Origin of the sequence: Streptomyces sp. NPDC058295, from assembly GCF_042880655.1 — a bacterium.
GTDB classification, from domain to species: Bacteria; Actinomycetota; Actinomycetes; order Streptomycetales; family Streptomycetaceae; genus Streptomyces; species Streptomyces coriariae.
In genome coordinates this window covers 170,542-226,906 of record NZ_JBHVYO010000010.1, presented here as the reverse complement: position 1 = coordinate 226,906, position 56,365 = coordinate 170,542, and the positions used below count along the sequence as shown (strand labels likewise).

General features: G+C 71.2%; 53 protein-coding genes (2 of these 53 running past the window's edge). 24 read left to right on the top strand and 29 right to left on the bottom strand.

Annotated features, from left to right (window positions below):
- A protein-coding gene (locus ACFVYS_RS13770; protein ID WP_389501766.1) for a hypothetical protein crosses the window boundary here: on the bottom strand, window positions 1-1,560 show its 5' portion. The gene continues 228 nt to the left of window position 1, outside the view; the window shows 1,560 of its 1,788 coding nt (coding positions 1-1,560); the start codon lies at window positions 1,558-1,560; its stop codon lies beyond the left edge, outside the window.
- Window positions 1,561-1,836: 276 nt separating this feature from the next.
- Between ACFVYS_RS13770 and radA the strand changes: the two genes are divergently transcribed.
- Complete coding sequence (radA, locus tag ACFVYS_RS13765; RefSeq protein WP_389501764.1) at window positions 1,837-3,246, top strand: DNA repair protein RadA; 1,410 nt, start codon at window positions 1,837-1,839, stop codon at window positions 3,244-3,246.
- 80 nt (window positions 3,247-3,326) lie between these two features.
- Window positions 3,327-4,451, top strand: coding sequence for a DNA integrity scanning diadenylate cyclase DisA (gene disA / locus ACFVYS_RS13760; protein WP_384124343.1), 1,125 nt, complete (start codon window positions 3,327-3,329; stop codon window positions 4,449-4,451).
- Between the two features lie 23 nt (window positions 4,452-4,474).
- Here disA and ACFVYS_RS13755 read toward each other — a convergent pair whose 3' ends face one another.
- Window positions 4,475-5,311 carry a hypothetical protein gene (locus tag ACFVYS_RS13755; protein WP_389501762.1) on the bottom strand — a complete coding sequence of 279 codons (837 nt, stop codon included), beginning with the start codon at window positions 5,309-5,311 and terminating at the stop codon, window positions 4,475-4,477.
- Between the two features lie 260 nt (window positions 5,312-5,571).
- Here ACFVYS_RS13755 and ACFVYS_RS13750 point away from each other — a divergent pair, with 260 nt between their 5' ends.
- From ACFVYS_RS13750 to cseC, 5 genes are all read left to right on the top strand, one after another.
- On the top strand, window positions 5,572-6,504 hold the full coding sequence (locus ACFVYS_RS13750; protein WP_389501760.1) for an A/G-specific adenine glycosylase: 933 nt from the start codon (window positions 5,572-5,574) through the stop codon (window positions 6,502-6,504).
- A 300-nt stretch (window positions 6,505-6,804) separates the two neighbouring features.
- Complete coding sequence (locus ACFVYS_RS13745; RefSeq protein WP_020132466.1) at window positions 6,805-7,347, top strand: SigE family RNA polymerase sigma factor; 543 nt, start codon at window positions 6,805-6,807, stop codon at window positions 7,345-7,347.
- Window positions 7,332-7,991, top strand: a complete 660-nt coding sequence (locus ACFVYS_RS13740) for a hypothetical protein (RefSeq protein ID WP_389501758.1) — start codon at window positions 7,332-7,334, stop codon at window positions 7,989-7,991. Before ACFVYS_RS13745 ends, ACFVYS_RS13740 begins: the two co-directional genes overlap by 16 nt.
- A gap of 300 nt (window positions 7,992-8,291) precedes the next feature.
- A complete protein-coding gene (gene cseB, locus ACFVYS_RS13735; RefSeq protein WP_020132468.1) occupies window positions 8,292-8,993 on the top strand; it encodes a two-component system response regulator CseB in 702 nt (233 codons plus the stop codon).
- 19 nt (window positions 8,994-9,012) lie between these two features.
- Entirely contained in the window at window positions 9,013-10,362 is a 1,350-nt protein-coding gene (cseC, locus tag ACFVYS_RS13730) for a two-component system sensor histidine kinase CseC (RefSeq protein WP_389501756.1), read from the top strand.
- Between the two features lie 242 nt (window positions 10,363-10,604).
- On the opposite strand, the gene ACFVYS_RS13725 is transcribed toward cseC, so the two are convergent.
- Window positions 10,605-12,188: an MDR family MFS transporter gene (locus ACFVYS_RS13725; protein WP_389501754.1), complete on the bottom strand. Its 1,584-nt coding sequence runs from the start codon at window positions 12,186-12,188 to the stop codon at window positions 10,605-10,607.
- Between the two features lie 165 nt (window positions 12,189-12,353).
- Between ACFVYS_RS13725 and ACFVYS_RS13720 the strand changes: the two genes are divergently transcribed.
- Window positions 12,354-12,941 carry a TetR/AcrR family transcriptional regulator gene (locus ACFVYS_RS13720; RefSeq protein ID WP_389501753.1) on the top strand — a complete coding sequence of 196 codons (588 nt, stop codon included), beginning with the start codon at window positions 12,354-12,356 and terminating at the stop codon, window positions 12,939-12,941.
- An 11-nt stretch (window positions 12,942-12,952) separates the two neighbouring features.
- Here the strand turns inward: ACFVYS_RS13720 and ACFVYS_RS13715 are convergent, their stop codons facing one another.
- Window positions 12,953-13,525 carry a M23 family metallopeptidase gene (locus tag ACFVYS_RS13715; protein ID WP_389501751.1) on the bottom strand — a complete coding sequence of 191 codons (573 nt, stop codon included), beginning with the start codon at window positions 13,523-13,525 and terminating at the stop codon, window positions 12,953-12,955.
- Between the two features lie 517 nt (window positions 13,526-14,042).
- Between ACFVYS_RS13715 and ACFVYS_RS13710 the strand changes: the two genes are divergently transcribed.
- Window positions 14,043-14,678: an HAD family acid phosphatase gene (locus tag ACFVYS_RS13710; protein ID WP_389501749.1), complete on the top strand. Its 636-nt coding sequence runs from the start codon at window positions 14,043-14,045 to the stop codon at window positions 14,676-14,678.
- A gap of 207 nt (window positions 14,679-14,885) precedes the next feature.
- Here ACFVYS_RS13710 and ACFVYS_RS13705 read toward each other — a convergent pair whose 3' ends face one another.
- Window positions 14,886-17,414, bottom strand: coding sequence for an ATP-dependent Clp protease ATP-binding subunit (locus ACFVYS_RS13705; RefSeq protein WP_327184397.1), 2,529 nt, complete (start codon window positions 17,412-17,414; stop codon window positions 14,886-14,888).
- A gap of 430 nt (window positions 17,415-17,844) precedes the next feature.
- On the opposite strand from ACFVYS_RS13705, the gene ACFVYS_RS13700 reads away from it, so the two are divergent.
- Complete coding sequence (locus ACFVYS_RS13700; RefSeq protein WP_389501747.1) at window positions 17,845-18,486, top strand: SCO3374 family protein; 642 nt, start codon at window positions 17,845-17,847, stop codon at window positions 18,484-18,486.
- Here ACFVYS_RS13700 and ACFVYS_RS13695 read toward each other — a convergent pair.
- The 10 genes from ACFVYS_RS13695 to ACFVYS_RS13650 form a co-directional block, all read right to left on the bottom strand.
- Window positions 18,465-18,800 (bottom strand): Lsr2 family protein, encoded by a 336-nt coding sequence (locus tag ACFVYS_RS13695; RefSeq protein WP_389501745.1) that lies wholly within the window; start codon window positions 18,798-18,800, stop codon window positions 18,465-18,467. The genes ACFVYS_RS13700 and ACFVYS_RS13695 overlap by 22 nt on opposite strands.
- A 226-nt stretch (window positions 18,801-19,026) precedes the next feature.
- Entirely contained in the window at window positions 19,027-19,575 is a 549-nt protein-coding gene (locus ACFVYS_RS13690) for an amino-acid N-acetyltransferase (protein ID WP_020132477.1), read from the bottom strand.
- Window positions 19,576-19,584: 9 nt separating this feature from the next.
- Window positions 19,585-20,034 (bottom strand): BlaI/MecI/CopY family transcriptional regulator, encoded by a 450-nt coding sequence (locus ACFVYS_RS13685; protein WP_389501743.1) that lies wholly within the window; start codon window positions 20,032-20,034, stop codon window positions 19,585-19,587.
- A 147-nt stretch (window positions 20,035-20,181) separates the two neighbouring features.
- Window positions 20,182-20,361, bottom strand: coding sequence for a hypothetical protein (locus ACFVYS_RS13680; RefSeq protein WP_389501741.1), 180 nt, complete (start codon window positions 20,359-20,361; stop codon window positions 20,182-20,184).
- Window positions 20,362-20,412: 51 nt separating this feature from the next.
- A complete protein-coding gene (locus ACFVYS_RS13675) occupies window positions 20,413-21,102 on the bottom strand; it encodes a hypothetical protein (RefSeq protein ID WP_389501810.1) in 690 nt (229 codons plus the stop codon).
- 219 nt (window positions 21,103-21,321) lie between these two features.
- Complete coding sequence (locus ACFVYS_RS13670; protein WP_020132481.1) at window positions 21,322-22,119, bottom strand: type III pantothenate kinase; 798 nt, start codon at window positions 22,117-22,119, stop codon at window positions 21,322-21,324.
- A 16-nt stretch (window positions 22,120-22,135) separates the two neighbouring features.
- A complete protein-coding gene (gene nadC / locus ACFVYS_RS13665) occupies window positions 22,136-23,137 on the bottom strand; it encodes a carboxylating nicotinate-nucleotide diphosphorylase (RefSeq protein ID WP_389501740.1) in 1,002 nt (333 codons plus the stop codon).
- A 5-nt stretch (window positions 23,138-23,142) separates the two neighbouring features.
- Window positions 23,143-24,858 (bottom strand): L-aspartate oxidase, encoded by a 1,716-nt coding sequence (locus ACFVYS_RS13660; RefSeq protein ID WP_389501738.1) that lies wholly within the window; start codon window positions 24,856-24,858, stop codon window positions 23,143-23,145.
- Window positions 24,855-25,856, bottom strand: coding sequence for a pantoate--beta-alanine ligase (gene panC / locus ACFVYS_RS13655; RefSeq protein WP_389501737.1), 1,002 nt, complete (start codon window positions 25,854-25,856; stop codon window positions 24,855-24,857). Before panC ends, ACFVYS_RS13660 begins: the two co-directional genes overlap by 4 nt.
- Window positions 25,853-26,818 (bottom strand): Rossmann-like and DUF2520 domain-containing protein, encoded by a 966-nt coding sequence (locus tag ACFVYS_RS13650; protein WP_389501736.1) that lies wholly within the window; start codon window positions 26,816-26,818, stop codon window positions 25,853-25,855. Before ACFVYS_RS13650 ends, panC begins: the two co-directional genes overlap by 4 nt.
- Before the next feature lie 198 nt (window positions 26,819-27,016).
- Between ACFVYS_RS13650 and ACFVYS_RS13645 the strand changes: the two genes are divergently transcribed.
- The gene (locus ACFVYS_RS13645; protein WP_389501734.1) at window positions 27,017-28,195 is read left to right on the top strand and encodes a threonine aldolase family protein; all 1,179 of its coding nucleotides are present in this window, start codon (window positions 27,017-27,019) and stop codon (window positions 28,193-28,195) included.
- Here ACFVYS_RS13645 and ACFVYS_RS13640 read toward each other — a convergent pair.
- Entirely contained in the window at window positions 28,185-28,394 is a 210-nt protein-coding gene (locus ACFVYS_RS13640; RefSeq protein WP_389501733.1) for a hypothetical protein, read from the bottom strand. The two genes, ACFVYS_RS13645 and ACFVYS_RS13640, sit on opposite strands and share 11 nt — an antisense overlap.
- Before the next feature lie 270 nt (window positions 28,395-28,664).
- On the opposite strand from ACFVYS_RS13640, the gene ACFVYS_RS13635 reads away from it, so the two are divergent.
- Window positions 28,665-29,771: a DUF5937 family protein gene (locus ACFVYS_RS13635; protein WP_389501731.1), complete on the top strand. Its 1,107-nt coding sequence runs from the start codon at window positions 28,665-28,667 to the stop codon at window positions 29,769-29,771.
- Between the two features lie 56 nt (window positions 29,772-29,827).
- Here ACFVYS_RS13635 and ACFVYS_RS13630 read toward each other — a convergent pair whose 3' ends face one another.
- Window positions 29,828-30,499: a response regulator transcription factor gene (locus ACFVYS_RS13630; RefSeq protein WP_020132489.1), complete on the bottom strand. Its 672-nt coding sequence runs from the start codon at window positions 30,497-30,499 to the stop codon at window positions 29,828-29,830.
- A gap of 124 nt (window positions 30,500-30,623) precedes the next feature.
- Window positions 30,624-31,826, bottom strand: coding sequence for a sensor histidine kinase (locus ACFVYS_RS13625; protein ID WP_389501729.1), 1,203 nt, complete (start codon window positions 31,824-31,826; stop codon window positions 30,624-30,626).
- A 118-nt stretch (window positions 31,827-31,944) separates the two neighbouring features.
- Between ACFVYS_RS13625 and ACFVYS_RS13620 the strand changes: the two genes are divergently transcribed.
- On the top strand, window positions 31,945-33,006 hold the full coding sequence (locus ACFVYS_RS13620) for an SAM-dependent methyltransferase (protein ID WP_389501727.1): 1,062 nt from the start codon (window positions 31,945-31,947) through the stop codon (window positions 33,004-33,006).
- A 32-nt stretch (window positions 33,007-33,038) separates the two neighbouring features.
- Here the strand turns inward: ACFVYS_RS13620 and ACFVYS_RS13615 are convergent, their stop codons facing one another.
- Entirely contained in the window at window positions 33,039-34,190 is a 1,152-nt protein-coding gene (locus ACFVYS_RS13615; protein WP_389501725.1) for an NADH-quinone oxidoreductase subunit D, read from the bottom strand.
- Window positions 34,191-34,233: 43 nt separating this feature from the next.
- On the opposite strand from ACFVYS_RS13615, the gene ACFVYS_RS13610 reads away from it, so the two are divergent.
- Entirely contained in the window at window positions 34,234-34,737 is a 504-nt protein-coding gene (locus ACFVYS_RS13610; RefSeq protein ID WP_389501724.1) for a PH domain-containing protein, read from the top strand.
- Window positions 34,734-36,212: a PH domain-containing protein gene (locus tag ACFVYS_RS13605; RefSeq protein ID WP_389501722.1), complete on the top strand. Its 1,479-nt coding sequence runs from the start codon at window positions 34,734-34,736 to the stop codon at window positions 36,210-36,212. The genes ACFVYS_RS13610 and ACFVYS_RS13605 overlap by 4 nt, the downstream gene beginning before the upstream one ends.
- 19 nt (window positions 36,213-36,231) lie before the next feature.
- Here the strand turns inward: ACFVYS_RS13605 and ACFVYS_RS13600 are convergent, their stop codons facing one another.
- From ACFVYS_RS13600 to ACFVYS_RS13590, 3 genes are all read right to left on the bottom strand, one after another.
- A complete protein-coding gene (locus tag ACFVYS_RS13600) occupies window positions 36,232-37,860 on the bottom strand; it encodes a hypothetical protein (RefSeq protein WP_389501720.1) in 1,629 nt (542 codons plus the stop codon).
- A 379-nt stretch (window positions 37,861-38,239) separates the two neighbouring features.
- Window positions 38,240-39,367, bottom strand: coding sequence for an alpha/beta hydrolase (locus tag ACFVYS_RS13595; RefSeq protein ID WP_389501718.1), 1,128 nt, complete (start codon window positions 39,365-39,367; stop codon window positions 38,240-38,242).
- Window positions 39,368-39,627: 260 nt separating this feature from the next.
- Entirely contained in the window at window positions 39,628-39,753 is a 126-nt protein-coding gene (locus tag ACFVYS_RS13590; RefSeq protein WP_282438183.1) for a hypothetical protein, read from the bottom strand.
- Between ACFVYS_RS13590 and ACFVYS_RS13585 the strand changes: the two genes are divergently transcribed.
- The 6 genes from ACFVYS_RS13585 (at window position 39,706) to ACFVYS_RS13560 (ending at window position 44,912) form a co-directional block, all read left to right on the top strand.
- A complete protein-coding gene (locus ACFVYS_RS13585; RefSeq protein WP_389501808.1) occupies window positions 39,706-41,415 on the top strand; it encodes a phosphatidylglycerol lysyltransferase domain-containing protein in 1,710 nt (569 codons plus the stop codon). The genes ACFVYS_RS13590 and ACFVYS_RS13585 overlap by 48 nt on opposite strands.
- A 192-nt stretch (window positions 41,416-41,607) precedes the next feature.
- The gene (folP, locus tag ACFVYS_RS13580) at window positions 41,608-42,588 is read left to right on the top strand and encodes a dihydropteroate synthase (protein ID WP_389501716.1); all 981 of its coding nucleotides are present in this window, start codon (window positions 41,608-41,610) and stop codon (window positions 42,586-42,588) included.
- Window positions 42,585-43,106 carry a nuclear transport factor 2 family protein gene (locus ACFVYS_RS13575; RefSeq protein WP_389501714.1) on the top strand — a complete coding sequence of 174 codons (522 nt, stop codon included), beginning with the start codon at window positions 42,585-42,587 and terminating at the stop codon, window positions 43,104-43,106. The genes folP and ACFVYS_RS13575 overlap by 4 nt, the downstream gene beginning before the upstream one ends.
- A gap of 280 nt (window positions 43,107-43,386) precedes the next feature.
- Window positions 43,387-43,746, top strand: a complete 360-nt coding sequence (gene folB, locus ACFVYS_RS13570; protein ID WP_020132500.1) for a dihydroneopterin aldolase — start codon at window positions 43,387-43,389, stop codon at window positions 43,744-43,746.
- Window positions 43,743-44,354: a 2-amino-4-hydroxy-6-hydroxymethyldihydropteridine diphosphokinase gene (gene folK / locus ACFVYS_RS13565; RefSeq protein WP_389501712.1), complete on the top strand. Its 612-nt coding sequence runs from the start codon at window positions 43,743-43,745 to the stop codon at window positions 44,352-44,354. The genes folB and folK overlap by 4 nt, the downstream gene beginning before the upstream one ends.
- Before the next feature lie 72 nt (window positions 44,355-44,426).
- Complete coding sequence (locus ACFVYS_RS13560) at window positions 44,427-44,912, top strand: DUF3180 domain-containing protein (RefSeq protein WP_389501711.1); 486 nt, start codon at window positions 44,427-44,429, stop codon at window positions 44,910-44,912.
- Between the two features lie 33 nt (window positions 44,913-44,945).
- On the opposite strand, the gene folE is transcribed toward ACFVYS_RS13560, so the two are convergent.
- The 6 genes from folE to dacB all read right to left on the bottom strand — a co-directional run bounded on the left by folE (window position 44,946) and on the right by dacB (window position 52,680).
- Window positions 44,946-45,551, bottom strand: a complete 606-nt coding sequence (folE, locus tag ACFVYS_RS13555; RefSeq protein ID WP_389501709.1) for a GTP cyclohydrolase I FolE — start codon at window positions 45,549-45,551, stop codon at window positions 44,946-44,948.
- 151 nt (window positions 45,552-45,702) lie between these two features.
- Window positions 45,703-47,742 (bottom strand): ATP-dependent zinc metalloprotease FtsH, encoded by a 2,040-nt coding sequence (ftsH, locus tag ACFVYS_RS13550; RefSeq protein WP_362275838.1) that lies wholly within the window; start codon window positions 47,740-47,742, stop codon window positions 45,703-45,705.
- Window positions 47,743-47,928: 186 nt separating this feature from the next.
- Window positions 47,929-48,489 carry a hypoxanthine phosphoribosyltransferase gene (hpt, locus tag ACFVYS_RS13545; RefSeq protein WP_057601282.1) on the bottom strand — a complete coding sequence of 187 codons (561 nt, stop codon included), beginning with the start codon at window positions 48,487-48,489 and terminating at the stop codon, window positions 47,929-47,931.
- Window positions 48,490-48,561: 72 nt separating this feature from the next.
- Window positions 48,562-49,584 carry a tRNA lysidine(34) synthetase TilS gene (gene tilS / locus ACFVYS_RS13540; RefSeq protein ID WP_389501707.1) on the bottom strand — a complete coding sequence of 341 codons (1,023 nt, stop codon included), beginning with the start codon at window positions 49,582-49,584 and terminating at the stop codon, window positions 48,562-48,564.
- Window positions 49,585-49,776: 192 nt separating this feature from the next.
- Window positions 49,777-50,910, bottom strand: a complete 1,134-nt coding sequence (locus tag ACFVYS_RS13535; protein ID WP_389501706.1) for a zinc-dependent metalloprotease — start codon at window positions 50,908-50,910, stop codon at window positions 49,777-49,779.
- 108 nt (window positions 50,911-51,018) lie between these two features.
- Window positions 51,019-52,680, bottom strand: a complete 1,662-nt coding sequence (gene dacB / locus ACFVYS_RS13530; protein ID WP_389501704.1) for a D-alanyl-D-alanine carboxypeptidase/D-alanyl-D-alanine-endopeptidase — start codon at window positions 52,678-52,680, stop codon at window positions 51,019-51,021.
- A gap of 79 nt (window positions 52,681-52,759) precedes the next feature.
- Between dacB and ACFVYS_RS13525 the strand changes: the two genes are divergently transcribed.
- Entirely contained in the window at window positions 52,760-53,251 is a 492-nt protein-coding gene (locus ACFVYS_RS13525) for an inorganic diphosphatase (protein WP_007452023.1), read from the top strand.
- A 116-nt stretch (window positions 53,252-53,367) separates the two neighbouring features.
- A complete protein-coding gene (locus ACFVYS_RS13520; RefSeq protein ID WP_389501702.1) occupies window positions 53,368-55,029 on the top strand; it encodes a threonine/serine exporter ThrE family protein in 1,662 nt (553 codons plus the stop codon).
- A 4-nt stretch (window positions 55,030-55,033) separates the two neighbouring features.
- Here the strand turns inward: ACFVYS_RS13520 and ACFVYS_RS13515 are convergent, their stop codons facing one another.
- Complete coding sequence (locus ACFVYS_RS13515; protein ID WP_389501700.1) at window positions 55,034-56,029, bottom strand: DedA family protein; 996 nt, start codon at window positions 56,027-56,029, stop codon at window positions 55,034-55,036.
- 142 nt (window positions 56,030-56,171) lie between these two features.
- Here ACFVYS_RS13515 and ACFVYS_RS13510 point away from each other — a divergent pair, with 142 nt between their 5' ends.
- Window positions 56,172-56,365: the 5' portion of a YbjQ family protein gene (locus ACFVYS_RS13510; protein ID WP_389501698.1), read on the top strand. Its footprint extends 172 nt past the window's final position; only the first 194 of its 366 coding nucleotides appear in the window; the start codon lies at window positions 56,172-56,174; its stop codon lies off the right edge, out of view.

Genomic DNA, 56,365 nt, shown 5'->3' with positions numbered 1-56,365 from the left:
GCCGGGCGCGGTGCCGTAGCCCTCGATGGAGACGACGGCGCCCGCCGGGGCCACGGCCACGCGCGCGTGCCAGTGCCCGGAGGGCTCGCGCAGATGATCGACGTACACCCTGACCGTCACCGACTCGCCGGGCTTCAGCGTGCCCGTGGAGCGGCTCAGATAGAGCCAGGAGGCCGCCGTGGTCGCCGACCAGCGGACCGGCCCGTCGGCGGCGGCGGCCGCGGTGAGGGTGATGAAAGTGGTGTCACCGCTGTTGGCGGCCGTCACGGAGAGCTTGCCGGCGGCGCTGCTGCCGAGTCCCGTGACGCTGACGACCTCCACGGAGACATCCGGTCCGTCGCCCTTGGGGAGGCCGGCGCCGGGGCGGGTGCTGGCGTTCCCCGCGTTCTCGTAGCCGCCGACCGTCTCGCCGTCGAGGCTGTCGGGGCCGTGCGCCTCGCTGGCGCTGGCCGAGCGGCCCTCGACCCCCTCCCCCGTCGGTGTGCCCCGGTAGGCCGCCCACAGGGCGAGTACGGGAGCGGCGACGACGGTGGCGACGACGGTCGTGGTGACGGCACGCGCGCGGAGTCGCTCCCGGCGGGCGGCCCGGTCCTTGGGGTCCATCGGGAAGCCCCGCCGGTCGTAGCGTGGTGCGGCGGCTCCCCGCGCGCGTGGGAGGTGGCCCATGGCCATGTGCAGCTCCGCGCGGGGCGCCGACAGGACGGGCAGCTCGGCGGGGGTGACACCGGCGCCTGGCCAGCGGCCGGGGACGGCGCGTTCGGCGGCCCGGCGGCAGCGCGGACAGTCGTCGACATGCCGGACGAGCTCGCGGCGCAGGGCGGCGCTGAGCACGAGCTGGTTCTCGCCGGTGAGACGGGCCACACCGGGACAGCCGCCGGTCTCGACGACGGCGAGCGCCGCGCGCGTGCGCTCGACCTCGCAGGCGGCGGAGGCGAGCAGTTCGCGGGCGGCGGCCAGGTCCTTGCCGAGGACGGCGGCCACCTCGTGGGGGGCGAGGTGGTGGCGTACGGCGAGTTCGAGCGCCTCGCGCTGTTCCGGGGTGGTGCCGGCGGCCTCCGGCCAGGCGAGCCGGGTCAGCTCACGCCGCCGCTGCTCCCTGGCCTCGTCGGAGGCGGGCGGCCCTGCCGACGTCGTGGTGGTGGTCGGGGTGCCCGCGGCCGTCGTGGGCTTCGCACCCGGCTGCCGGCGGGCGCCGTTGCGGGCCGCCGCGTGCGTGCCCTGACGTTTCTGCGCGCTCTGACGTTTCTGCTTGGCCTCGGTGAGTTTGCGCAGACACGCCCAGCGGGCCAGCGCGTAGAGCCAGGCCCGGCGGTCGCCCGCCGCTTCGGGGCCACGCTGGCCACGCCGCTCGGCGAACGCGAGGACGTCACCCAGGGCGGCGGTGGCCGCTTCGTGGTCGCACAGGACGGACAGGCAGTAGGTGAACAGGCCGTCAAGGTAGGGCTCGTAGCGCGCAGGGGGTCGCTGCGCGAGCGTGCGCGCCGCGGCGCTGTCGCGCGCCTCCCGGTGCGCCCGGTGTGCGCCGGTCGTGCGGGTCGAGATTTCCGGGCTGCTGCTCATCACCCGTGCGACCGTAGGCGGCCCGGAACTAGGTCTTCTTGTCCCTTGAGTCCTTTTAATCCGTACGGGTGAAACGATCCCTCATAAGGGGACAGGGGAGGGGGGTCCCATGGCTCGTTCGTGACGGGGCGTGGCCAAAACGCAAGGGGTGCCTGCCCTCTCCCGGAGGGCGCGGGCCCGCGCGGGGCGACGAAGAGGCACTCGGGACGGGCACCCGGCGAGGCCGGTTGTCCACAGGCGCGTCCGGCTGTCGGTGGCGGCGGTTACGGTTTCCCCATGGCTGCCCGTACGAAGACCACCAAGGACCGTCCGTCCTACCGCTGCACGGAATGCGGCTGGCAGACGGCCAAGTGGCTCGGCCGCTGCCCCGAGTGCCAGGCCTGGGGGACGGTCGAGGAGTACGGCACGCCCGCGGTCCGTACGACGACGCCGGGGCGCGTCACGACGTCCGCCCTGCCCATCGGCCAGGTCGACGGGCGGACGGCCACCGCCCGCCCCACCGGCGTACCCGAGTTGGACCGCGTGCTGGGCGGCGGACTCGTACCGGGCGCGGTCGTCCTGCTCGCCGGCGAGCCGGGCGTCGGCAAGTCGACCCTCCTGTTGGACGTGGCGGCCAAGTCGGCGAGCGACGAACACCGCACGCTGTATGTGACCGGTGAGGAATCGGCCTCCCAGGTCCGCATGCGCGCCGACCGCATCGGCGCCATCGACGACAACCTGTATCTGGCCGCCGAGACCGATCTGGCGGCCGTCCTGGGTCACTTGGACGCGGTGAAGCCGTCGCTGCTGATCATGGACTCCGTGCAGACCGTGGCCTCCCCGGAGATCGACGGAGCGCCCGGCGGCATGGCCCAGGTCCGCGAGGTCGCCGGCGCCCTGATCCGCGCCTCCAAGGAACGCGGCATGTCCACGCTTCTGGTGGGCCATGTCACGAAGGACGGCGCCATCGCCGGCCCCCGCCTCCTCGAACACCTCGTGGACGTCGTGCTGAGCTTCGAGGGAGACCGCCACGCGCGCCTGCGCTTGGTGCGGGGCGTCAAGAACCGCTACGGCGCCACCGACGAGGTCGGCTGCTTCGAACTGCACGACGAGGGCATTACAGGCCTTACCGACCCAAGCGGACTTTTCCTGACCCGTCGTGACGAACCGGTCCCGGGTACCTGTCTGACGGTCACCCTGGAGGGCCGCCGCCCCCTGGTCGCCGAGGTGCAGGCCCTCACCGTCGACTCGCAGATCCCCTCGCCCCGCCGCACGACGTCCGGCCTGGAGACCTCCCGGGTCTCGATGATGCTGGCCGTCCTGGAGCAGCGCGGCAAGATCAGCGCGCTCGGCAAGCGGGACATCTACTCGGCGACGGTCGGCGGCGTGAAGCTCTCGGAACCCGCCGCGGACCTGGCGATCGCCCTCGCCCTGGCCTCCGCCGCGAGCGACACCCCGCTGCCCAAGAACCTGGTCGCGATCGGCGAAGTCGGCCTCGCGGGCGAGGTCAGACGGGTCACGGGTGTCCAGCGCAGGCTCTCCGAGGCACACCGCCTGGGCTTCACGCACGCGCTCGTGCCGGGCGATCCCGGCAAGATCCCGGCAGGCATGAAGGTCCTGGAAGTCGCGGACATAGGGGACGCCCTGCGGGTCCTGCCGCGCTCCCGTCGACGAGACGCCCCACGGGATGCGGAGGAGCGCCGGTAGACTTTGCCCTGGTCTCGCCCGTCCGTACGAAACGAGTGCGCGAAACGGGAGCATCCCAGACCTGTGACCGGAGGAGTGCAGTGGCAGCCAACGACCGGGCGGCAGCTCCCGGAAAGTCCGGTGGGAGTTCCGGTGCCGACGGCCTGATGCGCGCCGCGCTGAGCGCGGTGGCTCCCGGCACGGCCCTGCGCGACGGCCTGGAGCGGATCCTTCGCGGCAACACCGGCGGACTCATCGTGCTGGGCTCCGACAAGACGGTCGAGTCGATGTGCACGGGCGGGTTCGTCCTGGACGTGGAGTTCGCGGCCACGCGCCTGCGTGAGCTGTGCAAGCTCGACGGCGGCATCGTGGTCTCCTCCGACCTGTCGAAGATCCTCCGGGCCGGCGTCCAGCTGGTGCCGGACCCCACGATCCCCACGGAGGAGACGGGTACCCGGCACCGCACGGCGGACCGGGTCAGCAAGCAGGTCGGCTTCCCGATCGTCTCCGTCTCCCAGTCCATGCGTCTGATCGCCCTGTACGTCGACGGACAGCGCCGCGTCCTGGAGGACTCCGCGGCGATCCTGTCCCGCGCGAACCAGGCGCTCGCGACCCTGGAGCGCTACAAGCTCCGTCTGGACGAGGTCGCGGGAACGTTGTCAGCGCTGGAGATCGAGGACCTGGTGACGGTCCGGGACGTCTCCGCGGTGGCCCAGCGCCTGGAGATGGTGCGCCGCATCGCCACCGAAATCGCCGAATACGTGGTCGAACTGGGCACGGACGGGCGACTGCTCTCCCTCCAGCTCGACGAGTTGATCGCGGGCGTGGAGCCGGAGCGCGAACTGGTGGTCCGGGACTACGTGCCCGAGCCCACGGCCAAGCGCTCCCGCACGGTCGACGAGGCGCTGTACGAGCTGAACGCGCTCAGCCACGCCGAACTCCTCGAACTGTCCACGGTGGCCCGCGCGTTGGGTTACACCGGCTCCCCCGAGGCCCTGGACTCGGCGGTCTCGCCCCGCGGCTTCCGCCTGCTGGCGAAGGTGCCGCGGCTGCCCGGCGCCATCATCGACCGCCTCGTCGATCACTTCGGCGGCCTTCAGAAGCTCCTCGCCGCGAGCGTCGACGACCTTCAGACGGTGGACGGCGTGGGCGAGGCGCGGGCCAGGAGCGTCCGCGAGGGCCTGTCACGGCTGGCGGAGTCGTCGATCCTGGAGCGGTACGTCTAGCCGGGCGACGCCTCCGGGGCGGCCTAGTCGTCCTTCAGCACGAACGACGTCTGTGCCTTGGCAAACCCCGGCGCCTTCGCCTCCACCAGATACGTGCCCGCTCCGGCCACTCCCGCCGGGGGCGTCGCGCACTCGGGGGCGCTCGGCTTGCGGTCCCACTTCACGGTGTACGTGAAGCTGTTCCCGGCCGGCACCCGGTACAGCAGGCTTCCGGCGGTCCTGGGGCAGTCGGCGGACGACCAGTAGGCGTCGTCGCCGCCTGTCTGGGTGATCGTCAACACCGCGGTCTTCGGCCCGAGATCGACCTTGCAGTCGCTTCCCGAGGCGTTCTTCGCGATCAGCTGGAACGTGGGCGTCTGGTCGGGCGAGTAGGAGTTCTGGACACTGCGCAGGGTCAACGTGACCACCCCGGCTGTGCAGTTGGGCAGGGTCGTCCCGGCCGGCAGCGTCGTCCCCGTACCGCTGCCGCCGCCACTGCCGCCGCTTCCGCTCCCGCTGCCGTTGGCGCCGTCGTCGGTACTCCCGGCTCCCGCCGAGCCACCGGCCGAGCCGCCCGACCCGCTGCCGCCGTCCGCACCCGAGCCCGAGCCGGACCCGCTGGAGGTGCCGTCGCTCGACTCGTCGCGACCACCCGGGTTTTGGCTGATCGCGGGCCCTGATCCGGACGGCCCCGGCGTGATGGAGGAGGCGGGATTCTTGCCGCCGCCGCCGTCGGCACCGTTCTTCTTGCCGCCCCCGCCCGAGGTCACCACCCACAGAGTCAGCAGTGCCAACAAGGCGAACACGGACAGCAGTACGACCCTCCGACGCCAGTAGATGGAGGAGGGAAGCGGCCCGACCGGATTGCGCAGAGATCCCACGGCGCAAACTGTACGAGAGATCGACCGCTTCGCTGGCCCCACCCGCCGCCAGGATCGCAACTTTTCCGGATCATCATCCCGGAAACCGTTTCCGCCGCACCCGACTTCGGTTCGCGCGGCCGCCCCGCCTTGCCGATCGCACCCATTGCACCTCTGGCCACGGCCCCGGGCACGCGCGCGTGACGCGCCCGCGGGACCTCGCCCGGCCGAGTGGCGGTACGCGCGCGTGCCCCGGTCCGCATGGCAGGATCGGAAGGGCCATGACTGCGCCCACGAAGCCCCCGCACCGCTCCCCCGCCCGCTCCGACGCCGACGCCACCGCGGCGGACCTGCACGCCCCGGTGATCGACTGGTTCGACGAGAACGCCCGTGACCTGCCCTGGCGGCGCCCCGAGGCCGGCGCGTGGGGCGTGATGGTCAGCGAGTTCATGCTCCAGCAGACACCGGTCAGCCGCGTGCTGCCGGTCTACGAGCAGTGGCTCGCCCGCTGGCCACGCCCCGCCGACCTGGCCGCCGAGTCCCCCGGCGAGGCCGTACGCGCGTGGGGGCGGCTCGGCTACCCGCGCCGCGCCCTGCGACTGCACGGCGCGGCGGTGGCGATAACGGAACGGCACGGCGGCGACGTACCGTCGGGGCACGCACAGCTCCTGGCGCTGCCCGGCATCGGCGAGTACACGGCCGCGGCCGTCGCCTCCTTCGCCTACGGGCAGCGACACGCCGTCCTGGACACCAACGTCCGCCGCGTCTTCGCACGCGCCGTCACGGGCGTGCGGTACCCGCCGAACGCCACCACGGCCGCCGAGCGCAAGCTGGCCCGCGCCCTGCTGCCCGACGACGAGCCGACCGCCGCGCGGTGGGCCGCCGCGTCCATGGAACTCGGCGCACTCGTCTGCACGGCGAAGAACGAGACGTGCGTGCGCTGCCCGATCGCGGCCCAGTGCGCCTGGCGGCTCGCGGGCAAGCCGGAGCACGAGGGCCCGCCGCGCCGGGGTCAGACGTACGCGGGCACCGACCGGCAGGTCAGGGGCAAGCTGCTCGCCGTCCTGCGGGAAGCACACACCCCCGTGCCGCAGGCCGCCCTCGACCGGGTGTGGCACGAGCCGGTGCAACGCGCGCGTGCGCTGGACGGTCTCGTCGCGGACGGACTCGTGGAGCCGCTGCCGGGCGGGCTGTACCGCCTGCCGCTGACCTGACGCACCGTCATTTCACAGGTACGCGGCCTCATCACCACCGCCGTCGGGCTTTTGTCACGCCCGACGGCCGAACAAATCGCTGCATAGCCGGGCCATTCAGCCTGTGTCTCTACCCCAAACCTCTTTCCGTTACACAACCGACGGACAGCTGAGCGCTGGCCGCAGGCTGCCTCGGACAACGCCGTGACAACAGCTCCGTAGCTTCATTTGCGTACCCGGCAGGACAACGAGGGCTACAGACCACAGGCAGTGAACCGGCGGCGGCAGTCCGCCGGTACGGGGAATCGGAGGCGGTTGACCATGGCACAGGGCGAGGTGCTCGAGTTCGAGGAATACGTCCGCACGCGGCAGGACGCGCTGCTGCGCAGCGCCCGCCGCCTGGTCCCGGACCCGGTCGACGCGCAGGACCTCCTCCAGACCGCGCTGGCCCGGACGTACGGCCGCTGGGACGGCATCGCGGACAAGCGACTCGCGGACGCCTACCTGCGCCGGGTCATGATCAACACACGTACGGAGTGGTGGCGGGCCCGCAAGCTCGAGGAGGTGCCGACCGAGCAGCTCCCGGACGCCCGCGTCGACGACTCCACCGAGCAGCACGCCGACCGCGCCCTGCTGATGGACGCGATGAAGGTGCTCGCTCCTAAGCAGCGCAGTGTCGTGGTGCTGCGACACTGGGAGCAGATGTCCACGGAGGAGACGGCCGCTGCCCTCGGCATGTCGGCCGGAACGGTCAAGAGCACGCTGCACCGGGCGCTCGCCCGGCTCCGCGAGGAGCTGGAGGCCCGCGATCTGGACGCACGCGCGCTGGAGCGTGAGGAGCGGGAGCGTTGCGCGGCGGCCTGACCGAGGCCGGGCCCACACCGGCCCGAAGCACCATCCAGGCGGCGATCACGGCGATGTCCGTGCTCGCCGCCCTCGCCCTTTTCGTCTCCGCCTGCGCGACCGGCGGCACCGGCGCCCGTGACGAGGGTCCGGCTCGCTCCGACGCGGTGGCGGGCACCACCGCCTCCCCGTCGTCCGTCTCCACCGGCCCCCCCGACCGGACGAAGGCGGTTCGACTGATCAAGGACGACCCCGAGGTCTCGGCCGAGGTCAAGCGCGACCTGAAGCCCTGCGTCGGCGACGAGTACCCGGTGGACGTGTCGTACGGCGAGCTCACCGGCGGCTCCGGCGACGACATCATCGTCAACGTGCTCACCTGCGGTGATGCCGTCGGCGTGGGCTCCTACGTGTACCGGAAGGACGACGACGGCTACCGGAACGTCTTCCAGGCCGAGGAGCCTCCCGTCTACGCGGAAATGGACCGGGGCGACCTGGTGGTGACCAAGCAGGTGTACGAGAAGGGCGACCCGGTCTCGGACCCGTCCGGTGAGAACGTGATCACGTATCGCTGGACCTCGGGCCGCTTCGTGAAGGAGTACAGCTGGCACAACGACTACAGCAGCGTCGTCGGTGACGAGCCGACGGTCGCGCCGGAGACCGGCTGACCTGCCCCGACGCGTCCTGCCGAAAAATCCCGCGCCGGCGTGAACCGATCGGGCCGCTCGTTCCGATCAATGGGTGGACGGGCGAGGACGAGCGGGAGGGGCAGGCACGCACAAGGACGGACCGCACGGAGAACGGACATGGATCGCGCGCGAAGTGAACGCTCGCCGTGCTCCACGCGTCCAAGCAAGGGACACCCCCGACGGTTCACCGAGAGGTGAGCGACAGGACGCAGGCGGAAGCCCGTCAGACTGACGACCCGCACGCACACGAGACCGCATACGAGAACTGAGAGCACCGGGATGGCAGACCAGACCCACGTCCTGTTCGTCGAGGACGACGACGTCATCCGCGAGGCCACCCAGCTCGCCCTCGAGCGGGACGGCTTCGTGGTCACCGCGATGCCCGACGGCCTGTCGGGCCTGGAGGCGTTCCGTGCCGACCGCCCCGACATCGCGCTGCTGGACGTCATGGTGCCCGGCCTGGACGGCGTGAGCCTGTGCCGGCGCATCCGGGACGAGTCCACCGTGCCGGTGATCATGCTGTCGGCGCGCGCCGACTCCATCGACGTCGTCCTCGGCCTGGAGGCCGGCGCCGACGACTACGTGACCAAGCCCTTCGACGGCGCCGTGCTGGTGGCCCGGATCCGCGCCGTGCTGCGCCGCTTCGGTCACGCGGGCGGCGGCGACCGCACCGAGCCCGCCGCCTCCACGGCCGGTGGTGTGCTGTCGTTCGGCGATCTGGAGATCGACACGGAGGGGATGGAGGTGCGCCGGGCCGGACAGCCGGTGGCGCTGACCCCGACCGAGATGCGCCTGCTGCTGGAGTTCTCCTCCGCTCCGGGCACGGTCCTCTCGCGCGACAAACTGCTGGAGCGGGTGTGGGACTACGGCTGGGGCGGCGACACCAGGGTCGTCGATGTCCATGTGCAGCGGCTGCGGACGAAGATCGGTCAGGACCGTATCGAGACGGTCCGCGGTTTCGGCTACAAGTTGAAGGCCTGAGCGGGGCAGGGGCAGGAGGATGCGGGGGATGATCCGGCAGCTGGTTCCGGCTCGCAGAGAACGCGTGGGCATCCGTACGGGGCTGCGGTGGAAGCTGAGCGCGGCGATCGCGCTGGTCGGCGCGCTGGTGGCGATCGCGCTCAGTCTGGTCGTGCACAACGCCGCACGCGTGTCCATGCTCGACAACGCGCGCGACCTCGCCGACGAACGCGTCCAGATCGCCCAGCGCAACTACGAGTGGACGGGGCGGCGGCGGCTGAACTTCCCCAACATCAAGATCGACGACCCCAGACTGCCGCCGTCGTTGCGGGAGAAGGTCCAGGAGGGCCGCCGGGCCACGTTCGTCTCCGACCGCACCGGAGGGGTACCGGACATCTGGGCGGCCGTGCCGCTCAAGGACGGGCACGTTTTGTCCCTGCACACCGGCTTCACCGACCGCAGCACGGACATCCTCAACGATCTCGACCAGGCCCTGGTGATCGGCTCCATCGCGGTCGTGCTCGGCGGCAGCGCGCTCGGCGTGCTCATCGGCGGGCAGCTCTCGCGCCGGCTGCGCAAGGCGGCGGCCGCGGCGAACCAGGTCGCCAGCGGCGAGTCGAACGTGCGGGTGCGGGATGCCATAGGCGGGGTCGTACGGGACGAGACCGACGATCTGGCGAGCGCGGTGGACGCCATGGCGGACGCGCTCCAGGAGCGGCTGGAGGCCGAGCGCCGGGTCACCGCGGACATCGCCCACGAGCTGCGCACCCCGGTGACGGGACTGCTGACGGCCGCCGAGCTGCTCCCGCCAGGCCGGCCGACCGAACTGGTCCTGGACCGGGCGAAGGCCATGCGCACCCTGGTCGAGGACGTGCTGGAGGTGGCCCGTCTCGACGGCGCCTCGGAACGCGCCGAACTGCAGGACATCGTGCTGGGCGAGTTCGTGGCCCGACGGGTCGCGGCCAAGGACCCGGACGTCGAGGTGCGGGTGGTGCACGAGTCGATGGTCACGACCGACCCCCGGCGCCTGGAGCGCGTGCTGTTCAACCTGCTGGCCAACGCCGCCCGGCACGGCAAGCGGCCGATCCAGGTCACCGTCGAGGGCCGGGTCATCCGGGTCCGCGACCACGGCCCCGGTTTCCCCGAGGACCTGCTCGCCGAGGGGCCCAGCCGCTTCCGCACCGGCAGCGCCGACCGGGCCGGGCACGGACACGGTCTCGGGCTCACCATCGCCGCGGGCCAGGCCCGGGTACTCGGTGCCCGGCTGACCTTCCGCAACGTACGGCCCGCGGGGGCCCCTGAGCACATACCCGCCGAAGGCGCCGTCGCCGTCCTGTGGCTGCCCGAGCACGCGCCGACGAACACGGGAAGCTACCCGGTGATGCCGTGACGGTGGACACCGTGGCAGGGCCGGGGGCGGGGCGCTTCCGCTAAGCCGCGGTTCTCGCCGCGGGGAAGCCGCCGGCCCACGGCATCGCGCAACGCCCCGGATCAGGGAGGTGCCGCGGCCGGCATGGACGGTCCGGTCCTCCCCCCCCGGCACCGGGAGAGCGGCGTCGGCTCGGGGGTACCAAAGCGCAGGCCCCCCGGGGGCGGACACCGCCGGGGGGCCTGCGCTCACCTCTAGCGCGGTCAGACGGCCTCGACCAGAGGCGGCTGCGTCGCGGCCGCGTCTTCGGGCGACTCGCCGTCCTTCTGCGGACCCGCTCCCTTGAGCGGGACCTCCTTGACGAACACCGCCGCCACCAGTGCGGTCACCGCCACCACGGCCCCCAGCAGGAACGCCGAGTGGGTGCCGGACGACACCGCGTGCTGGTAGGCCTCCCGGGCCGCGACGGGCAGCTTGGCCAGGCTGGCCGCGTCCAGTTGCGCGGACTGCTCGGTGATCTTCGAACCCAGCACGCCGGCCCGCTCGGACATGACGTCCTGGACGCGGTTGTTGAACAGCGCGCCCATGATCGCGACACCGAAAGAGGAGCCGAGCGTACGGAAGAGGGTGGTGGACGAGGACGCGACGCCCATGTCCTTCATCTCGACGCTGTTCTGCGCGACCAGCATCGTGATCTGCATGAGGCAGCCCATGCCGAGACCGACGACGGCCATGAACACACCGGAGGTGAGGCGGCTGGTCCCGGTGTCCATGGTGGAGAGCAGGTACAGACCGATGACCATCGCGACGCTGCCGACCAGCGGGAAGATCTTGTACTTGCCGCTGTTGGTGGTCACCCGGCCCGCCACCATCGAGGTGACCAGCATGGCGCCGAGCATCGGCAGGAGCAGCAGACCGGAGTTGGTCGCGGAGGCACCCTGCACCGACTGCTGGTAGAGCGGCAGGAAGAGGGTGGCGCCGAACATCACGAAGCCGGTGACGAAGCCGATGATCGACATCAGGGTGAAGTTGCGGCTGCGGAAGATGTGCAGCGGCACGATCGGCTCGGCGGCCCTGGTCTGCCAGAACACGAACCCGATGAGCGAGGCGACGCCGATCCCGATGAGCTCCATGATCCGCGCGGACGACCAGGCGTACTCCGAGCCGCCCCAGGTGGTGACGAGGACGATGGAGGTGATGCCGACGGTCAGCAGGGTGGCGCCCAGGTAGTCGATCCGCGACTCCGAGCGCTTCCTCGGCAGGTGCAGAACGGCGCTGATGAGGGCCAGCGACACCACGCCGAGCGGCAGGTTGATGTAGAAGGACCAGCGCCAGCCCCAGTTGTCGGTGATGGTGCCGCCGACCAGCGGGCCACCGATCATCGCGAGCGCCATGACGCCGGCCATCATGCCCTGGTACTTGCCGCGCTCCCGCGGCGGGATGAGGTCACCGATGATTGCCATGACGCCGACCATCAGACCACCGGCACCGAGGCCCTGGATCGCGCGGAAGCCGATCAGTTCGCCCATGTTCTGGGCCATGCCGCTCAGTGCCGAGCCGATCAGGAAGATCACGATCGACGTCATGAAGGCGCCCTTGCGCCCGTACATGTCGCCGATCTTGCCCCAGATCGGGGTGGAGGCCGCGGTCGCGAGGGTGTACGCGGTCACGACCCACGACAGGTGCTCGAGCCCGCCGAGCTCGCCCACGATCGTCGGCATCGCCGTGCCCACGATCATGTTGTCGAGCATCGCGAGCATCATCGTGATCATCAGCGCGAGCAGGACGACCCGCACGCTCCTCGGTGGTTTCTCCGCCTCGGTCTCGACTGTCTTCGTGTCCGCCATGATTGCCACTCCCCTGGGCTTCCCCCCGGTCGGCCACTTACTTGCCGCCCGGCTAGTTCACTACACTGGGAAGGTAGACCTGCAACTAGCCGGGCGTCAAGTAAGTTTCCGCATCTAACTAGCCGGACGGCAAGTAAGTTTCGCGGAGACGCGAGGACCACGAGAATGGACGTCACCATGGACGGCACGAAGCAGCAGCGGCGCGGCAACACCCGCCAGCGCATCCAGGACGTCGCGCTCGAACTCTTCGCCGAGCAGGGCTACGAGAAAACCTCCCTCCGCGAGATCGCGGAGCGCCTGGAGGTCACCAAGGCGGCCCTGTACTACCACTTCAAGACCAAGGAAGAGATCATCGTCGGCATCTTCACGGATCTGACGAAGCCGATCGAGGACCTGATCGAGTGGGGCGGGAACCAGCCGCACACCCTGGACACCAAGCAGGAACTCGTACGGCGCTACAGCAAGGCCCTCTCCGAGGCGACCCCGCTCTTCCGCTTCATGCAGGAGAACCAGGCGACGGTGCGGGAACTCCAGATCGGCGACTCGTTCAAGGACCGCTTGCGGAGCCTGCGCGACATCATCATCGACCCGGACGCCCCCCTCTCCGACCAGGTCCGCTGCGTGAGCGCCATCTTCACGCTGCACGCCGGCATGTTCTTCCTGCAGGACCTCGAAGGCGACCCCGAGGACAAGCGCGCAGCCGTCCTCGAGGTCGCCATCGATCTGGTGACACAGGCGCACCAGGGCACCTGATCACATCGGCGTCAGACCTTGACGCCCTTGCTGTGCAGGAAGGTGACCGGGTTGATCGCCGAACCGTAGTTCGCGGTCGTACGGATCTCGAAGTGCAGGTGGGGACCGCTGGAGTTGCCGGTGCTGCCGGACAGGGCGATCTTCTGGCCCGTCTTGACGATCTGGCCGACCTTCACGTGGATGCTCGAGAGGTGGGCGTACTGCGAGTAGACGCCGTTGGCGTGCTTGATCACGACGGCGTTGCCGTAGGCGGGGCCGTCACCGGCGCCGTTGCCACCGGCCTTGACCACGGTGCCGCCGTGCGCGGCCATGACCTTGGTGCCGGTCGGCACGGCGAAGTCCTGACCGCTGTGGGTGGACTGCCACATCGCGCCGGCCTGGGCGTAGCCGGCGGACAGCGTGTACTTCTTCACCGGGTCGACCCAGGAGGCGGCCGAGGCGGCCGTCTTGGCCGCGGCGGGCGCGGCGGCGGACGCCACTCCGCTCCCCAGCACGACCGAGGCGCCCAGGGCGGCGGCGCCGACGACCACGCGAGTGCGGAGCTGGGACGTACGGGAAGAACGGAACGTGACGCGCTGGAACATCGAAGACCTCATGGGGACGGGGACAGAGGAAACCACCCGGCGAGAACCTCCGCCGCGGTGGCCATCCCTTGGTAACCCCGAGGCCCACAGACCCCCAAACGTGTGATCTACGACGTAACCTAGTACTTCACCCCAAAACTTCCCACTTCTTGACAGAACCCCCTTTCCGGACACATGCGACGCTCGCCCACTCTGGAGGCCTGAGCGAGGATCGGGACCACTGCGGCGTTCGTCCTTTTTAGTCCGATTTGGGTTACGACTACCCCGCCTAGTAGGGTCCGGATCGCCTGTGCGCCATGTCACCGGCCGTCCCCTGCAAGGGACTTCGGAATGTGACGGCGACTACTCCCGTCCCCCGCAGGGCACTTGTGACCCCGCTCACGTCGCGTGCACGGGTCTGTGATCGGGCTCTCATCGGCCTCTACCGTCCAGTAACCCGCTGGTTCCCCTCAGGCCACCCCCAGCGATCAGCATGCTCACGACACCGGCACTGCAAGGACGCGAGAGGACCCCACACATGACCAGAGGCAGCTGGACGCGCCGTATCGCCATGACCGCCGTGGCGACGGCAGCCGTCACGGGACTGGCCGTACCGGTCGGCGCCCAGGCCGCGACGGCCACCGGCACCTCCACCGTCGCCACCGCGGCCGCCGCCGAGGACGTCGACTACGCCACCTGGCAGCAGGACTGCCAGGCCGTGATCGACAAGGCCCTGCCGACGCTGAAGCAGCGCATCGCCGCCACCAAGCCGGGTGAGAAGCAGGCGATCGTCTTCGACGTCGACAACACCACCCTGGAGACCGACTTCGGCTTCAGCTACCCCCAGCCGGCCAACAAGCCGGTTCTCGACGTGGCCAAGTACGCCCAGGAGCACGGCGTCTCCCTGTTCTTCGTCACCGCCCGCCCGGGCATCATCTCCGGGGTGACCGACTACAACCTCAAGCACGTCGGCTACAAGGTCTCCGGCCTCTACGTGCGCGGCTTCCTCGACCTCTTCAAGGACGTCGCCGCCTACAAGACCGCCCAGCGCGTCGCCATCGAGTCCAAGGGCTACACGATCATCGCGAACATCGGCAACAGCGCCACCGACCTCTCGGGCGGCCATGCCGAGACGACGTACAAGCTGCCGGACTACGACGGCCAGCTGTCGTAGCTCCCCGCCCGGCCGCGCGGAGCCCGCGGAGCGCACACGGTGCCGCGGAACGCGCGCGGTGCCCACCGACGCGGGCTGTGCTCACCGGACGCGTGCTGTGCCCTTGGAACGCGTGCGGTGCCCACCGGACGCGTGGGGTGCCCGCGCATGCGAAAGGGGCCGGTGCTGTGAAGCACCGGCCCCTCTCTGCGCTCAGCCCCCGAAGGGTCAGGCGTCCTTGCTCAGGTTCGGTCCGGCGCCGCCGGCCGCCTGCTCGATCGGCGGGACGTCGGGCAGAGCCGACTTCTCCTCGCCGCGGAAGGTGAAGGTCTTGGTCTCACCCTCGCCCTCGGTGTCCACGACCACGATGTGACCGGGGCGCAGCTCGCCGAAGAGGATCTTCTCCGAGAGCGTGTCCTCGATCTCGCGCTGGATGGTGCGACGCAGCGGACGCGCACCCAGCACCGGGTCGTAACCCTTGGTGGACAGCAGCTCCTTGGCGGACTGGGAGAGCTCGATGCCCATGTCCCGGTCCTTCAGGCGCTCGTCGACCTTGCCGATCATCAGGTCGACGATCCGCAGGATGTCCTCCTGCGTCAGCTGCGGGAAGACGACGACGTCGTCGACGCGGTTGAGGAACTCGGGGCGGAAGTGCTGCTTGAGCTCGTCCGAGACCTTGTTCTTCATGCGCTCGTAGTTCGACTTCTTGTCGCCCGAGGCCGCGAAGCCCAGGTTGAAGCCCTTGGAGATGTCCCGGGTGCCGAGGTTGGTCGTCATGATGATGACCGTGTTCTTGAAGTCCACGACCCGGCCCTGGGAGTCGGTCAGACGACCGTCCTCCAGGATCTGGAGCAGCGAGTTGAAGATGTCCGGGTGGGCCTTCTCGACCTCGTCGAAGAGAACGACGGAGAACGGCTTGCGGCGGACCTTCTCGGTCAGCTGACCGCCCTCTTCGTAGCCCACGTATCCGGGGGGCGAACCGAAGAGACGCGACACCGTGTGCTTCTCGCTGAACTCCGACATGTCGAGGGAGATCAGCGCGTCCTCGTCGCCGAACAGGAACTCGGCGAGCGCCTTGGACAGCTCGGTCTTACCGACGCCGGACGGACCGGCGAAGATGAACGAACCACCGGGACGCTTCGGGTCCTTGAGGCCCGCACGCGTACGGCGGATCGCCTTCGACAGCGCCTTGACGGCGTCGACCTGGCCGATGACCCGCTTGTGGAGCTCGTCCTCCATGCGCAGCAGGCGGCTCGACTCCTCCTCGGTCAGCTTGAAGACCGGGATGCCGGTGGCGGTCGCGAGGACCTCGGCGATCAGCTCGCCGTCGACCTCGGCGACGACGTCCATGTCGCCGGCCTTCCACTCCTTCTCCCGCTTGGCCTTGGCGGCCAGGAGCTGCTTCTCCTTGTCGCGGAGGGAGGCGGCCTTCTCGAAGTCCTGCGAGTCGATCGCGGACTCCTTGTCGCGGCGGACGCCGGCGATCTTCTCGTCGAACTCGCGCAGGTCCGGCGGCGCGGTCATCCGGCGGATGCGCATCCGGGAACCGGCCTCGTCGATCAGGTCGATCGCCTTGTCCGGCAGGAAGCGGTCCGAGATGTACCGGTCGGCCAGGGTGGCGGCCTGGACCAGCGCCTCGTCGGTGATCGAGACACGGTGGTGCGCCTCGTACCGGTCACGCAGACCCTTGAGGATCTCGATCGTGTGCGGCAGGGACGGTTCCGCGACCTGGATAGGCTGGAAGCGGCGCTCGAGGGCCGCGTCCTTCTCCAGGTGCTTGCGGTACTCGTCCAGCGTGGTCGCACCGATGGTCTGGAGCTCACCGCGGGCCAGCATCGGCTTCAGGATCGAAGCGGCGTCGATGGCGCCCTCGGCGGCACCCGCACCGACCAGCGTGTGCAGCTCGTCGATGAACAGGATGATGTCGCCGCGGGTGCGGATCTCCTTGAGGACCTTCTTCAGGCGCTCCTCGAAGTCACCGCGGTAGCGGGAACCGGCGACCAGGGCGCCGAGGTCCAGGGTGTAGAGGTGCTTGTCCTTGAGGGTCTCGGGCACCTCACCCTTGACGATGGCCTGGGCGAGGCCTTCGACGACGGCGGTCTTGCCGACGCCGGGCTCACCGATCAGGACCGGGTTGTTCTTGGTGCGGCGGGACAGCACCTGCATGACCCGCTCGATCTCCTTCTCGCGCCCGATGACCGGGTCGAGCTTGGACTCACGAGCGGCCTGGGTGAGGTTCCGGCCGAACTGGTCGAGGACCAGGGACGTGGAGGGAGTGCCCTCCGCAGGACCACCGCTGGCACCGGCGGTCTCCTTGCCCTGGTAACCGGAGAGCAGCTGGATGACCTGCTGCCGCACCCGGTTCAGATCTGCGCCCAGCTTGACGAGGACCTGGGCGGCGACGCCCTCGCCCTCGCGGATCAGGCCGAGCAGGATGTGCTCCGTGCCGATGTAGTTGTGTCCCAGCTGAAGGGCCTCGCGGAGCGACAGCTCCAGGACCTTCTTGGCACGGGGGGTGAAGGGGATGTGCCCGGACGGGGCCTGCTGGCCCTGGCCGATGATCTCCTCCACCTGCTGGCGGACCGCCTCGAGCGAAATCCCGAGGCTCTCAAGGGCCTTGGCGGCGACACCCTCACCCTCGTGGATCAGGCCCAGGAGGATGTGCTCGGTGCCGATGTAGTTGTGGTTGAGCATCCGGGCTTCTTCCTGAGCCAGGACGACAACCCGCCGCGCGCGGTCGGTGAACCTCTCGAACATCGTTAATCGCTCCTCAGAGCGGTCAGGCAGTGGGGGGAACTTCCCCTCCCTGTCCTTCCGCAGCTTAGTCCCGCAAGCGGGGACCGCTCATTCCAACTGCCGACACCGTCGATGGCCTCCTGACCCCGAACGCCGACATCTGCTCCAACCCGATGGTGCGAGACGATGTTCCCGCAGGCCAGGCAGTTACCCCAGTCGCCAGTACGCCGATGGCGAACGTGAGACAGCCTTTCCTGCGTGTCGCCCCCTCCCACTAGGGATGTCTTACCCGCTGCAACCGACAGTCCATGCCGTGCGCACCGGTCCCCTCCGCTATGGGCGAACAACCTTGCGCGTCCCGACCCACCCACACGCCCCGTTTGTCGACACAGGGCGCATCCGTTCAAACACCCAGCGTAACTTGCGGGCCTTTTCGACGGTTGCACTTGGCATGGTTGGCTCCGTCCCGTCGGCTGTCTGCTCGGCCGCCGCTGCGATCCTCACGGTCCCTCTCCCCCGACGGCCGCTCGACCCGGACGATCCGGCCGACCGGATCCGCGGCTGGTACGAGAACGAACTGGGTTGGCCGACAGTGCCCGGGGAGCCGGTACGACTTTTGGTCGGCGAGCGCTTCGACGTGCTGGACGTGCCGGCCGAGGCGGGCCTCGCGGCGCTGCGGCGACTCGCGCCGGGCTCGCCGGTGGCCGTGCGGAGCGACCGGATGCGGCTGCTGGTGGCAGCGGGCGGCGCGGAGGAGGTGCCGGGGATCCTTCAGTGGCTGGAGTGGGGCGCGCTGCCACTGGATCTGACGCCCATCGGCGCGGGCGAACTCATCGAGGCGCCCCTGCCACCCCCCGGCGGGAGCCAGGGCCGCGATCCGGGCCTGATGCGTCCCGGGCCGGTGCAGGGGGCCGCTGTCTGGCTGCGGCCCCCCGTGGCAGGGTGCGAGGCCGAGGCCTCGCTGCCGACGATGTCGGCACTGGGGGGCGTTGGGGGCGCCCCCGATCTCGTACGGCTGGTGGACACGCTGGCGACGCACTGTCACCGTGTCCGGCTGCGGCGCGCGAGCGCTCAGCCGTTGGCCTTCTCGTAAGCCTCGCGAATGGACGCGGGAACGCGGCCGCGGTCATTGACCTCGTGACCGTTCTCCTTGGCCCACGCGCGGATCTGGGCGGTGTCCTGGCTGCCACCGGTAGCGACGCGCGCCTTTCCGCGGCCGCCCGAAGCACGGCCGCCGGTACGACGGCCACCCTTCACGTAGGGGTCGAGAAGTCCACGGAGCTTGTCGGCATTGGTAGTCGTGAGGTCGATCTCGTACGTCTTGCCGTCCAGCGCGAACGTGACGGTCTCGTCCGCCTCGCCGCCGTCGAGGTCGTCGACAAGAAGGACCTGAACCTTCTGTGCCACCGGATTTCCTTTCATCGAAAACGTGAGGGTCGGGGGTCCGCGGCGTCCGCCGTTTAGCCGCGCCCTGTTATATGCAGTACAGCAGTACGTCGGAAAGCAAACCGCTTTTGCTGGGAAAACACAAACCCCCGGCGAGGACCCACAGCCCGCCCCCAGCCCGGAAACGTGCGCGTTTCGGACATAGGGAACCCGGTCAAGGCGGGTCTCTGTGAATGGACGACGACGATCACAGATGCAGAAGCATCCGGCTGTTGCCCAAGGTGTTCGGTTTCACTCGTTCGAGTCCGAGGAACTCCGCGACGCCCTCGTCATAGGAACGCAGCAGCTCCGCGTACACATCGGTGTCGACCGGCGTCTCACCGATCTCCACGAAGCCGTGCTTGCCGAAGAAGTCGACTTCGAAGGTCAGGCAGAAAACGCGTCGAACCCCGAGCCAGCGTGCGGTGTGGAGCAACTTCTCCAACAACTGGTGACCGATGCCCGCGCCCTTCAGCCCGGGCTTCACCGCGAGAGTACGGACTTCCGCCAGGTCTTCCCACATCACGTGCAGGGCGCCGCAGCCGACCACCTCGGCGTTGTCGTCGCGTTCGGCGACCCAGAACTCCTGGATGTCCTCGTAAAGCGTCACCGTCGCTTTGTCGAGCAGGATGCCGCCGCGGACGTGGGCGTCAAGGAGACGGCGCACGGCGGAGACATCGCCGGTCCGGGCCCGGCGGACGGTGATGGCTTTAGCGGTGACTTCGGGGTTCTCGGCCGAGGGACTCTCTGCTGACATGTGCGGACGCTATCGCCCGTCGGACTCCGTCGCCGAGCCGGGGTTCTCACCCGTACTCCCCGTACTCCCCGTACTCCCCGGACTCCCCGCAGTTGCCGGTCCGACAGTTTCCGGTCCCTGGACCATGCGTACGGCGTCGCTGAGCGCGAGCCGCTGTTCCTCGCTCATCATCCCGAAGAACGCGACGAGAGCGGCGGCGGGGTTGTCGCTCTGTGCCCAGGCGTCGTTCATCAGGGCGGCCGCGTAGGCGGCCCGGGTCGAGACCGCCTCATATCGATAGGCCCGGCCTTCGGCTTCCCGGCGCACCCAGCCCTTCTGATGGAGATTGTCCAAAACGGTCATCACCGTGGTGTAGGCGATGGACCGTTCCTGCTGAAGGTCTTCCAGGACTTCTCGAACGGTCACCGGGCGGTTCCACTTCCACACCCGCGTCATGACCGAGTCTTCGAGTTCTCCCAATGGGCGAGGCACAGCTCAGAACAATAGTGGGAGATCTCGCCAATCGCGTGCCGGACGTGCGCTTTCATCGGCAAACGGGAACAAAAAGGGCGTGCGGCTCCGAAAAGAGCCGCACGCCCCGGGCGATGCGGAAGGGTCGCGCGTCGGTCAGGCGTCAGGGCTCGCGGAGACCTGACGGGGGCCGTCCGCGCGCGCGAGGACGGCGTCGACGGCCGCGTCCTCCTTGGCCTTGTTGGCACCGCCCTGGGTCTTCACGATCACCCTGATCACACCGACGAAGAACACGGCCATGACGACGGGAGGCACGAGCGCGGAGACATAGTCCATGGATCCAGGGTAGCCAGGGCGGAGCGGGACATCGGGGCGGGGTCGCCCGTGTCAGCCGGCCGCCAGCCGCTGCTGTTCCGGGTTGGCGGGCGGCGGGGCGGGTCTGCGGCGCGGGAAGACCTCGCCCGGCGTGGGAACGGGCCGCCGGGCGGGCTCCGGGGCGGGCTCGGCGGGAACCGGGCCGGGAGCGGGCGTGGCGGGCTTCCCGGCGGGTTTGCTGCGCGGCTCCTCGCCCGGGTGCCCGGCCGGATCACCGGCGGCGACGGACGGGTGGGCGCGGCTGCCCTTGGAGAGGCCCCCGGGAAGGGCCAGAAGCCGGGTACGGGACGCCGGGACGGTGGGGGCGGCCTCCGGGACCCTGCGGGCCGCCCGGCGGGCCAGACGGGCGCGTACGTCCCGTTCGGCGAGCACCTGGCAGCGGCCCAGGAGGGCGGCCGCCGTGGGGTTGCCGCGCAGGGCGCGCAGGGCGGCGAGGTCGTCGGGCTCGGGCCGGTAGCCGGTCGGCAGTACCTCCTCGAGGAGCGTGAGGTAGCCGGCGGCGGTGCCGGGGAGGGCGGCGCGGTACCGGGCGAGGTCGGCCACCAGGAAGGCCCGCAGTCGGGCGGCCTCGCACGTCGCCTCGTCGAGGGACTCGGCGAGGCGATGGCAGTCCTGGATGTCCTCGGCGGAGACGGGGCCGGGGTGAAGGGCGAGGGCAAGGGCGCGGCGGAGCACACGCAACTCCTCCGTGCCGAAAGCCATGCCGCCGCGAGATCCGTAGGGCGTGGGCATGCCGCGACGATACGCGCTAATCAGACAAATTCGACATAGGGGACGGGCGTGGCGCGTCCGTGATCCGCCCTGGTGGCCCCACCAGCCGGATCACCCGCCTCCGCCCGTCCGCCTTCACCCGCCCGACCGTCTCGGTTCGCCCGCCCCCGCTCGTCCGCGGAGGCGCTCCCTCCGCGGAGGCGTGCCCGCTCACATGCGGGACACGTTCCGCTCGTACACCAGGCGCAGCCCGATCAGCGTCAGCCACGGCTCGTGCTCGTCGATCACGGAGGACTCGCCGAGCACCGTCGGTGCCAGCCCGCCTGTAGCGATCACGGTGACCTCGTCCGGGTCGTCCGCCAGCTCGCGGGCCATCCGGGTCACCACGCCGTCGACCTGGCCGGCGAACCCGTAGACGATCCCGGACTGCATCGCCTCGACCGTGTTCTTGCCGATCACGCTCCGGGGCCTGGCCACCTCGATCTTGCGCAGCTGTGCGGCCTTGACGCCCAGCGCCTCGACGGAGATCTCGATGCCGGGGGCGATCACCCCGCCGACGTACTCCCCGCGCGCGCTGACCGCGTCGAACGTCGTCGCCGTGCCGAAGTCGACGACGATCGCCGGTCCGCCGTAGAGCTCGTTCGCCGCGACCGCGTTGATGATGCGGTCGGCGCCGACCTCCTTGGGGTTGTCGAAGAGGATCGGCACCCCCGTCTTCACGCCAGGTTCGACCAGCACGGCGGGCACGTCGCCGTAGTAGCGCCGGGTCACCTCGCGCAGTTCGTGCAGCACGGAGGGCACGGTCGCGCAGATCGCGATCCCGTCGATGCCGTCGCCCAGTTCCTCTCCGAGCAGCGGGTGCGTTCCCATCAGGCCCTGCAGGAGCACGGCCAGTTCGTCCGCGGTCCGGCGGGCGTCGGTGGAGATCCGCCAGTGCTCGACGATGTCCTCACCGTCGAACAGGCCGAGCACGGTGTGCGTGTTGCCCACGTCGATCGTCAGCAGCATGGCCGGTCCCCGTTCCCTACTCAGCCGCTCGCAGATCCAGACCGATGTCCAGGATCGGCGAGGAGTGCGTCAGGGCACCGACGGCGAGGAAGTCGACGCCGGTGTCGGCATAAGCCTTGGCGTTGACCAGGGTCAGCCGGCCCGACGCCTCCAGCAGGGCGCGCCCGCCGACGACGCCGACGGCCTCCGCGCACTCCCCGGGCGTGAAGTTGTCCAGCAGGATCAGGTCGGCGCCGGCGTCGACCACCTCCCGCAGTTGGTGCAGGGTGTCGACCTCGACCTCGATCGCGACATCCGGGAACGTCTCCCGCACGGCCTCGAAGGCCTGGGCGACGCCACCCGCGGCGACCACGTGGTTGTCCTTGACCAGCGCCGCGTCGGACAGCGACATGCGGTGGTTGACGCCTCCGCCGCAGCGGACGGCGAACTTCTCCAGGGAGCGCAGACCCGGCGTCGTCTTGCGGGTGTCCCGCACGCGTGCCTTGGTGCCCTCCAGGACGTCCGCCCACGCGCGCGTGGCGGTGGCGATGCCGGACAGCCGGCACAGCAGGTTGAGCGCGCTGCGCTCGGCGGTGAGAAGGTCACGCGTGCGCGTGGTGACGGACAGCAGCTTCTGGCCGGCCTCCACGCGGTCGCCGTCCTCCACGTGCCGTTCGACCTCGAACTCGTCCGTGCAGACGACCGAGACGACCGCCTCGGCGATCCTGAGGCCCGCCACCACGCCCGCCTCGCGCGCGGTGAAGTCGGCGGTGGCGACCGCCTCCTCGGGGATGGTCGCGACGGTGGTCACGTCGACGCCGTGCGCCAGGTCCTCCTGGATGGCCACGTTGGCGATGTCCTCGACCTCCACGGGGTCGAGCCCGGCGTCGGACAGCAGCTGGGCGAGCGCGGGGTCGAGCCCGCACTCCGCGTATTCGGCGTATCCCTCGCCGGCGAAGTCGGTGTCTGCGTCGGCGCCACAGGCACAGCCGTCGCCGCAGCCGCCGCTCTGGGCGAGGGGAAGGTCGGGGGTGCTCACGTCTGTCACTGCTCCTGGAGGTGCTGCCGGGTCGGGGGGAAGTCTGCGGTATCGGTGGTGTGTACGGCGAGGGTGCGGTCCGGATTCAGCCGGACGACGATGTGGCGGCGCCAGTTCGCGTCGTCGCGGTCGGCGTGGTCCTCACGCCAGTGGCAGCCGCGGGTCTCCTCGCGCTGCCGGGCGGCGGCGACCAGGACCCGTGCCACGCACAGGAGGTTGGTGGCCTCCCAGGTGTCGACGCCGGGCTCGGCCGTCTTGCCGTTCTCGTCGAGGGCGTCGCGGGCCTCGGCGTGCAGCCGCACCAGCTGGCCGGCCGCCTTCTCCAGGGACTCGGCGGAGCGCAGGACGCCCGCGCCGTCGGTCATGATCCGCTGGATGGTGAACCGGGCCTCGGGGGCGAGGAGCGGGTGGGCCGGCTTCTCCGGGTGCGCGACCGGCACGGGCACCCGCGCGTGCAGGCCGTCGTCCGTCCGGCTCTCGACGATGTCGGTGACGATGCGCTCGGCGTAGACCAGGCCCTCCAGGAGCGAGTTCGACGCGAGCCGGTTCGCGCCGTGCACGCCGGTGCAGGCGACCTCGCCGCACGCGTACAGGCCCGGCACGGTCGTCCGGCCGTGGGAGTCGGTGCGCACGCCGCCGGAGGCGTAATGGGCGGCCGGGGCGACCGGGACGGGCTCGGTGACCGGGTCGATGCCGTGGACACGGCAGGCGGCCAGGATCGTCGGGAAGCGGTGCTCCCACATGTCGGCGCCGAAGTGGCGGGCGTCGAGGAACATGTGCTCGGCGTCCCGCTCCTGCATGCGGCGCATGATGCCCTTGGCGACGATGTCGCGCGGCGCCAGCTCGGCCAGCTCGTGCTGCCCGACCATGAAGCGCACGCCGTCCGCGTCGACCAGGTGGGCGCCCTCGCCGCGTACGGCCTCGGAGACGAGGGGCTGCTGGCCCTCGGCGTCCGCGCCGAGGAACAGCACGGTCGGGTGGAACTGGACGAACTCCAGGTCGGAGACCTCCGCGCCCGCGCGCAGGGCGAGCGCCACGCCGTCGCCCGTGGACACCGACGGGTTGGTGGTGGCGGAGAACACCTGGCCCATGCCGCCGGTCGCGAGGACGACCGCGGGCGCGTGCACGGCGCCCACACCGTCGTGCTGGCCCTCGCCCATGACGTGCAGGGTGACGCCGGCGGTACGGCCGTCGGCGTCCGTGAGCAGGTCCAGCACGAGCGCGTTCTCGATCGTGCGCAGGCCCCGCGCGCGTACCGCCTCGACGAGCGCCCGGGAGATCTCCGCGCCGGTCGCGTCGCCGCCCGCGTGGGCGATACGGCGTCGGTGGTGGCCGCCCTCGCGGGCGAGCTCCAGGCCGCCTCCCTCGGACTCGTCGAAGTGGGCGCCGGTCTCGATCAACCGGCGCACGGCGTCGGGGCCCTCGGTGACGAGGATCCGGACGGCGCCCTCGTCGCACAGGCCCGCGCCCGCCACCAGCGTGTCGTCCAGGTGCTGTTCCGGTGTGTCCCCCTCGCCCAGGGCCGCGGCTATGCCGCCCTGCGCCCAGCGGGTGGAGCCGTCGTCGAGCCGGGCCTTAGTGACGACGACCGTCGTCAGGCCGGCGGCCTCGCAGCGCAGCGCCGCGGTCAGGCCGGCGACGCCGGAGCCCACGACCACCACGTCCGCGGCGATGCTCCACCCGGGCGCGGGCGCGTGCAGTCGTATGCCTGTGCTGGTCACGAGGCGGCTCCGAAGGTGAGGGGGATGTTGTCGATCAGCCGGGTCGTCCCGACCCTGGCGGCGACGGCGAGGACGGCCTCGCCGGTGAAGTCGTCCTCGGGCCCGGTGATCTCCGTGAAGTCCGAGGGGTCGACCAGCGCGAGGTAGTCCAGTTCCAGCGGCGGGTCCAGCCGGGCGGCCTCGTCGAGGACCAGACGGGCCGCCGCGCGGATGGCCGCCGGGCTGCCGGGGGCGCCCTTGGCGACGGCGTGCGCGTCGGCCGCCGCGCGGGACTCCCCTATGGCGCTGAGCGCCTCGGCACGCGCGCGTGTGGCGGGCACCTGACGCGCGCGTGCCCGCAGCGCCTCCTGCGCGGCGTGCCGGTCGCGGCCCGCGAACAGGGCCTGGGAGAGCGCCAGCGCGGTGCGCCGGCCCGCGGCGGACAGATAGCGGTTGCGGCTGGACAGGGCCAGCCCGTCCTCCTCGCGCACGGTGGGCACGGCGACGATCTCCACGCCGAAGTTCAGGTCCCGCGTCATGCGACGGATCAGGGCGAGCTGCTGGGCGTCCTTCTGCCCGAAGAGGGCGATGTCCGGCCGGGTGAGGTGCAGCAGCTTGGCGACGACGGTGAGCATGCCGTCGAAGTGTCCGGGGCGGGAGCTGCCCTCGAGCCGCTCCCCCATGGGTCCCGCGGTGATGCGGACCTGGGGCTCGCCGCCCGGGTAGACCTCGTCCACGGACGGGGCGAACACGACGTCCGCGCCGGCCTGCTCGGCGAGCTTGAGATCGGCGTCCAGAGTGCGCGGGTAGCGGTCGAGGTCCTCGCCCTGGCCGAACTGGAGCGGGTTGACGAAGACCGTGACGGCGACCTCGCCGTCCGGCCCGGCGAGCTCCCGGGCGGTGCGGACGAGGGTGGCGTGGCCCTCGTGCAGGGCGCCCATGGTCATCACGACGGCCCGGCGGCCTCCACGCGTGCGGGCGTGCAGTTCGGCGGCGGTGCGCAACAGGGTGGTGGTCATCCGGCATCTCCTTCGGCGCCGTGCGTGCCCGGGGCACCAGGGCTCCCGGGAGTGCCGTGGGCTTCGTCGGCGAGTACCCCGAGGAGGTCCTCGGCGAGCTCGGGCTTGAGGAGCCCGTGGGCGAGCGCGCGGTCGGCGGTCGCGCGGGCCATCGCCAGGTAGCCGGCCACGGTCTGCGGGGCGTGCTCGCGCAGCTCGGCGACGTGCGCGGCGACCGTGCCCGCGTCACCGCGCGCGACGGGGCCGGTGAGCGCGCCGTCGCCGGAGCGCAGCGCGTTGTCCAGGGCGGCGCCGAGCAGCGGGCCGAGCATCCGGTCGGGGGCCTCGACGCCCGCCGTTCGCAGCAGCTCCATGGACTGGGCGACCAGCGTCACCAGGTGGTTCGCGCCCAGGGCGAGGGCCGCGTGGTAGAGCGGCCGGTTCTCCTCGGCGATCCACTCCGGCTCGCCGCCCATCTCGATCACCAGGGCCTCTGCGGCCAGCCGCAACTCGTCGGGCGCGGTGACGCCGAAGGAGCAGCCCGCCAGGCGCTGGACGTCGACGGGGCTGCCCGTGAAGGTCATCGCCGGGTGCAGGGCCAGCGGCAGCCCGCCCGCGCGCAGGGCCGGGTCGAGGACCTTCGCGCCGTAGCGCCCCGAGGTGTGCACGATCAGCTGGCCGGGCCGTACGGCGCCGGTCTCGGCGAGGCCTTCCACGAGCCCGGGCAGGGCGTCGTCGGGGACGGTCAGCAGCACCAGGTCGGCGCGCTGGAGAACCTCGGCGGGCGGGAGGAGGGGCACGTCGGGCAACAGCATCGCGGCTCGCCGCCTGGAGGCGTCGGAGACACCGGAGACGGCGACCGGACGGTGTCCGGCGAGCTGGAGGGACGCGGCCAGGGCGGGGCCCACCCGGCCGGCGCCGACGACGCCGACGGCGAGCCGCGCGGGGCGGTCCCTGGGGTCTGGCTGTTGGGCTGTACTCACGCGACGGAGGCCTTCCGTTCCAGTCCGCTCCGGGTACCGGACGATTTCTCGTCATGTTAACGCTATCCGTCCGAGGAGCGTCCGGTTGTCCACAGGCTGTGGGTTATCCCACCCGTTCCCGACCTGCGGCCCCGGGGGGAGGGTGGGGGCCGGAAACGCCCGTGCCTCCGCGGGCCGTCGCACGGCATCATCCGGTGCATGACGAACACGGCGGAACACGGCGAGGAGAAGTCGGCGCAGCAGCGCCTGCGGGAGCGGCGGGCGGCCGCCTACCGGAACGCGGAACGCGTCCTGTCGCGCGACGGCGCGCGGGGCACGCTGCGGGACCGGCTCGCGCTGCTGCACGAGGCCGCGCCGCAGGTCCACGACCTGGACGAGCCCGCGGACCTCTACGGCGACGGGGTGGTGGCGGCGCTGGAGGCGCGGGTCGCCGGACTGCTGGGCACGGAGGCCGCGGCGTTCTTCCCGACCGGCACGATGGCTCAGCAGGTCGCCCTGCGCTGCTGGGCGGGACGCACCGGCAACCCCACGGTCGCGCTGCACGCGCTCAGCCATCCCGAGGTGTGGGAGCGGGGCGCGTTCGGCGCCGTCAGCGAACTGCGCACGGTCCGGCTGACGCGCGAGCCCAGGCTGCCGACGGCCGAGGAGGTGCGCGCCTTCGAGGAGCCCTTCGGGGCGCTGATGCTGGAGCTGCCGCTCCGGGACGCCGGTTATGTGCTGCCCTCCTGGCAGGAGCTGACCGAGGTCGTGGAGGCGGCACGCGAGCGCGACGCGGTGGTGCACTTCGACGGCGCGCGCCTGTGGGAGACGACCCATCACTTCGGCCGCTCCTTGCGGGAGATAGCGGACCTGGCCGACAGCGTCTACGTGTCGTTCTACAAGTCCCTCGACGGCTTCGGCGGCGCCGCGCTCGCCGGACCGAAGACGCTGGTGGACGAGGCGAAGACGTGGCGGCACCGCTACGGCGGGATGGTCTTCCAGCAGTTCCCCACCGCCCTGGCGGCACTCGTCGGACTGGAGCGGGAACTGCCCCGGCTGCCGGATTACGTGACCCACGCGCGCGTGGTGGCCGCCGCGCTGCGTGAGGGGTTCGCCGAAGCGGGCGTGCCGTGGGCACGCGTGCATCCCGAGGTGCCGCACACGCACGAGTTCCAGGTCTGGCTGCCGTACGAGGCCGAGGTGCTCGCCGAAGCGGCGGCGCTCCAGGCCGAGCGGACGAAGGCGATGCTCTTCGTCGGCGGCTGGAGCCGCGGCGGGCCGGGGCTGTCGTACACCGAGGTCACCGTCAGCTCCGCCGGACTGGCGTGGACGGCGGACGATGTGAGGGCGGCGGTCGTGGACTTCGTGGGCCGGGTGGCCGAGGTGGTCAGCGGGTAGGACGCGGGCGCAGCCGGCGAGCCAGGGCCTGCCACAGCCGCCCGTGGGCGGGTCGCCCCGCGAGAACCGCGCGGAACTGCTGGTGGTCCCGCAGCTCGCGCATCACCTGCCAGTCGTGGGCGCCGGGCGCGGGCACGACGGGCTCGCCGTGCTGCCTGGCCCGGTAGGCGTCGAGGGCGTACTGCTGCGTGATGCTCATGGCTGATCCCTCTCGGATCGAACGTCGCCCGGACGGGCCCGGACGTGACCGTGCGTGGCCGTGTGTGGTCTGGACCTGGTCCGGACGTGCTTCGGACGTGGTCCGGACGTGGTTCGGGCAGGGGAGGGCGTGCGGAAGGGTGTCCTGAGGCTGTTCCGCGGCTGCCCCGGCCTCCTCAGGCTGCTCCCGGCCGATGCCCGGCGTCGCCTCGATTGACGGCCGCCGTCAATCGAGGACCGCGTTGTCGGTGGCCCGGTGCACCATGAGGGCATGAGCGTGAGCATCGACATCGCGGGGCTGCGGCCGGAGAGGGTCGCGGTCGTACCCTCGCCCCTGGCCGAGCTCGGCATGGCGCTGCACGCGCTGTCCGAGCCGGGGCACCATCCCGGCCTTCAGGGCTGGGTCACCGGCGTGACCGCCGGGCTCGACTCGCATCTGGCGGACCGGATGTGCGAGGCCGACTTCCTGTGGCGGACGACGTTCTCGGACATCTTCCTGCCGTACGCGGGCATCCCGGGCAGAAGCACGCTCCCCGGGGCCACGCTCGCCGAGGAGCTCGATCTCCTGGACAAGCTGACGGACGAGCAGTTCGTGGACTCCGCCCTGGAGTTCACCTGCGCGCCCGGGTACGACGTGCCGAGCCCCAACGTGCTCGCCGACCCGAAGCTGCGCCGGCGCGCCTTCGAACTGGCCGCCACGCGCGGGCCGCGACAGGTGCGGTTCACTCAGCGGCTGCTCGACGACCCGCCCCGCGTGCGTGCCTGGCTGAGGCAGTTCCTGGAGGACTGCGACGAGGCGTTCTTCGCCGATGTCTGGGCCCGGGTGCGCCTCCCGCTCGCCACGGACGCCCGCTACAAGACGGATCTTCTGCGCCGCAAGGGCCTGGCGGAGGCCCTCGCCTCGGTGTCCTCGGCGGTGACACTCGACGTCGACGCCGCGCGGATCACCGTGGACAAGCTGGTCCTGGGCCGCAGCACCACCGGGGACGGCGGCCTGCTGCTGGTGCCGACGAGCCTCGGCTGGCCGCACCTGATGGTGCTGCACCGGTACGGCTGGCAGCCGGTGCTGCACTACCCGGTCGGCTCACCGGAGCTGGCCTCGCCGCCCTCGGTGGAGCAGCTGACGCTGCGGATGAAGGCGCTGTCCCATCCCGTGCGGATGCGGATCTGCCGCCTGCTGGCCCGTAGTGCGTACACCACGACCGAGCTGGCCCAGGTGCACGGCATGACGGCCCCCGAGATATCCCGGCACCTCGCCGTCCTGAAGAAGGCGGGCCTGCTCACCACCCGTCGGCGCGGTCGCTATGTACTGCACCAGCTCGACGTGACGGTGGTGGCCCGGCTGGGCAGCGACTTCCTGGAGGGGATGCTCCGCTAGCCGCGGGCGGTCCCGCGGAGGCCCCGAAGCCGCGGCGGCCGTATGGTCCGTGCGCGTCAGCCGTGGCCGCCGGCCCGGACGATCCCCGTCTCGTACGCGAGGACCACCACCTGGACCCGGTCGCGCAGCCCCAGCTTGGTCAGGATGCGGCCCACGTGGGTCTTCACGGTCGCCTCGGACAGCACCAGCCGGGCCGCGATCTCCCCGTTGGACAGCCCCTGGGCGACCAGCACCATGACCTCGCGCTCCCGCTCCGTGAGGCGCTCCAGCTCCTTGTGGCGGGGCTCCTTGCCGGTGGTGGGCAGCATCGGCGCGAACCGGTCGAGCAGGCGGCGGGTGGTGGACGGGGCGACCACCGCGTCACCGCTGTGCACGGAGCGAATGGCGGCGAGGAGCTCGCCCGGCGGCACGTCCTTGAGCATGAACCCGGAGGCGCCCGCCTTCAGCCCGGAGAACGCGTACTCGTCCAGGTCGAAGGTGGTCAGGATCAGCACCTTGGGCGGTTCGGCCTCGGCGCAGATGCGCCGGGTGGCCTCCACACCGTCCAGCTTCGGCATACGGACGTCCATGAGCACGACGTCGACCGCCGTGGAGCGCACCACCTGGAGGGCCTCGACGCCGTCGCCCGCCTCCGCCACGACCTCCATGTCCGGCTGGGCGGCGAGCACCATCCGGAACCCGGTGCGCAGCAGCACCTGGTCGTCGACGAGCATCACGCGGATCGTCATCGAGTCCTCTTCCGTTTCTTCTGTCTCTTCTTGTTTCTTGTGTTTCTTGTGTTTCTTAAGTTTTCGTCACCCGTGCGCGTGCGTCGGGGGGCGTGACAGGTGTCACCAGGGGCGTGCGTCGGCTTCAGTGCGCGGGTTTGAGCGGGAGCAGGGCGCTGATGCGGAATCCTCCGCCGGGTCGCGGGCCCGCGTCCAGGGTTCCGCCCACCATGCCGACGCGCTCGCGCATGCCGATCAGACCGTGACCCGCGCCGTCGGCGCCGCCCTCCTCGTACAGCTCGTGCGGGGCGCCCTTGCCGTCGTCCTCGACGAGCAGGCCCAGACCGTCGTCGAAGTAGACCAGGCGGACGCTCGCGCCCGTGTTGGGCCCCCCGTGCTTGCGCGTGTTGGTCAGCGCCTCCTGCACGATCCGGTACGCCGTCAGCTCGACGCCGCTGGGCAGCGGCCGCGGCGTGCCCTCGACCTTGAAGTCCACCGGCAGGCCCGAGCCTCGGCACTGCTCGACGAGGTCCTCGATCTGCTCGACGTCCGGCTGCGGCACGTACTCGCCGCCCTCCTGGTGCTCGCCGGTGCGCAGGACGCCCAGTAGGCGGCGCATCTCGGCGAGGGCCTGGCGGCCCGTGGAGGAGATCGTCTCCAGGGCCTTCTTCGCCTGGTCGGGCGCGGCGTCGAGAACATAGGCGGCACCGTCGGCCTGCACCACCATCACCGACACGTTGTGCGCGACGACGTCGTGCAGCTCCCGCGCGATGCGGGCGCGCTCGGCGGCGACCGCGACCTTCGCCTGCGCCTCGCGCTCCTTCTCCAGGCGGGCCGCGCGCTCCTCCAGCTGCGCGAAGTACGCGCGACGGGTGCGAATGGAGTCGCCCAGCACCCAGGCGAGGGCGAACGGCACCGTCTGGAAGACGATGACCGCGACCTGGCCCGGCACGCTCGCGTTCTCGTGCGGCCAGCGCAGCTGCGCCAGGGTGGCCGCGCTCAGCGCCATGACCAGGGCGAGGCGGGAGGCCCAGCGGGCGCCGGTCGCGGCAACCGTGTAGACGATCACCAGCAGGGAGAAGTCGGCGGCCGTGACCCCGACGTTCAGCACCAGCTGGGCCAGTCCGAGCGCCGCGGCGAGCACGAGCATCCGCTCGGGCATACGCCGACGCAACGCGATGACCAGGCACAACAGGAACACGACCGGCACCAGCAGCGCCATGGAGTCGGTGCCGCCGCGGTCCTGTCCCGCGGTCCCGGCAGCCGCGGAGATCCCGAACAGGACGAGGGCCCAGAAGCCGTCAACCCCGGTCGGGTGTCTGCGGAGGAAGTCATAGAGGCGCTGCACGTGACCCAGCGTAGGGAAGCCCGATGCGTGCAGGGGTCAACCGGAGGGCCGATCCGGTCCGGGCGCGCGTACTCCGCAAGGTGGATGCCGTGATCACCTGTACGCCTAGTCTGACCGGGTGGCGGACAAGGCGACGGACACGCGCGGGTGGCGCGGCTGGCGGGCGGCGACCCAGGCGGCGCTGTACGGCGTGGACGGAACGGGCGGCTTCTACCGGCGCTCCGAGGGCCCGGCCGGGCACTTCCGTACGTCCGTGCACGCCTCGCCCCTGTTCGCCGCCGCCGTGGCCCGGCTGCTGTGCCGGGTCGACGAGGCGCTGGGCCGGCCCTCGTCGCTCGACTTCGTCGACATGGCCGCCGGGCGGGGCGAACTGGTCACCGCGGTGCTGGCCGCGCTCCCCGCCGAGGTGGCGGCACGCACACGCGCGTACGCCGTCGAGATCGCCGGCCGCCCTGAGGGCCTCGCTCACCGGATCGAGTGGCTGCCCGAGCCTCCACGCCAGCTCACCGGGCTGCTCTTCGCCAACGAGTGGCTGGACAACGTGCCCGTCGAGGTCGCGGAGGTCGATGCCGCGGGCGTGGCTCGACTGGTGCTGGTCCGGGACACCGGGGCCGAGCGGCTCGGGGAGCGGGTGTCCGGCGCGGAGGCCGAGTGGCTCGCGCGGTGGTGGCCGACGACGGGCGAGGAGGGGCTGCGGGCGGAGGTCGGGCTGCCCCGGGACACGGCCTGGGCGTCCGCCGTCTCCTGCCTCGCGGGCGGGCTCGCGGTGGCGGTGGACTACGCGCACACGGCGGACGCGCGCCCCCCGTTCGGGACGCTCACCGGCTTCAGAGAGGGGCGCGAGACGGCACCCGTGCCGGACGGCTCCTGCGACATCACGGCCCACGTCGCGCTGGACGCGTGCGCGGAGGCGGGAGCAGCGGCGGCGAAGGATGGGGCGCGGGCGGCCGTCGGCGCGCGCCTGCTCACACAACGCGCCGCACTGCGCGCCCTGGGCATCGCCGGCGCACGCCCCCCGCTGGCGCTGGCCTCCACGGACCCGTCCGCGTACGTGCGCGCCCTCGCGAGCGCCGGAGAGGCCGCCGAGCTCCTCGCGCGGGGCGGGCTGGGCGACTTCGGATGGCTGCTCCAGCCGGTCGGAATTCCCCACCCGCTCGACCCGGAAGCCGAAACCGGCTGACCGCACGCGGCATCCCCCGGCCGCCGCGCGGCCTACTTGTCGATGTCCCCCACCACGAAGAACATCGACCCGAGGATCGCCACCATGTCCGAGACCAGCGTGCCCGGCAGCAGTTCGGTGAGCGCCTGGATGTTGTTGTAGGAGGCCGAGCGGAGCTTCAGCCGGTACGGGGTCTTCTCGCCCTTGCTGACGAGGTAGTAGCCGTTGATGCCGAGCGGGTTCTCGGTCCACGCGTACGTGTGCCCCTCGGGCGCCTTGAGGACCTTCGGGAGCCGCTGGTTGATCGGACCGGGGGGCAGCTCCGCGAGCCGGTCCAGGCAGGCGTCCGCGAGGTCGAGCGCGTTGTACGTCTGCTCCAGGAGGCACTCGAAGCGCGCGAGACAGTCGCCCTCGGTCCGGGTCACCACCTTGAGGGTGTCCCGCAGCTCCCCGTACGCGAGATAGGGCTCGTCCCGGCGCAGGTCGAAGTCGACACCCGAGGCGCGCGCGATCGGCCCGCTCACGCCGTACGCGTGCACGTACTCCGGCGCGAGCGTTCCCACGTCGCGCGTGCGCCCCCGGAAGATCTCGTTGCCGATCACCAGGTCGTCGAAGACGTCCATGCGCGAGCGGACGGCGGCGACGGCGCCACGCGCGCGTGCGGCCCATCCGGCCGGCAGGTCCTCCTTGAGGCCGCCGACGCGGTTGAACATGTAGTGCATGCGCCCGCCGGAGACCTCCTCCATCACGTTCTGGAGCACTTCGCGCTCACGGAAGGCGTAGAAGACCGGCGTGATGCCGCCCAGCTCCAGGGGGTAGGACCCCAGGAACATCAGGTGGTTCAGCACCCGGTTCAGCTCGGCGAGCAGGGTACGGGTCCACACCGCGCGCGGGGGGACCTCCATGCCGAGCATCCGCTCCACCGCGAGGACCACGCCCAGCTCGTTCGAGAACGCCGACAACCAGTCGTGGCGGTTGGCCAGCATGACGATCTGGCGGTAGTCGCGTGCCTCGAACAGCTTCTCCGCGCCGCGGTGCATATAGCCGATCACCGGCTCCGCCTGCCGGATGCGCTCGCCGTCCAGGACGAGCCGCAGCCGCAGCACACCGTGCGTGGAGGGGTGCTGGGGGCCGATGTTGAGCACCATGTCGGTGCTCTCCGCGGCACCGCCGATCCCGACCGTGGTCTCCGTCGTAGGAGTCATGGGCACAGTCTCCCCTACGTGCTCCGCTCCGTACGCTGGCGGTATGGAAACGGGGAGCCCGGATGGCGTGGGGACGACGGCGGCCGGACCGGAGTGGATCGGACTGCCGCCGGGACTGTTGCGGATGCGGCGGCTGCTGCTGCTGGTGTGGCTGGGGCTGACGGCCGTCGGCGCCGGGCTGCTGCTCGGGCTGCTCGTCGGTGCCGCGTGGGCCGCGTTCGCACTGCTGCCCCTGGCCGGCATCGGATGGGGCTGGGTGCTGCTCGGCCGCAACTGGCACTCCTGGCGGTACGCCGAGCGGGCCGACGACCTGCTGATCAGCCGGGGCGTGCTGTGGCGCGAGGAGACCGTCGTGCCGTACGGGCGCATGCAGCTCGTCGAGGTCACCTCCGGGCCCGTCGAACGGCACTTCGGGCTGGCCAGCGTCCAGCTGCACACCGCCGCCGCCGCGACCGACGCGACCATCCCGGGCCTGGACCCGGCCGAGGCGGAACGGCTGCGCGACCGGCTCACCCAACTCGGCGAGGCCCGATCGGCGGGGCTGTGACGACCCCGGGCGTCGAGGACGACGCACCCGACGTACCCGCCACGGCGGAGACCACGGACGCCACGGAGACCACGGAGACTGCGGAGACCACGGAGACTGTGGACACCCCAGAGACACCGGAGCCACCGGGAACACCGGGAACACCGGGAACACCGGGCCCTCCCGGCACCTACTCCGAACGGCCCGTCACCGAGCGCCGGCTTCATCCCGTCACGCCGTTCCGGCGGGCGTGGGCGCCGATCGCGGTCCTCGCCGGGTGGGCCGTGCACGACCCCAACCAGGCGCAGGAGCAGCTGACCCGGCTGACCACCACGACCCTGTTGATCGCGCTCGCCGTCCTCGTCCCCGCGGCTTCCCTCTACGGCTTTCTGACCTGGTGGTTCACCCATTTCTCGGTGACCGACAGCGAACTGCGCATCCGGACCGGCCTGCTGTTCCGGCGCGCCGCGCACATCCGGCTGGAGCGCATCCAGGCGATCGACGTCAGTCAACCGCTGCTCGCGCGGATCGCGGGCGTTGCGAAGCTCCGGCTCGACGTGGTCGGCGCCGAGAAGAAGGACGAACTGGCCTTCCTGGGCGAGGAGGAGGCCCGGGTGCTGCGGGCGGAGCTGCTCGCGCGGGCGGCGGGTTTCGCGCCGGAGACGGCGCACGAGGTGGGCGAGGCACCCGCGCGCGAGCTGCTGCGCGTACCGCCGCGCGAGCTCGCGATCGCGCTGGTGCTGACCGGCGCGACCTGGGGCGCGCTGGTCGCCGCGCTCGTCGTGCCGCCGGTGCTGTGGCTGGCCACCCACAGTGTGTGGACGGTCCTCGCGACCGGCGTGCCGCTGCTCGGCGCGGCGGGCGCGAGCAGCGTGGGACGGTTCGTCGGCGAGTACGACTGGACGGTCGGCGAGTCGCCGGACGGGCTGCGGATCGACCATGGGCTGCTGGACCGTACGCACGAGACGGTGCCGCCCGGGCGGGTGCAGACCGTGCGGATCGTGCAGCCGCTGCTGTGGCGGCGGCGCGGGTGGGTCCGGGTCGAGCTCGACGTGGCCGGCTCGGCCAACTCCGTACTCGTGCCCGTCGCCCCGCGCGAGGCCGCGGAGGCCGTCGTCGCGCGCGTGCTGCCCGGGGTGAGCGTCCCGGCCGGGACCTCGCCGACGCGGCCGCCGCGGCGGGCCGGGCGGTGTGTTCCGCTGTGGTGGCGGGGCTACGGGATCGCCGTCACGGACGCGGTGTTCGCCACCCGGCACGGACTGCTGCGCCGCAGCCTGACGCTCGTCCCGCACGCCAAGGTGCAGAGCGTGCGACTGACGCAAGGGCCCTGGCAGCGCCTCTGGCGGCTCGCGGACGTCCATGTGGACACCGGGGCCGACAAGACCGTCACAGCCCGGCTGCGGGACGCACAGGAGGCCGCGGAGCTGCTCCGAAGCCAGGCCGAACAGTCTCGGACCGGGCGCCTGGACGCCCGGTCCGACCGGTGGATGACGTAGGACGCCTCGGAGGACGGCGTCAGGAGACGGCGCTGCGCAGTCCCTGAAGGTCGATGTGCTCCGTCTCGTCGTGGGCGGTCAGGTCGATCACCTGGCCCACACCGCGCGCCGCCTCGTCCAGCGCCTTGAACTCCGACTCGGACTCGGCCTTGTGCAGGGCGAGGGCCTCCTGGCCGACGACATCGGCCAGATCCTCGTTCTGCACCGCCTCCAGGGCGTAGGGCTCCGACGCGCTCTTCGTGCCGAAGAAGTCGAAGCCTCCCTCGGCCGTCGGACGCCGTACGGGCTGCGCGGCCGGTACGACGGCCACGGCGGTCGGCACGGCGAAGTGGCCGGAGGGGCGGCGCTGCACGGCGCCGGCGGGACGGGGGACGAGCGCACCGGCCCCGGTGACGGACGGGGCGGAGGCGCCGGTGGGGGCGGAGTACACCGGCGGCGTGGGCCGCACGGTCTCCGCGTGGTCCGGGTGCTCGCCGACCACGGCCGTTTCCGAAGCCACCGGCTCGGGGGCGTTCTCGTCCGGGTCGTCCGGGTCCGCGTCCGCGGCGGCGGGAGCCTGGTCGCCCGGGGCCTGGTCGCCCGGGGCCTGGTCCTCCGACCGCTCGTCGTCCGCGCTCTGGTCATCCGCGCTCTGGTCGTCCGAGACCGTGTCGGCCTCGGCAGCCGTGTGGGGGGCGGCCGCGCGCGCGTGCTCGTCGACCGCCTCGGGCTTCCCCTGTGCTTCGTCCTCCTGCGCGGCCTCCGCGTCGCCGCCGGCGGCTGTGGCGCCGACGTCCGCGGAAGTCGCCCGCGCGGGCTCCTCCTCGGCGTGGTCCTCGATCTTCGTGGCCTTGACGCCGTCGGTGTCGAACCGGGCCAGGGCCGCCTGGGCCCGCAGGAACAGCTTGGACCCCTCGGGAGAGAAGACCGCCGAAGCCGCCGGCTCCTCCGCAGCCTCCGCGGCCTCCGCAGCGCCCTCGGCCTTCTCGGTCTCGGCGCCCGGCTCGGCGGTGGCGTCGCCGGACTCGGCAGGGTCGCCGGAATCGGCAGACTCGGCAGAGTCGTCGAACGCGGCCCCCTCGGCCGGCGCCCCGACGCCATCCGTGCCTTCGGTGCCTTCGGTGTCGTCGGCGTCCTCGGCCTCCCGCGCGACGACCGCGCCGGCCGGCTCCGCGTCCTGCGCCGCGCGCGCGGCGGGCAGCGCGGGCGTGGGCGCCGCCTCTATCTCGAGCAGTCGGCGGCCCTCCAGGGCGCTGGCCCGCTCGGTCTCGGCCGTGGCATAGCGGCGCAGCAGCGCGGCGTGCTCGTTGCGCAGGCCCGCCAGTTCGGTGCGCTTGGACCGCAGACGCTGTTCCAGCTTGACGCGCAGCTCACGTGATTCGTCGAGGTCGCTCTCCAGTTCGGCGAGCCGTTCCTCGTAGCGCCACTCGTCGCCGGCACGCGCGCGTGCCAGGTCGGCGACCTGTTTGCCGGCCTGCACGTCCCAGCGGCGCATCACGTACGCGCCGAGGATCGCCGTCGCCGCGGCGGCCGCGGCCAGACCACGGAGCGCCATCGGCTCCGTGAACACCCAGGGGCCGAGGGCGCAGACAAGGGAGACGCCTGCGATTGCCGAGGGAGGTAGCAGCCTGTGCAAAGGCGGGGAATGGCGGTGACGTCCACGTGGCATGGCCAGAAACTTACCGCGCGTAGGCGAATGTTGGCGCCCCGCCCCGCAAAAACACGGCCATACCGAAGTCTTCACAGGGCATCAGGAAACAACGCGGTCACGGAATTCGACAAGAAGCAAGATCATTTCCTGCCTGGGCGCCCCGAACAGCCCTCCTGAACCCCGGCCGAGCCACCCGGCGCCCCCGGTCTTCGACGCCCGCCAGCCCCCGCTTCAACCCCCTCCACGATCCCCGTCAACCCCCTCCTCGACGACCATCGACCCCCTGCTCGACGCCCGCGGCCCCGCCCGGCATTCGACGCCCGCCCCCTGCCTCCGCCCTTCGGCATTCGCGCCCGCCGCCCAGCCCCCGCCGCCGGGCGCCGCCCTCAGGCGCCGCTCACCGGTCGCTCAACCGCCCGCTGATCCACTCGAGCGTCGGCGGGATCTCCCGCCGCCAGGTGTTGAAGTTGTGCCCGCCGCTTTCCAGGATGATCGACGAGATCCTGGTCGTGCCCGTGGCCTTCGCCAGCCCTATGAACTTCTGCGTGGCCTTGAAGTTGGATTCTCCGACCTTGCTGCTGGTGACAAGCAACGAGGTGTCGGGAGCGGAACGATTCTTCAGAAACCAGTGCAGATCCGCCTCGTTGCGCAGGGTCGCGTTCCCGTGGAAGAGGTCGCCCGTGGTCGGATCGCTCGGCGCCTTGTAGTACGCCGACAGGCCCGCGCCCGCCCCGTAGACCTCCGGGTGGTGCATCGCCAGCTTCAGCGCGCAGTAGCCGCCCGTGGAGTCGCCGATGATGCCCCAGCTGCCGGGCTTCCTGCCCACCCGGTAGTGGGCCGTCACGGCGTCCGGCAGGTCCTTGGCGAAGAACGACTCGGTCTGCGGGCCGCCCGGGATGTCCACGCACTCGGTGTCCCGCGGCGGCGCCACCGTCGGCCGCATCATCACCAGGATCATCGGCTGCATGCGCCCGTCCTTGGCGAGCTGCCGCGCGGTACGCGGGTAGTGCAGCTTGTCCACCAGTGCCTCCGCCGTTCCGGGGTAGCCCGTGAGGACGACGGCCGCGGGGAACGTACGCGTGCGGTACTGCGGGTCGAAGTACTCCGGCGGCAGGTACACGTACGCCGGCGTGGCTATGTGTGTCGTACGTCCGTTGACGGCGACCTTCTGGATCTGTCCGCCGTACTGCGGACGCGGGCTGCCGCCGCCGTCCACGCGCCGGGTGTCGACCACCCGCAGCGGCCCCGCCGGGGCGCCGCCCGCAGCGTGGTCGACGACTACGCCCTGGTCCGTCTCCCGGCCGAACAGATCCGCCCAGCTGGCGTAGAAGCCGAACGCCTGGTTGGCGGTCAGCCCCACCGACACGAACAGCGCCAACTGGGTGGCGAGCAGCAGCCCGACCCGCCCGCTGACGGCCCGCCAGCCGGTTCGGGCAAGGCGCGGCCACAGCCATACGGTGCCGACGAACAGCAGTAAGGCGAACAGCACTGACAGCAGCAGCGTTTTGTCGCTCGTGAGCCCCATGCGGTGGTTTCCTGCCTGCTCTCCGTCCGGGATCCCGCCCGCTCCCCCCGACTCCTTCGCGAGGGCTTGTCCCGGACTTTCCTTGGCCTTTTCAGTGGCTTTGAGAAGACGAGTGAACCTCTCTCCTCAAGACACCGTCCTAGAGGGCGCAATGTCGCCGGATGCCCGAATCGGGCCCGGGTCCAAGGTCTCTCGCGGAACTACGGGATGCGATGTCTGTCACTCAAGATGGGGAAATGTCGGGCGGGGTTCCGCACCGATCAAGCCGGGTGCGGCAGATAGTGCGAGGTCCGCGCCCCGAGTCCGTCCCTGCCCTGGTCGCCCGCGCCTGTGCCCTCGTGGGCCTGCTGGATGTCGCCGGAGGCGTCTTCCCGCGGTTCAGGCACAGCCGTATGCACACCTTCGCCGAGGTGCTGCCCGGCTCGTTCGGGCCGTTCGCGGCGGCGCTGTCGCTCAGCGCCGGCGTCCTGTTGCTGCTGCTCGCCCACGGCCTCAGGCGCGGCAAGCGGCGCGCGTGGCGCGCGGCGGTGGTACTGCTCCCGGCGGGCGCCGTGGCCCAGTTCGTGTACCGGCACTCGATCGTGGGCGCGCTCATCTCGGTCGCTCTCCTGGTTCCGCTGCTGCTGCACCGCGACCAGTTCGCGGCACTGCCCGACCCGCGCAGCCGCTGGCGCGCGCTCGCCAACTTCGTCCTCATGGGCGCCGGTTCCCTCGGTCTGGGTCTGATCATCGTCAGCGTCCACCCGCGGCGCCTGATCGGCGACCCGAGCCTGGCCGATCGCATTACCCACGTGCTGTACGGCCTCTTCGGCTTCGAGGGCCCGGTCGACTACCAGGGCAACACCTCCTGGACCGTCGCCTTCTCCCTGGGCGCCCTCGGCTGGATCACCGCGGCCACCACGATCTACCTGGCCTTCCGCCCCGAGCACCCGGCCGCCCGCCTCACGGAGGAGGACGAGGTGCGCCTGCGTGCCCTGCTGGACAAGCACGGGCGCCGCGACTCCCTGGGCCACTTCGCGCTGCGCCGCGACAAGGCCGTGGTCTTCTCGCCCAGCGGGAAGGCGGCCGTGACCTACCGCGTCGTCTCCGGCGTGATGCTCGCCAGCGGCGACCCCATCGGCGACGTCGAGGCCTGGCCCGGCGCCATCGAACGCTTCATGGACGAGGCCAAGGCCCACTCCTGGACGCCCGCCGTCATGGGCTGCTCGGAGACGGGCGGCGAGGTGTGGACCCGTGAGACCGGCCTCGACGCCCTCGAGCTGGGTGACGAGGCGGTGGTGGACGTGGCGGATTTCTCCCTGGCCGGCCGCGCGATGCGCAACGTGCGCCAAATGGTCAAACGCATCGAACGCGCCGGTTACGAGACCCGGGTACGGCGCGTCCGTGACCTCGGCGAGGCCGAACTGGAGCGCATCCGGCGGGCCTCCGAGGACTGGCGCGGCACCGACACCGAGCGCGGCTTCTCGATGGCCCTGGGCCGCATCGGTGACGCCGCCGACGGGGACTGCCTCATCGCCACCGCGCACAAGGCCGACGAGGTCCCCGGCGAGTACGGCGACCTGAAGGCGATCCTGCACTTCGTGCCCTGGGGCCCGGACGGCGCCTCCCTGGACCTGATGCGCCGCGACCGCTCGGCCGACCCGGGCATGAACGAACTCCTGATCGTCGCCGCACTCCAGGCCGCCCCGAAGTTCGGCATCGCGCGCGTGTCGCTGAACTTCGCCATGTTCCGCGCGGCGCTGGCCCGCGGCGAGAAGATCGGCGCGGGCCCGGTCCTGCGGGCCTGGCGCGGGCTGCTGGTGTTCCTGTCCCGCTGGTTCCAGATCGAGTCGCTGTACAAGTTCAACGCCAAGTTCCAGCCGCGCTGGGAGCCCCGCTTCGTCGTCTACCGGGCCTCCGGCGACCTTCCCCGCATCGGCTTCGCCGCCATGCAGGCCGAGGGCTTCGTCAGCCTCGCCCTCCCGCTGCCGCGCTTCCTGCGCCGCCGCTCCACAGCGGCACGCGTGTGTACGCACGCGGTGGCGGAGAGGGACGTACGCGCGGCGTAGGCGCGGCGGTGCCGGTGCCGGCCGGCGTACTCCCGGGCCAGTCGCCGGGCCCGCATCGAGCCGAGCGCCGCCCGGGCGGCCGGACCCGCGCCACGAGACCGGCCCGGGTGGCGGCCCCGCCCCCTCCCGGCTCCGGGGCTTCCACCCGGGCCGCACCGCGGCAGGGCCCCCTGCTGGGCCTACGCTGAACGCATGAGCAAGCAGAGCGGACGCGGGCGCGTCGCCGGCCTTCCGGAATGGGACCGCTGCGCGGTCATGGGAGTCGTCAACGTGACCCCCGACTCCTTCTCCGACGGCGGCCGCTGGTTCGACACGACGGCCGCCGTCAAGCACGGCCTCCAGCTCGTCGCCGAGGGCGCGGACCTGGTGGACGTCGGCGGCGAGTCCACCCGCCCCGGCGCCAGCCGGGTCGACGAGACCGAGGAGCTCCGCCGGGTCATCCCCGTGGTCCGGGGCCTCGCCTCCGAGGGTGTCGTCGTCTCCGTCGACACGATGCGCGCCTCCGTCGCGGCCCAGGCCCTGGCGGCCGGTGCCGCCCTCGTCAACGACGTCAGCGGCGGCCTCGCCGACCCGGCGATGATCCCGGCCGTCGCGGACGCGGGTGCCCCCTTCGTCGTCATGCACTGGCGCGGCTTCCTCGAGGGCGGCAACGTCCGAGGCGTCTACGCCGATGTCGTCGCCGAGGTCGTGGACGAACTCCACGCGCGTGTGGAAGCCGTCCTGGCGGGCGGCGTCTCCCCCGACCGCATCGTCGTCGACCCGGGTCTGGGCTTCTCCAAGGAGGCCGATCAGGACCTCTCCCTGCTGGCCCACCTCGACCGGCTGCACGCCCTCGGCCACCCGCTGCTCGTCGCGGCCTCCCGCAAGCGGTTCCTCGGCCGTGTCCTGGCCGGCCCGGAGGGCGCGCCACCGCCCGCGCGCGAGCGCGACGCCGCCACCGCCGCCGTCTCGGCCCTCGCCGCGGAGGCAGGCGCCTGGGCGGTCCGCGTGCACGAGGTGCGCGCGACGGCGGACGCGGTACGGGTCGCCCGTGCCGTGGAGGGGGCGCGCGAGGAAGGCAACGCGCCCGGCGCGAGCGCACCACGCCCGGCGCACACCCCCACGGGCGAACCTGCGCCCCCGGACGCGCACCGCGGCGGGCACGGCCCGAGCGGCGCAGAAGGAGTCCGGTGAGCGCCCCCCACACCGACGTCGAACAGGTCGAAGCCGCCAACACCGCCTTCTACGAGGCACTGGAGCAAGGCGACTTCGACGGGGTGTCCGCGCTCTGGCTCACCCCGGCCGACCTGGGCGTGGACGAGACGTACCACGACCCGGCGGACGTCGGCGTGATCTCCTGCGTGCACCCCGGCTGGCCCGTGCTCACCGGCCGGGGCGACGTGCTGCGGTCGTACGCGCTGATCATGGCGAACACCGACTACATCCAGTTCTTCCTCACCGATGTGCATGTCTCCGTCACCGGCGACACCGCGCTGGTGAACTGCACCGAGAACATCCTCAGCGGCGGCCCGGCGCCGGAGGACGGCGAGGAACTCGGGCCGCTCGTCGGCCAGCTGGTGGTCGCCACAAACGTGTTCCGGCGTACCTCCGACGGATGGAAGTTGTGGTCGCACCACGCCTCCCCGGTGTTGACGGAGAACGACGAAGCCGACGGTCCCGAAGACCCCGAGAGCGACGAGAACCCCTCCTGAGCGGGTAGGCGGAGCACAGGGAGGGTGCAGGAAGCCCCGAGATGACCCACAGGGACCAAGAAGTGGTTGGAATCACGAACCCGTGGGTAGGGGCGGCTACCAGCCTGTGAGCAGCCGGGTTCCCGTAGGGAGACACCCGGTGAAAAGTCCTGGATCCGGCCCGGGCCACGGTGGCCGGAGCCCGGGTCTGTCAGTGCTCGCGGGTAGATTCGTTCGAGGCCGGGGTGGCGCCCGCACCCGGACGCACCGGCCGAAACCGACGACTGCAGGAGTGATTCGCGTGGATCGTGTCGCGCTGCGCGGCCTGAAGGCCCGCGGGTACCACGGCGTGTTCCCCAAGGAACGCGAGGAGGGCCAGACCTTCATCGTGGACCTCGTCCTGGGCCTGGACACCCGACCGGCCGCGGCCGACGACGACCTGGCGAAGACCGTCCACTACGGCATCGTGGCGGAGGAGGTCGTGGCCGTCGTCCAGGGCGATCCCGTCGACCTCATCGAGACGCTCGCCGAGCGCATCGCCCAGGCCTGTCTGAAGCACGAAGGGGTCCAGGAGGTCGAGGTCTGCGTCCACAAACCGGACGCGCCGATCACGGTCCCCTTCGACGACGTGACCGTCACCATCATCCGGAGCCGAGTATGACCGCGTTCTTCACCGAGGGTCAGAGCGACCCGACCGTACAGCCGGTACCCGCCTCCGTCGTGGAGAAGGTCGACGCCGCCGACACCACCCTGCACAACCCCCAGCGGGCCGTGATCGCCCTCGGCTCCAACCTGGGCAACCGCCTGGAGACCCTCCAGGGCGCCATCGACGCCCTCGAGGACACCCCCGGCGTACGCATCAAGGCCGTCTCCCCGGTGTACGAGACAAAGCCGTGGGGCGTCGAGCCCGGCAGCCAGCCCTCGTACTTCAACGCGGTGGTCCTGCTGAAGACGACCCTCCCGCCGTCCTCCCTGCTGGAGCGGGCGCACGCGGTCGAGGAGGCCTTCCACCGGGTGCGCGACGAACGCTGGGGCGCGCGCACGCTCGACGTCGACATCGTCGCGTACGCCGACGTCGTCAACGACGACCCGGATCTCACGCTCCCCCACCCCCGCGCCCACGAACGCGCCTTCGTCCTCGCCCCCTGGCACGACGTGGAGCCCGAGGCCCAGCTGCCCGGCCGCGGCACGGTCGCCGGTCTTCTCGACACCGTGACCCGCGAGGGCGTCGCGGCGCGCAAGGACCTGGAACTCCACCTGCCCGAGTAGTCGTTAAGGTCGACAGGACCACTGCCCGCGGGATGCCCATGCCCGCGGGCTCGGGGGAGTTGAAGGGACACCGTGAGAGAGCTGCGCATCAGGGTGCTGGCCGGCGTGTTCGGCGTGGCCGCGATCCTGTCCTGGGCCGGAGCCCGCCTGTGGAACTCGATCGGGACCCTCCCCAGCGTCCCGCTGGCCGCGCCCATCGTCCTCACCCTGATCGCCGTGGTGCTCACGGCCACCGCGCTGTCGCTGCGCGCCCGGCTCAAGGCCCAGCGTGAGCGCCGTCCCGAGGCCAAGGGCGTCGACCCGCTGATGGCGGCCCGCGCGGTCGTGTTCGGCCAGTCCAGCGCCCTGGTGGCCGCCCTCGTCTCCGGCATGTACGGCGGGACGGGCGTCTTCCTGCTGGAGTCCCTGGACATCCCCGCCCGCCGCGACCAGGCCATCTACGCCGGTTTCTCGGTCCTGGCGGGCATCGCGGTCATAGCGGCGGCCATCTTCCTGGAGCGCGTCTGCAAGCTGCCCGAGGACGACGACCAGGACAAGGGCGCGACGTCACCGGCGTGACGTCCCCCGGCTGAGCGCAGGCCTCGTCAGGGCTCAGCGCGCCATGATCAGGCTCATCGCCTCGTTGCGCGTCGCCGCGTCCCGCAGCTGCCCCCGCACCGCCGAGGTGATGGTCTTGGCGCCGGGCTTGCGGATGCCCCGCATGGACATGCACATGTGCTCGCACTCGATGACGACGATCACCCCACGCGGCTCCAGGATCTCCATCAGGGAGTCTGCGATCTGCGTGGTGAGACGTTCCTGCACCTGGGGACGGCGCGCGTAGACGTCCACGAGCCGGGCCAGCTTGGACAGGCCCGTGATCTTCCCGGTGGTGGACGGGATGTAGCCGACATGGGCGACGCCCCTGAAGGGCACCAGATGGTGTTCACACGTGCTGAACACCTCGATGTCCTTCACGAGCACCATCTCGTCGTGCCCGAGGTCGAAGGTGGTCGTCAGCACGTCCTCGGGCTCTTGCCACAGCCCCGCGAATATCTCCTTGTACGCCCGCGCCACCCGCGCCGGCGTCTCCCGGAGGCCCTCGCGGTCCGGATCCTCACCGACCGCGATCAGCAGTTCGCGTACGGCGTTCTCGGCGCGCTTCTCGTCGAACTCGCCGATGGCGCCCTCGCCGTCCAGCGTCACGGGGTCGGTCATGTGGTGCCTCGTTCCTGTGCGGGTCACGCGTGTGGGTCACGCGCCTCATCGCGGCATGGAAGACATCAGACGAAAAATGCCGCGCCCCCCAGGCTAGAACCTGGGGGGCGCGGCATCCATTCCGGGCCTGGTGGGGCTCCCGGGAGCCGAATCAGCTCTCGGGGCGGTCCTCCGGGGCCGGCTCGGTCACCGGGGTGGGCTCCACCACGGTGGACTTCGCCGTGGAGATCGCCGGAGTCGCGCCGTTGGCGCCGTTCGTCAGTGCGAGCTCCCGGGGGGAGAGCACCGGCGGACGGGTGGACGGCGTGCGCCGCGAAGAACCGGTCCAGGCGGGCCGGGCCGGGCGCTTGACGATGGCGGAGAAGACCTCGGCGATCTGCTCCTTGTTCAGCGTCTCCTTCTCGAGCAGCTGAAGCACCAGGTTGTCGAGGACATCGCGGTTCTCGACCAGGATCTCCCAGGCCTCGTTGTGAGCGGTCTCGATCAGCTTCTTGACTTCCTCGTCCACCAGCGCGGCGACCTCTTCCGAGTAGTCGCGCTGGTGAGCCATCTCACGGCCGAGGAACGGCTCCGTGTTGTCGCCGCCGAACTTGATCGCGCCCAGTCGCTCGGTCATGCCGTACTGGGTGACCATCGCGCGGGCCGTGGCGGTGGCCTTCTCGATGTCGTTCGCGGCGCCGGTGGTCGGGTCGTGGAAGACCAGTTCCTCGGCGGCGCGACCGCCCAGCATGTAGGCCAGCTGGTCGAGCATCTCGTTGCGCGTGGTCGAGTACTTGTCCTCGTCCGGCAGGACCATCGTGTAGCCGAGGGCCCGTCCGCGCGACAGGATCGTGATCTTGTGGACCGGGTCGGAGTTCGGGGAAGCCGCCGCGACCAGGGCGTGGCCGCCCTCGTGGTACGCGGTGATCTTCTTTTCCTTGTCCGACATGATCCGGGTCCGCTTCTGCGGGCCCGCCACGACGCGGTCGATGGCCTCGTCCAGCGAGTGGTTGTCGATGAGCTTCTTGTCGCTGCGCGCCGTGAGGAGCGCCGCTTCGTTGAGCACGTTCGACAGGTCCGCGCCGGTGAAGCCCGGGGTGCGGCGGGCGACGGCCGACAGGTCGACGTCCGGAGCGACCGGCTTGCCCTTCTGGTGAACCTTGAGGATCTCCAGACGGCCCTGCATGTCCGGACGGTCGACCGCGATCTGGCGGTCGAAACGGCCGGGACGCAGCAGCGCGGGGTCGAGGATGTCGGGACGGTTCGTGGCGGCGATGAGGATCACGCCGCCCTTGACGTCGAAGCCGTCCATCTCGACGAGCAGCTGGTTCAGCGTCTGCTCGCGCTCGTCGTGACCACCGCCGAGGCCGGCGCCGCGATGGCGGCCGACCGCGTCGATCTCGTCGACGAAGACGATCGCCGGGGCGTTCGCCTTGGCCTGCTCGAAGAGGTCACGGACCCGGGAGGCACCGACACCGACGAACATCTCGACGAAGTCGGAACCGGAGATCGAGTAGAAGGGAACACCCGCCTCGCCGGCGACGGCACGCGCGAGAAGCGTCTTGCCGGTACCGGGCGGGCCGTACAGGAGTACGCCCTTGGGAATCTTGGCGCCGACGGCCTGGAACTTCGCCGGTTCCTGGAGGAACTCCTTGATCTCGTGGAGTTCCTCGACGGCCTCGTCAGAGCCCGCGACGTCGGCGAAAGTCGTCTTCGGGGTGTCCTTGGTGATGAGCTTCGCCTTGGACTTCCCGAAGTTCATGACTCGGGAGCCGCCGCCCTGCATCTGATTCATCAGGAACAGGAAGACGACCACGATGAGGACGAAGGGGAGCAGGGACAGCAGAATCCCGACGAAGGCGTTCTGCTTCGTCGGCGAGACTGTGTATCCGTCCGGGATCTGCTTGTCCTGGTACTTGGTCTGCAGCGTGTTGGCAATGGTCACGCCTTGGTCGCCGATGTAGCTCGCCTGGATCTTCGAGCTGTCCTTGACCTTTTCGCCGTCCTTGAGCGTGACCTTGATGGTCTGCTCGTCACCGGTGGTGAGCTTGGCCGACTCGACCTTGTTGTCGTTGATCGCTGCAATGACCTGGCCGGTGTCCACCGTCTTGTAGCCGCCGGACGAGCCGACGACCTGCATCAACACGACCACGGCAAGGACGGCCAGCACGATCCACATGACCGGCCCACGGAAGTATCGCTTCACGTCCATCCATACGGAGCGGTGTCGCCCCGTCCCTCCTGCCATAGTGAGTTTGATAAGACAGTTCTTCTGACGGTACCCCAGCTTTGTCGCGCAAAGCCGCACGGTACGGCTGGCGCACCCGTCTGCATGCTCCAACGGCGAAAGGGCCGCCGGGGTTCCCGATCTTCGTACGGGGCTTGGGCCCTTCGGGTTTCAGCCGCCGTAGACGTGGGGCGCGAGCGTACCGACGAACGGGAGGTTGCGGTACTTCTCGGCGTAGTCGAGGCCGTAGCCGACGACGAACTCGTTGGGGATGTCGAAGCCGACCCACTCGACGTCGATGGCGACCTTGGCGGCCTCGGGCTTGCGCAGCAGCGTGCACACCTTGAGGGTGGCGGGCTCGCGCGAGCCGAGGTTGGAGATCAGCCAGGACAGCGTCAGACCGGAGTCGATGATGTCCTCGACGATCAGGACGTGACGGCCCTTGATGTCGGTGTCCAGGTCCTTGAGGATCCGCACGACACCGGAGGACTGGGTGCCCGCGCCGTAGGACGACACGGCCATCCAGTCCATGGTGACGGGGGTGGACAGGGATCGGGCGAGGTCGGCCATGACCATCACGGCGCCCTTGAGGACACCGACGATGAGCAGGTCCTTGCCCGCGTACTCCGCGTCGATCTTCGCAGCCAGCTCTACCAGCTTCGCGTCGATCTCTTCCTTGGTGATGAGCACCTCTTTGAGGTCGGTGCCCATGTCTTTCGCGTCCACCCGCATCACTTTCGGTTGTCCCACCAGCCACCGAGACCGCCCACGACCACGTAAGCGGTCCTGCCGGAGGGCCCGGATTCAGCCTTGCCGAATCACCAGTCTGCCACCCTGGCGCTGGGCGACGACTTTGCCGGGGAGATTGATGACCCCCTGGCCGCGCCAACCGGTGATCAGCCGGTCGACCTCCTCGATGTGCCGGGCGAAGAGGGAACCGGCCGGAGCACCCGCCTCGATGGCGGCGCGGCGCAGGATCCGACGGCGTACGGCGGGCGGCAGGGCGTAGAGCTTGGCGCACTCCAGAAGACCGGCGGCGTCCCGTACGGAGGCCTCGGCCTGGCCCGCCCAGGCGTCGAGGGCGTCGGCGTCGTCACGGGAGAGCTGGGCCGTTCGGGCGAGCGCCTCGACGACGCCCTTGCCGAGGGCCTTCTCCAGGGCGGGCAGCCCCTCGTGGCGCAGCCGGGAGCGGGTGTAGGCCGGGTCGGCGTTGTGCGGGTCGTCCCAGACGGGCAGGGACTGGACCATGCAGGCCTTGCGGGCGGTCTGCCGGTCGAGCCGGAGGAAGGGGCGGCGATAGCGGCCGTCGGCCCCCGAGACCGCCGCCATCCCGGACAGTGAGCGGATGCCGGAGCCGCGGGCGAGGCCGAGCAGGACGGTTTCGGCCTGGTCGTCGCGGGTGTGGCCGAGCAGGATCGCGGCGGCGCCGTGGCGGACGGCGGCGGCGTCGAGGGCGGCGTAGCGCGCGTCGCGGGCCGCGGCCTCGGGCCCGCCTTCGCGGCCGACGGTCACGGCCGTCGCCTCCACGGGATCGAGGCCGAGTTCGCGCAGGCGCAGGACGACTTCCTCGGCGCGCAGGTCGGAACCGGGCTGGAGGCCGTGGTCGACGGTGACACCGCCGGCCCGGATGCCGAGCCGGGGCGCCTCGAAGGCGAGGGCGGAGGCGAGCGCCATGGAGTCGGCGCCACCGGAGCACGCCACGAGCACGAGCGGCGGTGCCGGTCGCTCGTGGGAGCCCGTGTCGGGGGTGGGGTGGTCGTTGAGGATGTCGTGGAGTACGCGGCGGACCGCCAGGCGTATCGCCGCGACCGCAGGATGGGGACCCACTGTCCGGTTCCCTTCATGAAGTTGTCGGGGGTGAACCCGAGGTTCGGTCACGCAGAGTGTGTAGATGGTGACAGAACCGGGGCGTTCCCCGAGCATTGCACGCCTGCCCAGGGCTCACGGTCCCTCGGACGGGTGATTGAAGGGGCGTTCTCCTGCCGTCGGCCGGATTCGTTCATCGCCGTTCTGGCGGGTTCATGACTCGGCCTTGCGGTGCACTCGCGTGACCCACTCCGCCGGCTTGGCGATCTCGGCCTTGGTCGGAAGTGTGTTCGGGGAGGTCCAAACGCGGTTGAAGCCGTCCATGCCCACCTGGTCGACGACGGCCCGTACGAAGCGCTCGCCGTCCCGGTACTGCTTGAGCTTGGCGTCCAGGCCCAGCAACTTCCGCAGGGCGATGTCCAGTCGGGAGGCGCCCTTGGCGCGGCGCTGCTGGAACTTCTCGCGGATCTCGGCGACGGACGCCACGACTTCCGGGCCCACTCCGTCCATGACGAAGTCGGCGTGTCCCTCCAGGAGGGACATCACGGCGGTGAGGCGGGCGAGGATCTCCCGCTGGGCCGGCGTCTGCACCAATTCGACCAGGGAACGGCCGCCGTCGTCCTCCTCGCCCTCGGGCCGGCCGCCGGCCAGGGACTGGGCCGCTTCCCTGACCCGCTCCAGGAACGTCATGGGGTCGACGTCGGTCTCGCCCAAGAACGACTGGATTTCACCCTCGAGGTGGTCCCGCAGCCAGGGCACGGCCGAGAACTGGGTGCGGTGCGTCTCCTCGTGGAGGCACACCCACAGCCGGAAGTCGTGCGGCTCCACGTCGAGTTCGCGTTCCACGTGGACGATGTTCGGCGCGACGAGCAGCAGCCGGCCGCCGCCGTTGGCCCCGGCGGGGAGCGCGCGGGTGGCGGGGGCGAAGGTCTCGTACTGGCCGAGGACGCGGGAGGACAGGAAGGACAGCAGCATGCCCAGTTCGACGCCGGTGACCTTGCCGCCGACGGCGCCGAGGACCGCGCCGCCGGGGGTGTTGCCGCGCCGTTCCTGCATCTTGTCGAGGAGCGGTTTGAGGATCTCGCGGAAGCCCGCCACGTTCGCCGCCACCCAGCCCGGGCGGTCGACGACGAGGACCGGCGTGTCGTGGACGTCCTCGGTGCCCATACGAGTGAAGCCCCGGACGTGTCCCTCCGAGGCCTTGGCGTGTCGGCGCAGTTCCGCGACGACGGCTCGCGCCTCGTCGCGGCTGACCTCGGGTCCCGGCCGCACGAGCCGGGTCGCGGTCGCCACCGCGAGATTCCAGTCGACCATCCCCGAAGAAGCAGCGCCACCGTTGCTCGTCATGCGTCAACCGTACGTGAGCGCCGCCGTTGGGGGCAGGCCGCGGGAGACCGTTCAGGGAGATGTCAGGGTCGGGGCCGGGGGCGGCTCGGGGGTGCCGGGCCGCGCCGCTCAGCGGCAGCCGCACCCCGCCAGCGCCGTCGCCGCCCGGTCCAGCGCCACCTGGGCCGCCGCCGGATCGGTCGTGCCGGCGGCCAGCAGGGCGAACGCGAGGAGGCGGCCGTCCTGGTCGACGACCGTGCCGGCGAGGGTGTTCACGCCGGTCAGGGTGCCGGTCTTGGCGCGCACGACGCCGGCCGCGCCCTCCGTGTAGCGGCTGGTGAGAGTGCCGGTGAAACCGGCGACGGGAAGGCCGGTGAGGACGGGGCGCAGGTCGGGGCGGCCGGCGTCACCGGCCTTGACCAGGAGGGCGGTCAGGAGGTTCGCCGTGAGCCGGTCCTCGCGGTCGAGACCGCTGCCGTCCTTGATCCGGACGCCGGTCAACGGCAGTCCGAGCTTCTTCAGTTGCGCCTGGACGGCCTTGCCGGCACCTGCGAAGTCGGCGCGGACACCGGTCGCGACGGCGGTCTGGCGGGCGAGGGCCTCGGCGATGTCGTTGTCGCTGTTGGTCAGCATCCGTTCGACCAGGACGGACAGCGGGGGCGAGGAGACCGTGGCGAGGGTCGTCGCGCGCGTGGTGGCCTTGGACGGTCCGGGGGCCGAGGTCTTGATGCCGGCGGCCTTCAGGAACTCGGCGAACTTGCGGGTCGCGTCGGCCGCCGGATCGCTCACGCGGGTCGTCGGCCCGCTGGTGGAGTCGTCGGTGCGGCCCTCGTCGGCGGACAGGGCGGTGACGGCGGCGAGGTTGGGGTTGACCCCGATGGGGTGAACCTGGGTTCCGGCGAACAGCGTCGTGTCGTACGAGAGCGTCACCCGGGTGAGGCCGCGCTTCTTCAGGGCGGCCGCCGTGGAAGCGGCGAGGGTGCGCAGGTCGGCCCAGCCCCCGGCGTCCGCGCGGGCCGTGAGGGTGGGGTCGCCGCCGCCGACGAGGACGACTTCCCTGGTGCCGGCTTCCAGCGCGGCGCGGGTGGTGAGGCGGTGCTCGCCGCCCATCGCGGAGAGCGCGGCGACCGCGGTGGCGATCTTCGTCGTGGACGCCGGGGTCAGCGCCTCGTCGGCCCCGGAGCCGTACAGCCGCTTGCCGGTGGCCACGTCGACGACCACAGCGGTCCGCCGGGCGCCGAGGGCCGGATCGCCCAGGAGGGGGCCCAGGACGCCCGAGAGGCCCGTGCCGGTCGGCAGGGCGTCCGGGGCGGACTTCACGGCGTTGGTGGCGCTCCCCAGGCCCGCGAGGACGGAGGCGGCGCTCGGCGCGGGCCGCGGCGCTCCGGCCGCCGTGTCGGAGGTATCGGACGAATCGTCCGTACGGCCGTGATCTGTGCCACCCACCTGTTCCAGGGCGACGGCCCGGTCCCGCTCGGCCGTACGCTGACCGGTGGAGTCCCAGGGGCCGGCGGCGGTCACCACACCGGCGGCCAGCGCCAGCCCGGCGGTCGCCGCACCCGCGGTGTACTGCCACGACCTGGTGTTCGGACCGGCCTTCGTGATTCGCTCGAGCTGCGGCTTGGCCGCCTGTGTGAGCCGTGCGACCTGCGGCTTCGCGGCCGCCGCCACACGTGCGAGACGAGGCCTTACGATCCCTGCGGCCCGTGCCAGACGCGGTCGAACGGCGTCCGTGACCCGCACCACGTGCGGTCTCACGGCCCGCCAAGGCCTCAGCTCTGGCACGAACACCAGCCCCTTTCGCGATCACACTGCGGCGTGAGGGACACTTAACCACCAGAACTATGTGTTGATCATGGAGGAGCCACCGGTGGAGTTCGACGTCACGATCGAGATCCCGAAGGGTTCGCGGAACAAGTACGAGGTGGACCACGAGACCGGTCGGATCCGCCTGGACCGTCGACTCTTCACCTCGACCGCCTACCCGACCGACTACGGATTCGTCGAGAACACTCTCGGCGAGGACGGTGACCCGCTGGACGCGCTGGTCATCCTGGACGAGCCGACGTTCCCGGGCTGTCTGATCCGCTGCCGCGCGATCGGCATGTTCCGGATGACGGACGAGGCCGGCGGCGACGACAAGCTGCTGTGCGTCCCGTCGACCGACCCGCGCGTGGAGCACCTGCGGGACATCCACCACGTGTCGGAGTTCGACCGTCTGGAGATCCAGCACTTCTTCGAGGTCTACAAGGACCTGGAGCCCGGCAAGTCCGTCGAGGGCGCCGACTGGGTGGGCCGCACCGACGCCGAGGCCGAGATCGAGCGGTCCTACAAGCGTTTCAAGGACCAGGGCGGCCACTGAGGCCTCTGTCGCCTGATGCCGCCGGAAGGGTCGCACGCGTACGCGTGCGGCCCTTCCGTGCGTCTGTGCGCATACTGAGGCCTGTACGGAACGTGTCGTTCAGGGAGCGTTGCTGAGTGTCGGAGGCGGAGGACCGCAAACCGCAGTCGGACGAGGCGAGGAGCGGGTTCGACCCCGAGATCACGTCCGAGTTCGCGATCCCGGCGGGGCTGGCCGCCCCCAGAACCGGCGGTGAGCCGGAGACCACGTCGGAGTTCGCCGTCCCAAGCGGGCTGGACGTGGGCCCGCCCGCCGCCGCGGAGGGCGAGGGATCGGCGTTCAGCCTGCCGAGCACGTACAGCGCCCGGCAGGCCCCGTCGGCCTTCACACCGGCCGAAGGCGTGCCGGTGGTGAGTCTGATCAAGGACCTGCCCTGGCAGGACCGGATGCGCACGATGCTGCGGATGCCGGTGGCCGACCGGCCCGCGCCGGAGCCGGGGCCGAAGGCGGAGGAGGGCGGCCCGGCCGTCCCGCGCGTGCTCGACCTGACGTTGCGTATCGGCGAGCTGCTGCTCGCGGGCGGCGAGGGCGCCGAGGACGTGGAAGCCGCGATGTTCGCGGTCTGCCGCTCCTACGGGCTCGACCGCTGCGAACCGAACGTCACCTTCACGCTGCTGTCGATCTCCTACCAGCCGTCGCTGGTGGAGGACCCGGTGACGGCGTCCCGGACGGTCCGCCGCCGAGGCACCGACTACACGCGCCTGGCGGCCGTCTTCCGGCTCGTGGACGACCTGAGCGACCCGGAGAGCCATCTCTCCCTGGAAGAGGCCTACCGGCGGCTCGCGGAGATGCGCCGCAACCGGCATCCGTACCCGGGCTGGGTGCTGACCTCGGCGAGCGGGCTGCTCGCGGGCGCGGCCTCGGTGCTGGTCGGCGGCGACCTCGTCGTGTTCGTGGCGGCGGCGCTCGGCGCGATGCTCGGCGACCGGCTGGCGTGGCTCTGCGCGGGACGCGGGCTGCCGGAGTTCTACCAGTTCCTGGTCGCCGCGATGCCGCCGGCCGCGATAGGCATCGCGCTGACGCTGGCGGACGTCGAGGTGAAAGCGTCCGCGGTGATCACCGGTGGGCTGTTCGCGCTGCTGCCCGGACGGGCGCTGGTGGCGGGCGTCCAGGACGGCCTGACCGGTTTCTACATCACCGCGGCCGCGCGCCTGCTGGAGGTCATGTACTTCTTCGTGGGCATCGTGGCGGGCGTGCTGGTGATGCTCTACGTCGGTGTGCAGCTCGGCGCGCATCTCAATCCCGACGCGGCCCTGGGGATCACCAAGCGGCCGCTGTGGCAGATCGGCGCGTCGATGCTGCTGTCGTTGACCTTCGCGGTGCTGCTTCAGCAGGAACGATCCACCGTGCTGGCCGTCACCCTGAACGGCGGTGTGGCGTGGTCGGTGTACGGCGCGATGCACTACGCCGGGGAGATCTCGCCGGTCGCCTCCACGGCCGTCGCGGCGGGCGTGGTGGGCCTGTTCGGGCAGTTGCTGTCGCGCTACCGGTTCGCTTCCGCCCTGCCGTACACGACCGCCGCGATCGGGCCCCTGCTGCCGGGATCGGCGACCTACTTCGGGCTGCTGGCCATCGCGCAGAACGAGGTGGACGCGGGGCTGGTGTCGATCACCAAGGCCGCGGCACTGGCGATGGCCATCGCGATCGGCGTGAACCTCGGGTCCGAGATCTCGCGGCTGTTCCTGCGGATCGGCTCCGCCGAGAAGCGGCGGGCCGCCAAGCGGACGCGGGGCTTCTGAGCCTCTAGTAGCCCTGGTTGTCGTAGGGGTACTGGCCGTTCTGCTGAGCGCCGTACGGCTGCTGCTGGGGCTGCTGTTGGGGCTGCTGCTGCCAGTCCTGGGGGTACTGCTGCTGGTGCGGGTACGGCTGCTGCTGGGGGTACTGCTGCTGACCGTAGTAGTCGTGCTGTTCAGCCTGCCCCTGGTTCTGGTTCTGGCCGTGCCCCTGGTTCTGACCGTGGCCGTGGCCCTGGTTCTGGCCCTGGTTGCCGTACTGGTACTGCTGGTCGTGCTGGTCGATCCGGCGGAGCTGGGTCGTCGCGTCGTCCATGACCGGGGGCTGCTGGTGGGGCTGGTGCTGCTGCCCGGGAGTCTGCGACGGGGTCTGCTGCGGGTCCTTCTTGGCCTTCGAGCGGGCTCGCAGGAACTCGATGATGATCGGGACCACGGAGACGAGAACGATCAGGATGAGGATCGCTTCGATGTTCTTCTTGACGAAGTCGATGTTGCCCAGCCAGGAGCCGAGCAGGGTGACGCCCGCGCCCCACAGGACGCCGCCGATGACGTTGAAGACCAGGAAGGAGCGGTACCGCATGCCGCTGACGCCGGCGATGATCGGTGTGAAGGTGCGCACGATGGGCACGAAGCGGGCCAGGACCAGGGACTTCGGGCCGTACTTCTCGAAGAACTCGTTCGCCTTGGTGACGTTCTCCTGCTTGAAGAGCCGGGAGTCCGGTCGGTTGAAGAGCGACGGGCCGACCTTCTTGCCGAACATGTAACCCGCCTGGTCGCCCAGGATCGCGGCGACGCAGATCAGCGCGACCGCGCCCCACAGCGGGAAGTCCAGCTGGTTCGACGTGATCAGCAGTCCTGCGGTGAACAGCAGGGAGTCACCGGGCAGGAAGAACCCGATCAGCAGGCCGGACTCCGCGAAGACGATGAGCAACAGGCCCCAGAGACCGAAGTTGTCGAGCAGGTAGTTGGGGTCGAGCCAGCTCGGTCCGAGGGCGATCGTCGTCACGGTTCCGGGCTCCTGATGGGTGGGGGAAGGGTACGGCGTCCATGGTGCAGCCGCACAAAGCTATCAACGCAATGTGTCCGCCCCAGGTTCCACGGATGTCTCCGGGATGCACTGTGGGCCCGCTGGGACGAAGCTGTGAGCCATGGGCATCGAAGACTACGGTGGCGGGCAGGGCCCCGAGCCGGACGTACTGGTCGTCACCACGAACGACGTACCCGGGTTCCGCGTGGACAAGGTCATCGGCGAGGTCTTCGGGCTGACGGTGCGCTCACGGCACCTGGGCAGCCAGATCGGCGCGGGCCTCAAGTCGATGATCGGCGGTGAGCTCAAGGGCTT

Excerpts from the sequence above, each read along its gene's own strand:
- ACFVYS_RS13600 (WP_389501720.1), bottom strand. The coding sequence starts at position 37,860 with ATGCCACGTGGACGTCACCGCCATTCCCCGCCTTTGCACAGGCTGCTA.
- ACFVYS_RS13725 (WP_389501754.1), bottom strand. The coding sequence starts at position 12,188 with ATGGCGGACACGAAGACAGTCGAGACCGAGGCGGAGAAACCACCGAGG.
- ACFVYS_RS13645 (WP_389501734.1), top strand. The coding sequence starts at position 27,017 with ATGACGAACACGGCGGAACACGGCGAGGAGAAGTCGGCGCAGCAGCGC.
- ACFVYS_RS13610 (WP_389501724.1), top strand. The coding sequence starts at position 34,234 with ATGGAAACGGGGAGCCCGGATGGCGTGGGGACGACGGCGGCCGGACCG.
- ACFVYS_RS13615 (WP_389501725.1), bottom strand. The coding sequence starts at position 34,190 with ATGACTCCTACGACGGAGACCACGGTCGGGATCGGCGGTGCCGCGGAG.
- ACFVYS_RS13630 (WP_020132489.1), bottom strand. The coding sequence starts at position 30,499 with ATGACGATCCGCGTGATGCTCGTCGACGACCAGGTGCTGCTGCGCACC.
- ACFVYS_RS13690 (WP_020132477.1), bottom strand. The coding sequence starts at position 19,575 with ATGTCAGCAGAGAGTCCCTCGGCCGAGAACCCCGAAGTCACCGCTAAA.
- ACFVYS_RS13640 (WP_389501733.1), bottom strand. The coding sequence starts at position 28,394 with ATGAGCATCACGCAGCAGTACGCCCTCGACGCCTACCGGGCCAGGCAG.
- ACFVYS_RS13700 (WP_389501747.1), top strand. The coding sequence starts at position 17,845 with ATGGTTGGCTCCGTCCCGTCGGCTGTCTGCTCGGCCGCCGCTGCGATC.
- ACFVYS_RS13745 (WP_020132466.1), top strand. The coding sequence starts at position 6,805 with ATGGCACAGGGCGAGGTGCTCGAGTTCGAGGAATACGTCCGCACGCGG.
- ACFVYS_RS13635 (WP_389501731.1), top strand. The coding sequence starts at position 28,665 with ATGAGCGTGAGCATCGACATCGCGGGGCTGCGGCCGGAGAGGGTCGCG.
- folK (WP_389501712.1), top strand. The coding sequence starts at position 43,743 with ATGACCGCGTTCTTCACCGAGGGTCAGAGCGACCCGACCGTACAGCCG.
- ACFVYS_RS13705 (WP_327184397.1), bottom strand. The coding sequence starts at position 17,414 with ATGTTCGAGAGGTTCACCGACCGCGCGCGGCGGGTTGTCGTCCTGGCT.
- ACFVYS_RS13680 (WP_389501741.1), bottom strand. The coding sequence starts at position 20,361 with ATGGACTATGTCTCCGCGCTCGTGCCTCCCGTCGTCATGGCCGTGTTC.
- ftsH (WP_362275838.1), bottom strand. The coding sequence starts at position 47,742 with ATGGACGTGAAGCGATACTTCCGTGGGCCGGTCATGTGGATCGTGCTG.
- hpt (WP_057601282.1), bottom strand. The coding sequence starts at position 48,489 with ATGCGGGTGGACGCGAAAGACATGGGCACCGACCTCAAAGAGGTGCTC.
- ACFVYS_RS13750 (WP_389501760.1), top strand. The coding sequence starts at position 5,572 with ATGACTGCGCCCACGAAGCCCCCGCACCGCTCCCCCGCCCGCTCCGAC.
- folP (WP_389501716.1), top strand. The coding sequence starts at position 41,608 with ATGAGCAAGCAGAGCGGACGCGGGCGCGTCGCCGGCCTTCCGGAATGG.
- ACFVYS_RS13670 (WP_020132481.1), bottom strand. The coding sequence starts at position 22,119 with ATGCTGCTGACGATCGACGTGGGCAACACGCACACCGTGCTCGGCCTG.
- ACFVYS_RS13720 (WP_389501753.1), top strand. The coding sequence starts at position 12,354 with ATGGACGTCACCATGGACGGCACGAAGCAGCAGCGGCGCGGCAACACC.
- radA (WP_389501764.1), top strand. The coding sequence starts at position 1,837 with ATGGCTGCCCGTACGAAGACCACCAAGGACCGTCCGTCCTACCGCTGC.
- ACFVYS_RS13535 (WP_389501706.1), bottom strand. The coding sequence starts at position 50,910 with ATGACGAGCAACGGTGGCGCTGCTTCTTCGGGGATGGTCGACTGGAAT.
- ACFVYS_RS13595 (WP_389501718.1), bottom strand. The coding sequence starts at position 39,367 with ATGGGGCTCACGAGCGACAAAACGCTGCTGCTGTCAGTGCTGTTCGCC.
- ACFVYS_RS13675 (WP_389501810.1), bottom strand. The coding sequence starts at position 21,102 with ATGGCTTTCGGCACGGAGGAGTTGCGTGTGCTCCGCCGCGCCCTTGCC.
- folE (WP_389501709.1), bottom strand. The coding sequence starts at position 45,551 with ATGACCGACCCCGTGACGCTGGACGGCGAGGGCGCCATCGGCGAGTTC.
- cseC (WP_389501756.1), top strand. The coding sequence starts at position 9,013 with ATGCGGGGGATGATCCGGCAGCTGGTTCCGGCTCGCAGAGAACGCGTG.
- ACFVYS_RS13715 (WP_389501751.1), bottom strand. The coding sequence starts at position 13,525 with ATGTTCCAGCGCGTCACGTTCCGTTCTTCCCGTACGTCCCAGCTCCGC.
- cseB (WP_020132468.1), top strand. The coding sequence starts at position 8,292 with ATGGCAGACCAGACCCACGTCCTGTTCGTCGAGGACGACGACGTCATC.
- panC (WP_389501737.1), bottom strand. The coding sequence starts at position 25,856 with ATGACCACCACCCTGTTGCGCACCGCCGCCGAACTGCACGCCCGCACG.
- ACFVYS_RS13710 (WP_389501749.1), top strand. The coding sequence starts at position 14,043 with ATGACCAGAGGCAGCTGGACGCGCCGTATCGCCATGACCGCCGTGGCG.